Source organism: Nonomuraea jiangxiensis (assembly GCF_900099965.1).
Lineage (GTDB): Bacteria > Actinomycetota > Actinomycetes > Streptosporangiales > Streptosporangiaceae > Nonomuraea > Nonomuraea jiangxiensis.
The window spans coordinates 56,233-112,039 of sequence record NZ_FNDJ01000009.1 but is presented as its reverse complement, the minus strand read 5'-3'; the positions used below and the strand labels follow the sequence as shown (position 1 = coordinate 112,039).

Genomic DNA, 55,807 nt, shown 5'->3' with positions numbered 1-55,807 from the left:
TGGGCCGTCATCGACGAGGCGGCGCTCAAGCGGACCATCGGCGGGCGGGAGGTCATGTCCGAGCAGCTCCAGCATCTGCTCGAAGTCGCTGCCCTTCCCAACATCACCATTCAGGTGATGCCCTTCAAGTTCGGCAAGCATGCCGCTGAAGGGGGCGCGTTCAGCATCTTGCGGTTTCCCGAGTCCGACTTGTCGGACGTTGTCTACGTCGAGCAGCTCTGGGGTGCCCTGTACCTGGACAAGCGTGAGGACATCGACCCGTATCTCACGGCTATGGAGCAACTGTGCGTGGAGAGCACCACGCCAGGGGGCACCGTCGAGCTCATCGGCGGTCTTCTCAGAAAGATGTAGATGAACCAGACCTACAACGGCATGCCCGCGGCGGACCTGACGCAGGTCGCGTGGCGCAAGAGCCGCTACAGCAACTCGCAGGGCAACTGCGTGGAACTCGCCGAGCTTCCCGACGGCGGGATCGCGGTACGCAACTCGCGCTTCCCCGACGGCCCTGCCCTCATCTATACCCGCGACGAGATCCGGGCCCTGGTGCTCGGGGTAAAGGACGGAGAGTTCGACGGCCTGCTCGTCTGACGGCGGCCTGCCCGCCGGCGGCCCGGCCCGTTAACGGTGCTGTAACCTCCGGCGCGCCTGCTTTACGGGGGCGCGCCGGAGGCGTAACCGTCCGGCCTCGTACGGCCGACAGGATCAGGACATGCTCGACCAGCTGAACCTCTATCCGATCGCCGACGACGTGCTGTTCGCGCCGGGCGGCAAGGTCGTGATCCGCACCTACGGAGTCGCGCCCGCCGCCACGGGCGCCTCCATCTCCTACCGCACCTGGGTGACCGGCATCCGGGACCAGCCCCGCTACTGGCACTGGGGCCACTTCGAGGACGCGGCCCACGGGCACCGCCGGGTCCTGGAGTGGCTCACGGGCCGCGGGCCGCAACCTTCCCAGGCGCTGGCCTGATCGCTATCCTCATGCCGAGCAACCGCTTGGTAGAGGAGGCGCCGTGCGGCGCGCGATCCACCTGCTCGAAGAGGTCGACTTCAGGCCCATGAACTCCAGGCGCCCGCGGGAATACCTCAGCCTGGCTGACCCGCTACAAACGCGAGGACGAGACCCTCGCCGCGCCCACGCTCACCTCCGGCATGTCCATCAGGTCCCGCGAGATCAACCTCGTCGGCGCCTTCTACGCGGTCGGCATCACCGGCCACCCCCAGTTCAGGGTCGTCACGCTGTGGGACTGCCACGGCGGCTGGGAGGGCGGCTGGCGGCAGATGATGGAGATCTACCAGGGGGTGGACCGGCGGCTGTTCCTGTCCGACATCGACGACCTGCGCTTCTCCGCCCCGCTGCTCGCCGAGCACGGCCACACCCTGGTCGGCCTGTACGAGGTGCTCTTCTGCGACACCGAGGCGGTCATCCTCTGGGCCGTCTCGCTCGACGACCACCTGGCCACCCAGCGGGCCCGCGACGCCGCGCTCGGCCTCGACGACGAGGTGACCCCCGATTCCCGGCTGCTCGCCTGGGGTAATCGGGCTCGCGACTATCTGGATGGCCGCTGGCGTGAGACGCTTCTGGCACCGTACCCCGGTTGCCGCCTGGCGCCGGTGGGCCGGCCGGACTAGCGTCGGCTGCGGAGGTGGCCATGACGGAGTCATACCTCTACAACGGGCAGAGCCCCGACGAGCACGTCGCCTCGTGCCCCGACTGCGGCGCGGCCATCGCGCTCCTCGACGAGCCGGACCCGGCGGTGGCGCCGCCGCCCACGCTGCGTGAGGCGGTCCTGTCGATGGCGCGCCGCCGCCGCAGCCCCGCGGTGCTCGGGGTGTCCACCGTGGCGGTGCCGTACGCCGAGCAGGTGGCGCTCATGGACGACCTGCTCGCCGAGCTGAGCGAGCCCCAGTGGGAGGCCCCGATCGCCAAGCACGGCACGGTCGGGGGCCTGGTGGAGCACCTGGCGGACAACGACGCGACCGTGGCCCGCTTCCTCGGGGCCCGCTTCACGGGCGTGCCGCGCCCGGCCGTGACGCCGGCTCACCGGCGCTGGCGCGAGCAGGCCGGGTCCCTGCTGGCGCGGGTCTCCGCCAGTAGCGAGGTGCTGCTGGGTGTCGAGGTGGCGCTGGCCGGGGCGCGGCCCGCCCGGGCGCCGCTGCGCCAGGCCATGGTGCAGCGCACGTTCGAGACGTGGACGCACGCCGAGGACATCAGGGCCGCCACCGACCGGGCCGGCTCCGCGCCGCGCGCCGAGCACGTGCACATGATCGCGGAGTTCGGGCTGGCCCTGCTGCCGCGCGCTGAAGGGGCCGCGCCGCGACGTCTCCGCCACCGTGGTGCTGACCGGGCCCGGCGGCGGCAGCTGGACCGTCCCGCTGTCACCGGCCTCCGACCACGTCGCCGTGATCATCTCGGCCGACGCGGTGGATTTCTGCCGGTTGCTGGGCAACCGGTGGGCGCCCGGCTCCTTCCCGTACGCCGCGGAAGGAGACCCCGCCCTCGCCCGTGACCTGATCCACGCCGCTGCCACCCTGGGGTGCGACTGATGAGCGACATGGACCTGTGCGCCCGGCTGACGGCCGGTGACCTCGACGCTCTGGCCGACGCGTACGACCAGCACGGCTCATACGTCTACGGAGTCGCGGTCAAGGTCAGCGGCAGCCAGTCGTGCGCCGAGGAGGTCACCCAGAGCGTCTTCGTGGCCCTGTGGGAACAACCGCTCTCCTACGATCCCAGCCTGGGATCGTTACGCGGCTGGCTGGTGAGCAGGGCGCTGCACGAGTCGGCCCTGCGCGCCAAGGTCAGCTGACCGGCTCTCACCCCGCCGGGGCGTTCCAGGTCAGCAGCACCGGCTCGTCGTGCTCGTAGCCGAGCCGCGAATAGGTGCCGGTGTCGAGCTTGAACAGCCTGCCCTCCGCCGGATCCAGGCCCAGCCAGCGGGCCGCCAGCACGCGCAGGAAGTGGCCGTGCGCGACCAGCGCCACCCGTCCCGGGGCCTGCTCGGCCCGCGCGATCACCCGGTCGGCGCGGGCTGCCACCTCGGCCGCGCTCTCGCCGGGGTGCTCGGCGTCGCCGGGGATCACGCCGTCGCGCCACAGGTACCACTCGGGCCGGGTCTGCCTGATCTCCGCCGTGGTGATCCCCTCATAGCCGCCGTAGTCCCACTCCCACAGGTCGGCGTCCACCCGGTAGCCGGTCAGCCCGGCCAGCTCCGCCGTGCGCCTGGCCCGCCCGGCGGGGGAGACCAGCACCAGGTCGAAGGGCTCTCCCTTGACCAGTGGCGCCAGCGCCCTGGCCTGGTCCTCGCCGTGCTCCGTCAAAGGCAGGTCTGTACGTCCGGTGTGCTTACCCGCCTTGCTCCATTCGGTCTCACCGTGTCGGAGCAACAGCATCTCATTCATGCAGTCCATCATCCGGCACGGCCGGCCGCGGCCCTGCTTCAGGTGGCGGCGGGATCATCCCCGCGTGGCCAGTTCCTCCACGACGGGGGTGAAGGCCGGGAGGTCCCGCTCGTGGTGGAGCACGAAATACGAGATGTCGTGCTCGTCCCTCCAGTAGCGGATCTGTTCGGCGAGGTCGTGGCGTGTCCCCAGCAGCGCCTGGGGTGTCCCGTCCAGCGCCGGGCCGTCGGCGGCGGCGCTCCACGATTCCCTCGCCGCCGGTTCGCCCACCTGGAGCACGCTCGTGCCCAGCTCCAGGCGCTCGTAGCGACCGGCGGCGGCCGTGCGCAGGAGGTCGAGCTTGGCCAGGAACGCCGCCCGGCCGCCGTCGCGCGGGTCGGGCCCGCCGCCGTCGGGGCGCACCCGCGTCGCGATGTTCACGATGTCCGCCTCCTCGGCCGCCAGCCGCAGCATCCGCCGCCCGCCCGCGCCGAGCAGCAGCGGCGGGTGCGGCCTGCGTATCGGCTTGGGGTGCTGGTCGAGGTCGCGGATGCGGTAGTGCCGCCCCTCGAAGCTGAACTGACCGTCCGCCCAGAGCCCCTTGAGTACGGTGAGCGCCTCCCGCAGCCGGTCGATCCGGGTCCCCGGCGGCTCCAGCGCCAGCCCGGCGCCCGCGTAGTCGCCCGCCATCCAGCCCGTCCCGATCCCCAGCTCCAGCCGCCCGCCGGAGAGCAGGTCGAGGGTGGCGGCCTCCTTGGCCAGTACGGCCGGATGCCGGAAGTCGTTGGCGAACACCAGCGTCCCCACCCGCAGCCGGCTGGTGGCGCAGGCGGCCGCGGTGAGCGCGGCGATGGGCGCGAACCGGGCCCCGACCAGGTGATCGGGCACCAGTAGCACCTCGAACCCGGCCCCTTCGAGCCGTCTGGCCCGCTCGGCCCAGGCCCGCCCCGACTCGGCCTCCCGTACCACCGCCCCGAACCTCAACCGCCGCACGACGCCTCCCGACCGCTTCCCCGAACCACCAGCCTAGCCGAGGGCTTACCAAGCGCTTGCTCCGGTGCGAGACTGGGCGCCATGGAGCTCTGGGTGCGCCAGGCGACGGACGGCGAGGCGGCGTTCTTCGACGAGCACGGCTGGGTGCGCCTCGGCGCGGCCGCTTCGACGGCGAGATCACGCTGGTGACGGGCACCGGCCGGAGCGCGACCACCCTTGACCACTAAGGTCGGCACATAGCCGTACTTAGGAGGACATATGGAGCCCTACACTCCGGTGTCGGTCGGGTTGGTCGGAGCGGGTCCGTGGGCCGAGCGGGCGCACGCGCCGATGCTGGCCCGGGGGCCGCACACGCGGCTGGCCGGAGTGTGGGCCCGCCGCCCCGAGCAGGCCGCCCGGCTCGGCGTGCCGGTGTTCACCAGGATCGAGGAGTTGTTCGACGCCTGCGAGGCGGTGGCGTTCTGCGTGCCGCCCGCCGTCCAGGCCGACCTCGGCGTGCGTGCCGCCCGCGCGGGCAAGGCGCTGCTGCTGGAGAAGCCGCTGGCCGACTCGCTGGACAACGCCCGCCGCTTGGCCGAGGCGGTCGCGGAGGCGGGCGTGGCCTCCCAGATGGTGCTCACCATGCGCTACGCCGTGCAGACGCGCGCCTTCCTGGCCCGCTGCGCCGAGATCGGCGCGTTCGGCGGCCACGCCGCGAACATCTCCAGCGTGCTTCTCGGCGGCCACCCGTTCTCCACCCCCTGGCGGCTGGCCCGCGGCGCGCTGCTGGACGTCGGGCCGCACGTGATCGACCTGCTCGACGCCGCCCTCGGCAGGGTGACCGGGGTGCGCGCGCACGGCGACCCGCTGCGCTGGACCGGGCTGCTGCTGGAGCACGAGGGCGGCGCCGTCAGCGAGGTGTCCCTGTGCATGGCCGCCACCGGCGACCTGCCGCCCGCCACGATCGCCGTGTACGGCCGCACCGGCAGCGCCGTGCTCCCGGCCTTCGACGACGACCCCCTGGACAACGTGGCCGCCGAGTTCGCCAAAACCGTGCGCGACGGCGGCGGGCATCCCCTCGACGCCGCCCACGGGCTCCGGCTCCAGCGGATCATCGCCGAGGCGGAGGCCCAACTGGCCCCTTGACGCCGGGAGAGTACGGGGATTGATAGCGTTTGTCCGACGCGCAGCGTTGCAGCGAAGTCCGGTGGGAATCCGGCGCTGTCCCGCAACTGTCATAGCCAGGTCGCCTGCCGCCGCGCCGACGTCGTCAACCCTCGTGGAAAAGGGTGATCCGTCGCTCTCCCAGCGGGTCCCTCGGTTCCGAACAGTGTGAAAGGAAACCTCGTGAGGCCCGTACGCACGGTCTTCGCGGGTGCGCTGCTGGGAACGCTCGTTCTGGCCGGTTGCGGCCAGAACGCCCCCACCGCCCCGACTCCCGTCCCCGCCCCCGCAAGCTCCGCCCCGGCGGCGGGCTTCCCCGTCACGATCGAGGCGGGCAACGGCCAGGTCACCATCGCCAGGAAGCCGGAGCGCATCGTCTCGCTGTCGGCCACCCACACCGAGACGCTGTTCGCCATCGGCGCCGGCTCCCAGGTGGTCGCGGTCGACGACCGGTCGAACTACCCGCCGGAGGCCCCCAAGACCGCCCTGTCGGGCTTCAAGCCGAACGTCGAGGCGATCGTCGCCCAGAAGCCCGACCTCGTCGTCATCTCCGACGACATCGACCACATCGCCGCCGAGCTGGGCAAGGTGAACGTGCCCGTGCTGCTCCAGCCGGCCGCCACCCGGCTCGACGAAGCCTACGAGGAGATCTCCGAGCTCGGTGCGGCCACCGGCAACCTGGCCAAGGCGGACGAGGTCGTGTCCGACATGAAGACGGCCATGGACAAGCTGGCCGCCGAGGCGCCCAAGGACAAGAAGCTCACCTATTACCACGAGCTCGACCAGACGCCGTACGCGGCCACGTCGCAGACGTTCATCGGCCAGGTCTACGCCATGTTCGGCCTGACCAACATCGCCGACAAGGCGCCGGACGCGGCGGGCGGCTATCCCAAGCTGTCGGCCGAGTTCGTGGCCCAGGCCGACCCCGACCTGATCTTCCTGGCCGACGTCAAGTGCTGCCAGCAGAGCAGGGACACCCTTGCCGCGCGCCCCGGCTGGAAGGACCTGAAGGCCGTCAAGAACGACAAGGTGACCCAGCTCGACGACGACCTCGCCTCCCGCTGGGGGCCGCGCGTCGTCCAGCTCGCCGAGGCCATCGGCGCCGCGGTGGCGGCGGCCTGACCGGGGACCCGGCCATGGTCGCGCAGGCCGGCCCGTCCAGGGCCAGACCGCTGTGGGTGCTGGCCGCACTGGGCGTGCTGGCCGTCGCCATGGTCGCCGGGCTGCTCGACGGCGCGGCCGACATCTCGCCGTGGCAGGTGGTGCTCCAGGCGGTGGACTGGCTGCCGTTCGTGCACGTGGACTCGGGGCTGGCGCCGGTCGAGCAGGGACTGCTGTTCGAGCTGCGGCTGCCCCGGGTGCTGGTCGCCGCCGTGGTCGGCGGGCTGCTGGCGGTGGCCGGGGCCGGTTACCAGGGGGTGTTCCGCAATCCGCTCGCCGACCCGTACCTGCTCGGGGCCGCGGCGGGGGCGGGGCTCGCGACGACCGTGGCCATCGTGCTGCTGCCGTCGGCCGCCGGGAGCATCCCGGTCGCGGCGTTCCTGGGGGCCGTGGGCGGCGTGTTCCTGGCCTACACGCTGGGCAACACGGCCGGGCGGGCCGGCGGCACCGCCACGCTGGTGCTGGCGGGAGTGGCGGTCACGTCGTTCCTGACCGCCATCCAGACGTTCGTGCAGCAGTTCAAGGTGGAGGAGCTGCAGCGCATCTACTCGTGGATCCTCGGCGACGTGGGCGGCGGGTGGGACCAGTTCTGGCTGGTGCTGCCGTACGCGGCGGTCTCCGCCGTGCTGCTGCTCCTGCACGGGCGCATGCTGGACGTGCTGTCCGTGGGCGACGAGGAGGCCGCCAGCCTGGGCGTTCGGGCCGCACGGGTACGTTTCACCGTGCTGCTGGCGGCGTCGCTGGCCACCGCGGCGGCCGTGGCGGTGAGCGGGCTGATCGGGTTCGTGGGCATCGTCATCCCGCACGTCGTCCGGCGGCTGGCGGGCGGGTCGTACCGGATCGTGCTGCCGCTCTCGCTGATCGGCGGCGCGGCGTTCCTGGTCGCGGCCGACCTCGTCGCGCGCACCGTGATCGCGCCCGCCGAGCTGCCGATCGGGGTGGTGACGATGTTCGTGGGGGCGCCGTTCTTCGTCGGCGTGCTGCGCATGACCCGACGGGCGAGCACATGATCGAGACCTCCGCCCTGTCGGTACGGCTCGGGGACCGCGAGGTCCTGGCCGAGGTGGACCTGCGGGTGCGCCGCGGCGACTGGCTGGCGATCATCGGGCCCAACGGGGCGGGCAAGTCCACCCTGCTCAAGGCGGTCATGGGGCTGGTCGCGCACCGGGGCACGGTCACCCTGGACGGCCGGCCCGCCGCCGGGCTCAAACCGCGCGAACGGGCCCGGCTGCTGGCCTACGCGCCGCAGACGCCCGCGCTGCCGCCCGACATGACGGTCTTCGACTACGCGCTGCTCGGGCGCACCCCGTACATCCCGTATCTGGGGCGTGAGAGCCGCCACGACCGGGACGTGACCGCGTCCGTGCTCGACCGGCTGGACCTGACGGAGCTGGCCATGCGCCGCGCGGGGGAGCTGTCCGGCGGGGAGCGGCAGCGGGTGGTGCTGGCCAGGGCGCTCGCCCAGCAGGCGCCCGTGCTGCTGCTCGACGAGCCCACCACCGCGCTCGACCTGGGGCACCAGCAGCAGGTGCTGGAGCTGGTGGACCGGCTACGGCGGGCCGACGGCCTGACCGTGGTGACCACCCTGCACGACCTCACGGTCGCCGGTCTGTACGCCGACGCGCTGCTGCTGCTGGCCGAGGGCCGCGCGGCGGCCTCCGGGGCGCCCGCCCAGGTGCTCACCGAGGCACTGGTGGGGCGGCACTTCGACGCCCACGTCAAGATCGAGCCGGGCCCGGACGGGCGGCCCGTCGTGCACCTGGTGAGAGGGGGGCCATGAGGCTCACGTACCGGGTGGAGGAGGGCGTGCGGCTCGGGTCGCTGCTGTGGGAGTTCGGGCCCGGGTGGCGGATGATCTCCTCGGCGATCCTGGGCGGCGGCATCGGGGTCCGCGAGTGGGTGCTGAACGCGCAGGTGGTGGCGGGATATTCGCGCATGGACCCGGTGGATCACCTGGTCTCGTTAGGCCCGGGAGGGGACGGGGTCGGCATGATGACCGCCGCCTCCGTGGACCGCTATGTAAAGGCCTCCGACGGCGGCGTGACCTGCTACGCCACCGTGGGCCTGCGCGTGCCGACCTGGGCGGCCGCCCCGGAGGGCACGGAGGATCCGGAGCTGGCGCCGATCCGGGTGGGGACCGTCAACATCGTGACCGTGGTGCCGGTGGCGATGACGGACGCGGCGCTGGTCAACGCGGTGATGACGGTCACGGAGGCCAAGTCGCAGGCGCTGGTGGAGGCGGGCTTCCAGGGGACGGGGACGGCTTCCGACGCCGTGTGCGTGGCCGTGCGCGCGGAGGGGCCGGAGGAGGTGTTCGGGGGGCCGCGGTCGGAGTGGGGGGCCAGGGTCGCGCGGGCGGTCCACGCGGCGGTCCGCCGTGGCGCGGAGGCGTGGCGGCCCCGCGATGCCTCGGAAGCCGGGGAGGCCGGGGAGGCTCCCGCGCTACGCGGTCAGATCGGCGACCGGACGACCCCGTAGTCCCGCTCGGCGCCCGGCGCCGTCACGCGGCCCGCTTCGAGGTCGGCCTCGATCGCCGCCGGATCGCGTTCGGACGGGGGGCCGAGGCCGCCGCCTCCCGTGGTCTCCACGATGAACGCCTCGCCCGCCGCGAACCGGACGTTGTTCACCTTCGACGCCAGGCGTTCCACCGTGCCGTCCAGGTGGCGCTTGAAGAAGCCGCCCAGCCGCCCCGGCAGCCCGCCGTCGCGGCCCGGGGGCGCGAGGCGGAGGCGGTCGCCGCGGGTGGTGACGTGGCAGTCGGCCAGTAAGCGGTAGACCGTCCGCGTGCCCAGCCCGCCCCGGTGGCGGCCGGGGCCGCCCGAGTCCGGGATCGTCTCGATCGACTCGACGATCAGCGGGCAGCGGCTCTCCACCGGCTCGGCCTGCGGGACCGAGTTGCGGCCCACGCCGAAGTGCACGCCCGTCGCGTCCGGGCCGTCCAGGCCGTGGCGGGCGCCCACGCCGCCGAAGTCGTAGGACAGGTGGATCCAGTACGGGGCGCCGACCCCGGCGATCGAGAACGGCTGCAGGATCCCGCTGGCGGCCACCGCCCGTTCCGGCACGGCGTCCGACATGGCCTGGAAGACGGCCTCCATGGCGGCGTAGATGGGGACGAAGCGGCCGCCGCACGGGTGCGGGGAGCGGGCGTTGAGCAGGGAGCCCTCGGGCAGGCGTACGTCGACGGCCCGCAGGCAGCCCTCGTTCATCGGGATCGTGGGGTCCAGGAAGCAGCGGGTCGCGAAGACGGCGGCGGCCAGGGACTGGGCGGCCGAGGCGTTGATCGCGGCGGGCACCTGGGGGCCGGTGCCGGCGAAGTCCAGGACGGCCCGGTCGCCGCCGAGGGTGACGGTGACCCGGACGAGATGCGATTTATCAGGGTTTATGCCGTCGTCGTCGATCGGGTACTCGGCCTCGAACGTGCCCCTTGGCAGCTCGGCCAGCGCCGTGCGGGTCCTGCTCTCGGTGTAGTCCAGGTAGTCCTCTATGCCCGCCGCCAGGCCACGCTCGCCGTACTCGCCGATCAGGGCCTCCAGGCGGGCGGCGGCCACGGCCGTGCCGGCCACCAGAGCCCGTACGTCGCCCATCACCTTGTCCGGCGTCCGGCTGTTGGCCCGCAGGATCGCCTCCATGGCCCGGTCGATCCCGCGATCGGTGGCCAGGAGCACCGGGGGGAGCTGGAGGCCCTCCAGGAAGATGTCGGTGGCCAGCGGGGCCATCCCGCCCGCCGACAGGCCGCCCAGGTCGGAGACGTGGATCATGGTGGCGGCGAAGTACGCCGGGATGCTGCCGACGAAGACCGGGCGGTAGACGAGCAGGTCGTTGGTGTGCACGCCGCCCCGGTAGGCGTCGTTGAGCGCGTACACGTCGCCGGGCGCCATCGTGTCGAGCGGGAGGTCCTTGACCAGCTCGGGCAGGGCGGCCCGGAGCGCCATGCTGTTCATGAGCGTGGTGGCCGTGGAGTGGGCGATCAGGCGGCCCCGGGCGTCCAGGATGGCGGCCGAGGCGTCGGAGCCCTCGACGATGAACGTCGAGTACGCCGAGCGCACCACCACGATGCCGGCCTCCTCCGCCGCCACGACCAGCGCGTTCCTGAGCACCTCGGCGGTGAGGGCGTCGTTCATCGCTCGCTCCTGAGGAGATGGACGGCTCCGGCGGCGGTGCGGGTGGCGGTCCAGGCGGGCGGGACGACGATCGTGGACTCGGCGTCCTCGACGGTGGCCGGACCCGGCAGGGCCGATCCCATGGTGTCCCTGGTGTGGACCGGCACGTCGGTGTAGCCGCCCAGCTCGGGGAAGTACGCCCTCCGCGTACGGGGAGGGCGGGCAGGCGACGGAGGCGGGGCGGGGGGAGCGTCGTGCGAGCCGTCCACGGGTGTGGTGACGCGGACGCGGTAGCTCACCAGCTCGACCTCGCCTTCCTGCGTGATGCCGTACACCTCGGCGTACCGGGCGAAGAAGCGGGACTCCAGGGCCTGGCGGTCGGCGGTCCAGGGGACGGTCAGGTCGTGGGACTGGCCCCTGAAACGGGCGTCGACCGAGCGCAGCACCCGCACGCCGGGGTCCGCGAGCGACACCCCGAGGTCCGCGGCCGCGTCCGAGGCCAGTCCTGCGAGGACCGCCTCCGGGTCCTGGGCGTCCAGCCGGGACAGGACGCGGTCGGTCGAGAGGGCGCCCGCCAGCAGGCCCGCCGCCGAGGCCACCCCGCAGTGCGCGGGCACCACCACCGTGCCGATCCCGAACCGCTCGGCCACCCTGGCCGCGTGCATGGGCCCGGCGCCGCCGAAGGCCACCAGGGCGAAGCCGCGCGGGTCGATCCCGCGCTGCACCGTCACCACGTGCACGGCCGAGGCCATGGACGCGCTCACGATCTCGTGCACGGCGTACGCGGCCCGCTCCCGGGGCACGCCCAGCGGCCCGGCCAGCCGGTCGAGGGCCTGGCCGGCGAGCGCGGGCGACAGCGGGATGGAGGCCGAGGACAGGTAGCCGAGCACCAGGTTCGCGTCCGTCACGGTGGGTTCGGAGCCGCCCAGGCCGTAACAGGCGGGCCCGGGGGAGGAGCCGGCCGATCGCGGGCCTACCCGCAGGGCGCCGGCCAGATCGAGCCAGGCGAGGCTGCCCCCGCCCGCGCCCACCTCCGCCAGGTCGATGGACGGCGTCTTGATCGGCACGCCGGTGCCCGCCCGCCGCCCGCCGAAGCTGCCCTTGCCGCCGACGTGGAACTCGTGGGTGATCTCCGGCCGCCCGCCGCGCACCACGCAGGTCTTGGCGGTGGTGCCGCCCATGTCGAACGAGATCACGTCCGCGAATTCGGTCCCGGCCGCCGCGAGCACGCCCGCCGCCGGGCCCGACTCGATCGTGGCCACCGCCCGACTGGCCGCCAGTTCGGCGGAGATCACGCCGCCGCTCGACTCCATGACGTGTACGGGTGCGCCGATCCCGAGCTCCGCCAGCCGCTCCCGGAGCCGCGAAAGATACGAAGCCATCAATGGACCGATATATGCGGACATGATGGTGGTGGTGGCGCGTTCGTACTCCCGGATCTCCGGCCACACCTCCGAGGAGATCACCACGTCCGGCACCGACTCCCGCAGGATCGCCGCGACCTGCCGTTCGTGCCGGGGATTGGCGTAGGAGTGCAGCAGGCACACGGCCGCCGACGCGATCCCGCGCCGCGCGATCTCCGCCGCGACCCGCCGTACGGAGCCCTCGTCCAGCGGCGTGAGCACGTCACCGCGCGCGGAGACCCGCTCCACCACCTCGAAGCAGTCGCCCGGCGCCACCGGCGGCGGGGGCGGGGAGAAGCGCAGGTCGTAGCGGTCCTCCTCGACGCGGGCGTAGCGGCCGAGCGGGATCGTGGCGCGAAAGCCGCAGGTCGTGACGAAGGCCACCCGGAGCCCCTGGCGTTCGAGCACCGCGTTGGTGGCCAGCGTGGTCGCGTGCACCACCCGCGTGACCTGCGCCGGGTCGCGCCCGCGAAGCACACGCGTAACGCCGGCCACGATGCCCGCGATGGGGTCGTAGTGGGTGCTCAAACATTTCGCCACGGAAATCGCGCCCGACGTGTCCCGGAGGACCACGTCGGTGAAGGTGCCACCGACATCGACGCCGATCGCACAGTCCATCCGGGTACGTTATGCCCCCGAGCAAACGCTTGTCTACGTAGTGGTCTATTGACTTACGGCATGTGATTGGGACCCTGGATTCGTACCTGCTTTTGGGAGCGACAGATGGCGCGCCTCACAGCTTTGGCCGGAGGCGTCGTGGCGGCACTGGTGCTGCTCGCGATGCCGGTCGCGGCGCACGAGCACCCGAGCGGGATCACCGACCTGGTGACCCCGGCCGTGGTGCGGGTGGAAGCCGTGTCCCACGTGGAGATCACGCTGCTCGACCACGTCAGCGAGCTCAAACATGTGGAGCGGTCCTACGACTACCCGTTCGCTCAGGGGACGGGCACGGTCATCAACCCCGACGGCTCGCTCGTCGCGCTGCGGCGCCTGGCGGTGAACGCCGAGGACGTCGCGATCCGCTCGGCGAACAAGATCTTCGCCGAGCACCACAAGGTGAAGATCCCCGACGACGACGAGAAGCACACGATCTCCGACGACCTGCTCAACCGTCATCTGCAAGACTGCTACCCGCCCATGAGCTCCACGGCGACCTGCATCATCAACGTGACCACCGAGATCACGGCCTACCCCAACGTGTCGCCGGCCAGCGCCGACGGCTACAAGGTCAAGTGCATCAAGGCGGGCTCCGAGCCCGACAGCCCGGCCGTGCTGGTGCCGGTGACCCCGCTGGCCGGGGGCGTCGGCATGCCGACCGCGCCGCTCGCCGACAAGGTGCCCGACCAGCAGGGCTCGCCCACCAACGTGGCGGGGTTCCTGGGCCGGCCGGGCCCCAACGTCACGCACACGGTCGAGATCGCCCACCTGGGCAAGGGCGGCGCGGCCGGGGAGTCGGGCCGGCCGTTCACCGACCCGGAAGGCAAGGTGGACGAGCCGGTCAAGCTGGGCGGCCTCGCCGACAAGGGCATGGTGGGCGCGCCGGTGATCGGCGACAAGAACGGCCACGTCATTGGCCTGCTGGTGGGCGGCGGCAAAGAGGGCAGGATGATCGGCATCAGGGAGGTCACCGGTCTCCTGGCGGCGGCCAAGGTGGTGCCGCGCAGGGGCGCGATCGACACGGCGTTCGAGGCGGCGCTGACCCGTTACCACACGAACTACTACACCGAGGCCGCCCCCGGCTTCCAGCGCGTGCTGGAGCTCTATCCCGGCAACGTGGTGGCCGCGGCGCTGCTGAAGACGTCGCTGGCCAAGCGCGGCGGCCCGGAGGACCAGGGCACGAAGTCGGCGGCGACCGCGCCGGCCAGGAGCACGCCGTTGTGGCCGTTCATCCTGGCGGCCGGGATACTTTTCATAGCCGCCGGGGGCGGGGCGTATCTGCTGTGGCGTCGCCGCACTCCGGAGAAGGCCACGGAGCCGCCACAGCCACTGGCGGCCGGTCCACCGCTCGACGACGGCGCCAACCAGACCGTGGTCGTACGGCGTTCGCAGCCGTTCCAAGTGGTCCCGCAGCAGCAGCAGGTGATGACCGCGCCCGACCCGGCGATCAAATACTGCACCTCGTGCGGTATGCGGCTCGGTCCCGCGCACCGATTCTGCGGCTACTGCGGCCACCCCACCGAGACGTGATGCCATTGAACGAGAGATCGCTCATCGGCCAGGAGGTGGCCGGGTACTACATCGAGGACATCGTCGGCAAGGGCGGCATGGCCGTCGTCTACCTGGCACTCGACCCGAGGTTGAGCCGCCGGGTGGCGCTGAAGATCCTCAACCCGGTGCTCAGCGTCGACGACCGGTTCAGGCAGCGGTTCATCCTGGAGTCCAGGACGGTCGCCAGCATCGAGCACCCCAACATCATCCCGATCTACGAGGCGAACGCCGACGCCGACGGCGTGCTCTACATCGCCATGCGCTACGTCGACGGCCTGGACCTGCGCCGCCTCATCTACGACCGGGGGCCGCTGCCGCTCGGCCAGGCCAACCTGATCTTCGCCCAGGTCGCCGCCGCGCTCGACGCCGCCCACGCGCACGACCTGATCCACCGGGACGTCAAACCGGCGAACATCCTGCTCGCCGGCGACCACGTCTACCTCACCGACTTCGGCATCACCAAGCACCGCTCCTCGATCTCGGGGCTGACCCAGACCGACCAGTTCATCGGCACGCCGCGTTACATGTCGCCGGAGCAGATCAACAAGGAGCACATCGACGGCCGCTGCGACCAGTACGCCCTGGCCTGCGTGATCTACGAGGCGCTGGCGGCGCGGCTGCCGTTCCAGCGCGAGAACGACATCGCGCTGCTCTGGGCCCACCTCGCCGAGCAGCCGGTGCCGCTGTCACAGCTCAGGCCCGAGCTGCCGGCGCAGACCGACGACGTGATGATGCGGGCGCTGGCCAAGTCGCCCGACCAGCGCTACGCGACCTGCACGGAGTTCGTGACCGCGCTGCGTGACGCGATCAGCGGCAACCAGCCCGACCCGACCAGCGGCCCGCACCCCTTCGTTCCCCGCCCCAGCCCGCATTCGGGGCCGTACCCGGTGCAGGGAGCCCACGCGGCCTCCCATCCGCCGGGGCCCTCACTCGGTCCATCGTCGGGTGTATCGCCGGGCCCATCGCGGGGTCCATCGTCTGGGCCCTCCTCGGGTCCGCACACAGGGTCGCCGCTCGCCGCCCCGTTCGCGCTGTCCTCGGCAGCCGTGCGCGGGGCGTCCCCGCCCACGCAGCCCTCCCCGCCCACGCAGCCCTCCGCGCCCAGGGCGCGGCCCGGTCGCATCCCGATCGTGGCCGCCACGCTGGTCGCCGCGGTCGCGGCGCTCGTGCTGGTCGCGCTGATCATCACGAGCCACCGCACCGAGACCTGGTCCCGCTACCAGACCAGCGCCGCCGCGCCGCTCACGTTCGAATATCCCGGCTCATGGACGGTACGCACCCACCAGGACCTGTTCGCGGTGGTCTCCCCGCATGCCACCGAGTTCGAGGACCTGTTCGTGGCCGGTCCCGGCGCCGACTGGTCGGCGGTCGCCACGATCGTCGCCGACGACCCCGACAGCGCCTCGGGCGTGTACGTCCAGGTCTCCGACACCCTCGACGCCGGCGGCACCTCCGAGCAGATGAAGGCCAAGATGGACGCCCTGCTGCCGGGCCAGGTCGACCTCGGCAAGCCCGTGCCGGACCAGGCCGGCAGCAGCCCCGCCACCCGCTTCGACGGCTCGCTGCACGACCCCGCGTCCGGCACCAGGCTGGGCTTCGTGAGCTACGTGATCGACCGCGAGCCCAAGACCATGCTCGTGATGTACTTCTGCGCCAAGGCCACCTGCGACGACGCCACCCAGACCCGCATCAGGCAGAGCGTGCACGTGTCCTGACCCGCCGGCGGCCGTACTCGTCCGGAGCCGCTTACGGTGGTCGCCCCTGTGAACCGGCGTGCCCGCGTAAGGGTTTGATGGGCATGCAGGGACTATGTGTATATTTTTCGTCAGAAGGTGGTAGAAACAGGAGATATTTCATGCGATCGTTTCCCCGGGTGGTGTTCGACGAGGCCCACAGCGAGTCGTGGACCGTGCAGCGCGAGGTGGCCGAGGCCATCAACCCCGCCCACCCCGACGACAACAGCTACGCCCGCGCCGCCGGGCTGCTGCGGCACCTGGGACACACGGTCACGGCCCACACCTCCGGCGCCCTGGACCCCGGAGTGCTGGCGCGGGCCGACGTACTGGTGATCGCGCATCCGGCGGGGGAGCGGTGGGAACGCACCACCGGGCAGGGCAGCCCCCTCTTCACCGCCGCCGAGCTGGACGCCGTCCAGGACTACGTCGCCGCCGGCGGCGGGCTGGTGGTGCTGGCCGAGGAAGAGCAGGACAAGTACGGCAACAACCTCGGCGAGCTGCTCGGACGCTTCGGGGTCGCCGTGGAGCACACAACGGTACGCGACCCCGCGCACGCGCACCGGGACGTGGCCACCTGGGTCCTCGCCGAGCGCGCCACCACCGACGGCCTGCTCGCCGGGGTCCGCACGGCCTGCTTCTACCGCTCCGGCACCCTACGCCTGACCACCCCCACGCCTGCGACCGCCACGCCCGCGTCCACCGCGCCCGCGACCCCCGCACCCGCGACCGCCGCATCGGCCACGACCGCGTCCGCCACGACCTCCGCCGTGTCCACCTCCGCCGTGTCCACCTCCGCTGCGTCCGCCCCGGCCGCGCCTGGGGCGGACGTGAGTGCCACCGTGCTCCTCACGACCTCGCCGGCCGCCGACCCGGCGGGGGCGCCGCTGGCCGTCGCCGTGCGGTACGGGCGGGGCCGCGTGGTCGTGTTCGCCGACTCCGACCTGTTCGGCGACGACTCCATCGAGGACTACGACCATCGCACCCTCTGGGGGAACGTCATCACCTGGGCCGCCCGCGTCCCGGACGCGGATGGCGCATCCGAGGGCCGTGACGACGCCGCCCACCAGGCGAAGGCGGCCCTGTTCCGGCGGCTGAAGGCGGCCGTGGAAGAGCTCAGGCCGCTGCAGGTCAAGGACGGGTCGGTGCCGGAGGAGAAGGAGCGGGCGAAGGCGCTGGTGGGCGTGATCGCCAAGGAGCTGGGCGAAATATCACCATATTTCCCCCAGGACGCCGCCTACCTCCAGGCCGCCCAGCAGGACCTCGCCGCCTGGGCCGACCAGGACCTCGGCGTGCCCGACTTCCGGGACTCCCTCGACCGCTTCCACCCCGACACCCAGCGCGAGGACGGCCTGGAGCACGTCGTGGTCTTCCCGATGTACACCCAGAACGGCAACCCCCACCGCAACCTGGAAGCCGTCTGGATCCGCACGATCTGGCCCGGCTGGCTGGCCGACCTGGAGGCGGGCGGCTACGACAACCCGATGTTCGTGCCGATCGCGTTCGAGGATTTCACCTCCGGCTACGACACGCACTCGGCCGTGCTGTTCCCCGAGACGGTCGCCGTACGGCAGGCGCCCGAGCGGTTCACCTGGGGCGGGATCTTCGCCGACCGGGAGGCCGCCAGGTTCCGGCGGGTGGCCAGCGCCGCCGCCGACACGCTCAGGCTGGACCTGCCGCCCGAGGCCGAGCGGCTGCTGGCGTCGCAGCGGCTGGCGCAGGACACGTACGTGCTCTGGGACCTGGTGCACGACCGCACCCACAGCCACGGTGACCTGCCGTTCGACCCGTTCATGATCAAGCAGCGGATGCCGTACTGGCTGTACTCGCTGGAGGAGCTGCGTTGCGACCTGACCGCGTTCGGGGAGGCGGTGAAGCTGGCGGAGCGGGGGGTGCCGCACGCCCGGTACGTGCAGCTCGCCATCCTGTTCGACCGGCTGTTCAGGTTCCCGATCACCGGGGCGCGGGTGCGGAACTACGACGGGCTCGGCGGCCAGCTCCTGTTCGCCTACCTGCATCGCAACGACATCGTGCGGTGGACGGACAACCGGCTGTCGATCGACTGGGACCGGGTGGCCGACGGGGTGGCCGACCTGCGGGGGGAGATCGAGAAGCTCTATCGCGACGGCATCGACCGGTCCAAGCTGGCGCACTGGCTGGCGGCGTACGAGCTGGTCAGCCGGTACGTGCGGCCGCACCCCGGCTCCACCTGGGCCCAGGGCGTGCAGGCGCTGCCGGAGGAGCAGAAGGCCAAGGTGGACGCGGTGCTGGCGGACGAGTTCCCGCTGAGCATGTTCTACGAGGCGCTGCGCCGTAAGCTGGCCGATGTGGTCGAATCGACTAAGGGACTTCGTGCATGATCATTCTGGTTACCGGGGCCGCAGGGCCCACCGGTGAGGCCGTATCCGGATATTTCCGGAAGCAGGGGCACACCGTGATCGCCGTCGACAAGGACGACGTCGATCTCCTCGACCGCGCGGCGGTGGAGGAGCTGGCCGCCCGCATCGACCGCGAGCACGGGCGCCTCGACGGCGTCGTGCACCTGGTCGGCGGGTGGCGCGGATCGAGCTCGTTCGCCGAGACCAGCCTCGACGACTGGACCCTGCTGCACGATCTGCTGATCCGCACGCTCCAGCACGTGTCCCTGGCCTGCGAGCCGCTGCTGCGCCGCAGCGACAACGGCCGCTTCGTGATCGTCTCGGCCAAGGCCGCCCAGCGGCCCGAGGCCGGCGGCGCGGCCTACGCGGCGGCCAAGGCCGCGGCGGAGGCGTGGACGCTCTCCCTGGCCGACGCCCTGCGGGACACCTCCAGCGCGGCCGTGATCCTGGTGGTCAAGGCCCTGGTGAACGACGCCATGCGCGCCAAGAGCCCGGAGTCGAGGTTCCCCGGCTTCACCGACGTCGGTGACCTGGCCACGGCGATCGGCGGCCTCTACGACCGCCCCGCCACCGAGATCAACGGTACGCGATTGGATCTGACTGCGTGACTCCCCGGCACGACCCCCACCTCAAGGCGTTCGCCAGCGACAACTACGCCGGCGTGCACCCCGAGATCCTCCAGGCCATCGTCGCGGCCAACGGCGGTCACCAGATCTCCTATGGGGAGGACGTCTACACCGAGGCCCTGCAGGACGTCTTCCGCAACCACTTCGGCGAGCGGGCGCGGGCCTGGCCGGTGTTCAACGGCACGGCCGCCAACGTCGTCTCGCTGCGCGCCATGACCGCCCAGTGGGAGGCGGTCATCTGCGCGGAGAGCGCCCACATCAACACCGACGAGGGCGGCGCCCCCGAGGTGGTGGGCGGCATCAAGCTGCTGACGGTGCCCACGCCCGACGGCAAGCTCACCCCGGAGCTGATCGACCGGCAGGCGTGGGGGTTCGGCGACGTGCACCGGGCCCAGCCTCGGGTGGTGTCGATCTCCAACACCACCGAGCTGGGCACCGTCTACACCCCGGCCGAGCTGACCGCGCTCTGCGCCCACGCCCACGACCTGGGGCTGCTCGTCCACCTCGACGGCTCCCGCCTGACGAACGCCGCCGCCGCCCTGGACGTGCCCATGCGCGCCCTGACCACCGACGCGGGCGTCGACGTGCTCTCCTTCGGCGGCACGAAGATCGGCCTGATGTACGGCGAGGCGGTCGTCGTGCTCAACCCCGACGCCGCCGGCGGCATCGACTGCCTCCGCAAGACGTTCATGCAGCTGTCGTCCAAGATGCGGTTCGTCTCGGCGCAGTTCGAGGCGCTGCTGGCGGGTGACCTGTGGCTGCGCAACGCGCGCCAGGCCAACGCCATGGGACGGCGGCTGGCCGCGGCCGTCAGGGAGCTCCCCGGGGTCGAGCTGTCGCGGCCGGTCGAGGCAAACGCCGTGTTCGCGGTGCTGCCCGCGGACGTCGCCGAGCGGCTGCGCAAGCGCTTCCGCTTCTACACCTGGAACGCCGACCTCGGCGAGGTGCGGTGGATGTGCGCGTTCGACACCACGGAGGCCGACGTGGACGCCTTCGCTGCCGCGCTCGCCGAGGAACTGGCCGCGTAAGACCGCGCGCGCCGAGCCGCGTGCCGGCCGCTCGGCCGCGGACCGGTGAGTCGGGATGGGCGCCGGAGGCTCTGGTCGCGGGCTCACGGCCGGGTTGCCCGGCCGGCGGCGGGGACTAATCGCGCAACGCCAGGCGGGCGGCCTGCCAGCCGCCCATGCCGTGCACCGCGGAGCCCGGCGGCGTCGAGGCCGAGCAGAGGAACACCCCCGGCAGCGGCGTGCGCCACGGCGCAGGCGACCACACCGGCCGCCGGAGGAACTGCACGAGGTCGGCCACCCCGCCGCTGATGTCCCCGCCGACCAGATTGGGGTTGTACGCCTCCAGGTCGGCCGGGGACATCGTGTGCCGGGCGAGCACCCGGTCCCGGAAGCCGGGGGCGTACCGCTCGATCTGAGTCTCGATGGTGCCGGTCATGTCCACCGGAGAGCCGTGGGGGACGTGGCAGTAGGCGTACAGGGTGTGCCCGCCCCTGGTCGGGTCGGCCGCGTACGGCTGCACGACCAACACGTAAGGCCGCGGCGAGACCCGCCCGGCGACCGCCTCCGCCTCGCTGAGCGCGATCTCCTCCAGCGTCCCGCCCAGGTGCACCGTGCCCGCCCCGGCCACCGCCGGATCCCGCCACGGCACCGGCCCGTCCAGCGCCCAGTCCACCTTGAACACCCCCGCCCCGTACCGGAAGCGCTGGAGCCGCCGGCGATAGCCCGCGGGCAGCTCGGCCATGGCGAGGAACTGCCGGGGCGTCACGTCGAGCACCACGGTCGGCGCGTCCAGCTCCGCCAGCCGCCGCACGCGGTGGCCGCTGACCGCCTCGCCGCCCAGCGACCTCAACTCGGCCACGAGCGCGTCGGCCAGCACCTGCGAGCCGCCCCGCACCAGCGGCCAGCCCACCAGGTGGGCCAGCCCGGCCAGCAGCAGGCCGTAGCCGGCGCTGATGGGGGAGCGCAGGTCGAGCTTGGAGTGTGCGGCCATGCCCGCGATCAGCGCCCGCGCCTCCGTGGTGCGGAACGCCCGCCGCGCGAACGTCGTGGCGGGCAGCGCCCCCGCCAGCCCGAAGCGGATCGCCTGCGCGAACGCCCGCGGCGGCGCGTCCCACGGCCCCAGCGGCTTGAGCAGCAGCTCCACCAGCGGGAACCCGGCCCGCGCGGTCGCCCCCACGGTGGCCAGCCAGGCGCGGGCGTCCCGCCCGAGCCCCTCGGCGGTGCGGCGGGCGTCGCGGTGCACGAGCACGGCCGGACGGTCGTCGAGCGGATGGGCCGCGGCCACGGCGGGGTGGGCGAACTCCACGCCCTTCAGCTCCAGCCCCCGGAAGGCCGGCGACGCCAGCGCCATCGCCACCACGGTCGCGCCCAGGTCGTGCACCCGGCCCGGGAGCGTCAGCTCGCCCGAGCGCAGGCCGCCGCCGAACCCGTCGGCGGCCTCCAGCAGCACCACCTTGCGTCCGGCGCGGGCCAGCGTGACGGCGGCGACGAGACCGTTGGGGCCCGATCCCACGACGATCGCATCGGCGGCGCTCATCATGCGCTCCTTCACTGGACCGGCTTCGCTGGCCCCGCTTCACCGGGTCGGCTTCACTGGGCCGACTTTACCGGGCTACCGGCACCGACTACTGAGCCGGGAGAATCGACGGGTAGGGCTGCGCACCACGCTGGCGCAGCAGGTCGGTCATGAGCTTGATCTCCGAGCTCTGCCCCGTCACGATCTTCTGCGCCATGCTGACCACCTCGGACCGCGTGGACAGCTTGAGCAGGCCCTGGGCCATCTCCACGCCGCCCTCGTGGTGGCGGATCATGAGCTGCAGGAACAGGACCTCGGCCTGCTTGCCCTGCGCCTGCTTGAGCTGGGTCAGCTCCTGCGGCGTGGCCATGCCGGGCATCTGCCCCGGCGGGCCCGCGGCGCCGCCACCGTGCCCGTGACCGGTCATCCAGGCCATCGGCCGCTGGTCACCCACCTGGGGCAGGCCCCACGCCTGCAACCAGCCCAGGAACATGCCGCGCTGGCCCGACTGGGCGGTGATGATGTCGTAGGCCAGGTTTCTGATCTCGCCGGCCGGGTTTTTGTCCCGGATCGTGAACGCCATGTCCACCGCCTGCGCGTGATGTGCGGCCATGTCACGGGCGAAGCCCGCCTCAGCCGAGGCGTCGCCGGGCGTGCCACCGCGGCCGAACAACAGGAACGCCGCCACGGCGAGCACCAGCACGCCGCACGCGATCAGGAACGGTTTCCTCGTGGAGTTCTCCATGGCCTGTCCAGCGTACCCATCCGGCGGCGGGGTCGTGATCGGACCCTTATAGAGGTCTTATTCTCCGCATACTGCTGTAGGCAATAGGGTGACCGGAGTTGGCACGCCGATGGAGGAGCGATGACGAAGGAGAAGGCGCAGGCACGGCGCGAGCATCTGCAGAAGATGCGGGCCGAGCAGAAGCGCAAGGAGCGGCGTGCCGCTCTGCTCATGTGGGGTGCGGGCGGGCTCGTCGTCGTCGTTCTCGTCGGCGTGGTGGGCTTCTATCTGATCAATCAGGCCCGTGAGACCTCGCTGGACGCCGTGGTCAGCGTCAAGTACGACGCCGGCAAGCACGTGACGAACGCGGTCAGCTACAAGGAGACGCCGCCGATGGGCGGCGAGCACAACCCCTACTGGCAGCAGTGCGCGATCTATGACAAGCCGATCCACCCCGAGCACGCCGTGCATTCGCTGGAGCACGGCGCCGTCTGGATCACCTACCGGCCCGACCTGCCCAAGGCGCAGGTCGACAAGCTGAAGGAAGTGGCCTCCTCGACGGGGCAGCAGGACTACATGCTGGTCAGCCCGTTCCCCAACCTGCCGGCGCCGGTGGTCGCCTCGTCGTGGGGGCACCAGCTGAAGTTGCAGACCCCTGACGACCCGAAGCTCGGGGCGTTCGTCAAGAGGTATCAGAACGGGTCTGACACGCCGGAGCCCGGCGCCGTGTGCGGCGGGCCGCAGGCCGTCACCACCACGGCCGACCAGGCGCCGCTGCCGCCCGTGTCCGACCAGCAGCAGGCACCGACGGAGACCGTCTCCCCGGCGCCGAGCCAGTCCCAGCAGTAGCCGGCGGCCTTCACAGCCGGTGGGCTCAGGGCCCCGCCCCCGCGGCCGGGCCCTGAGCCTTGTTCGTCAGACGTCGCCGATGAGCAGGGCCTGCCGGGCGCGCACGAACTCCTCGACGGAGATTCGCCCGTCGCCGTCGGCGTCCACCTCGGTGAAGGCCGTGCCGAGGTCGGTGCCCGAGCGGCTCCAGAGCGCGGAGAACTCCTTGGCCGTGATCCAGCCGTCGCTGTCGCGGTCGGCCGCGGCGAAGGTGGCCCGGGAGATCGGTGCCAGCACCGTGTCGAGCGTGCCGGCCCGTACGAGCGAGTCGAACGACCGGACGTACTCCTCCTTGCTGATCCGGCTGTCGCGGTCGGTGTCCAGGGCATGGACGTGGGAGTCCCAGGCGTTGAGGAACGCGTCCACGACCGCGTCGCCCTCGGGTGTGTCGGCCGGCATGCCGGTCTGCTCCAGCCGCCGCTGCGCGAGAGCCATGTAGTCGTACCTGGTCAGGAAGCCGTCGCGGTCGGTGTCGAGGTCGTCGAAGTTCCGCTCGGCGCTCGCGCGGAAGCCGTTCTGGGGCATCACCACTCCGATCATCACGCTAAGTAGCTGATCATTACTTAGCGTAACGCGCCGGGACGGGACAGGACAGGGAAACCCATGAAAGAGCGGCTCAGCCGAGCACGTCCGCCGCGGGGGTCGGCTCGAACCCGTGCGCCTCGGCCACCGGGCGGCTCGTCAGGTGGCCCTCGTGGGTGCTCAGGCCGAGCGCCAGCGCCCGATCCGCGCGCATGGCCCGCCGCCACCCCAGGTCGGCGATGGCCAGCGCGTACGGCAGCGTGACGTTCGTCAGGGCGAACGTGGAGGTGTGCGGCACGGCCCCCGGCATGTTGGCCACGCAGTAGAAGATCGAGTCGTGCACCCGGTAGGTGGGCCGCTCATGCGTGGTCGGCCGGGAGCCGGCGAAGCAGCCGCCCTGGTCGATCGCGATGTCCACCAGCACCGAGCCCGGCTTCATCCGGCTGACCAGGTCGTCGCTCACCAGCTCGGGAGCCCTGGCGCCGGGCACCAGGACCGCGCCGACGACCAGGTCCGCCTCCAGCACCGCGCGCTCGATCTCCAGCATGCTGGACGCGACCGTCTGGCAGTGCCCCTGGTAGATCATGTCCGCCTGGCGCAGCTTGTCGATGTTCCTGTCCAGCAGCACGACCTCGGCCTGCATGCCGAGGGCGATGGCGGCGGCGTTCATGCCGGAGACACCCGCCCCGATGACCACCACGTGCGCCGCGCGCACGCCGGAGACGCCGCCCATCAGCACGCCCCGGCCGCCCCTGGAACGCATCAGGTGGTAGGCGCCCACCTGCGGCGCCAGCCGGCCCGCCACCTCGGACATCGGCGCGAGCAGCGGCAGAGCGCCGCCGGGGCTCTGCACGGTCTCGTAGGCGATGGCGGTGGTGCCCGCGTCGAGTAGCGCCCGCGTGCACTCCCGCGAGGCGGCCAGATGCAGGTACGTGAACAGCACCTGCCCCTTGCGCAGCCGGTGGTACTCCTCCGCCACCGGCTCCTTGACCTTCATGACCAGGTCGGCGGTGGCCCAGAGCTCGTCGGCGCCGGGGATCATGACGGCGCCCGCCGCGGTGAAGTCCGCGTCCGGGATCGAGGAGCCGGCGCCCGCCTCCCGCTCGACGAAGACCCGGTGGCCATGGCGGACCAGCTCGTGCACCCCGGCCGGGGTCAGCGCCACCCGATATTCGCTGTTCTTGACCTCTCGCGGGACCCCGACCTTCATGGCACAACTCTTCTCGTCCCATGTGCTCTTCCGCCCTCATTCTTCCCCGGTCTCAGGAAGGGTGCGGAATCTCCGTCTGATTACCTCGCTCGCACCGGTCCTCGATAAGCTCACCGGCAGCCCGCAGATCAGGATGAGGACGTCATCGATGGACAAGCCGGAAGAGCCGCCACCCGCGGACCCGGGGGAGCCGACGGCCAGCAGACTCACCACCATCGTGTTGATCGTCTCGCTGGTCCTGGTCGTCTTGGTCGCCGGCGTGCTCGGCACGGTCGCGGTTCTGATGACCAGGAGCCCGGACCAGCCCCTGCTCGGCGGCGCACCCCCACAGCAACTGTCGGTGCCCATCCACTTCGCCCCCGTGCGGGAGGCCAAGGCCGCGCCCTGCCCGGGCGAGCCGGCGGTGCTCGACGAGGAGGAGCGCACCTGCTATCTGCTGGAGGACGGCGTCACGGTCGGCGCCGTGCAGCAGATCGAGCCGGTACGGGAGAAGGACGGCCGGTACTCCGTGCGCATCGCCATCGCGCCGTCGTTCAAGCAGCGGCTGGCGGACCTGATCGACGAGCAGGTGCCCGAGCAGCGGCAGCTGGCGATCGTGCTGGCGCCGCAGGAGGCCGACGCGCCCAAGACCGTGCTGGCCGCGCCCGTCGTCACCCAGACCATGGACGGCGACAGCATGAGCATCTCGGGATTCACCAAGGAGCAGGCCGACGCGCTGGTGGCGCGCCTGCTGGGCAGCACGCCCAGCCCCACCGCCCCGACGAGCACGGGCACGGCCGGCCCGACGGACACGACAGGCACCACCGGACCGGGCACCACTGGCACCACCGGACCGGGCACCACTGGCACCACCGGCCCGGGCACCACAGGCACGACCGGCACCATCGGCCCGAACCCGGGCACCACCGGCACAACCGGCACGGGTGCCACCGGCACCACGAATCCCGGCGCCGGGGGGCCGGGCGGGACCGGCCGCGCCCTCGACAAGCGCTACGCGAGCTGCAAGGAGGCCGTGGCCGCCGGCGACGGCCCCTATTCCCGGGGGACGCACGAGGAGTACACCTGGTACACCGACGTGGACAACAACGGCGTGGCCTGCAACAGCGGAGACCTGCGCTAGCCGGAGCGGGCCGGCCGCGCCCCTAGCCGGCCGGGAGGCGGGTCACGCCTTCTCGTGCCGCCCGTGACCGACCAGGCCGACGAACTCCTCCAGCGCGACGGTTCCGTCCCCGTCGCTGTCGGCGGCGGCGATGAACGCCTCGACGTCGCTCTCGGACGCGCCCTGGCCGCCGAGCGCCTCGTTGGCCTTCCTGATCTCGTCGGCCGTCAGCAGCCCGTCGCCGTCGGCGTCGAAGCGCCTGAACTCCGCCTCGGCCGCCTCACGCGCGCTTGCCATCGGATACCCCCTTGTCGTGCCCCTTATCGAACAACGCGATATCTTCCGGCCTAATCGGAACGCGAGTCAACCTGAGGCCGGTCGCCGCGCGCACCGCGGCCGCGACGGCGGGGGTGGAGGACAGGGTCGGGGGCTCTCCGGCGCCGCGCAGGCCGTAGGGGGCCGCCGGATCCGGATTTTCCAGGATTTTCATCGTCATGGGCGGCATGTCGAGGATGGTGGGGATGAGGTAGTCGGTGAAGGAGGGGTTCAGCACCTGGCCGTCGCGGATCTGGATCTCCTCCATGAGCGCCAGCCCGAGCCCCTGCGCGGAGCCGCCGTGGATCTGGCCCTTCAGCGCCTGCGGGTTCAGGGCGCGGCCGACGTCCTGTACGGCGGCCAGCTCGACGACCTTGGTCAGGCCCAGCTCCACGTCCACGTCCACGACGGCCCGGTGCACGCACAGCGCGAGCTGCACGTGGGAGGACCCCTGCCCGGTGTCCCGGTCCATCGGGAAAGTGGGGCGGTGCCGGTATTCGCGCGTCTCCTCGATCGGCCCGTACGCCTCCAGCGCCTGCCTGGCGGGCAGCCCGTTGAAGCGCTCGCGCACGGCCAGGCAGGCGGCCCTGACCGCGCCGCCGGTGACGTACGACTGGCGCGAGGCCGACGACGAGCCCGCCGAGCCGACCGTGGTGTCGGCGGTGGCCACCGTGACGTCGTCGACGCCCAGCTCGGTCCGGGCGATCTGGGCCTGGATCGTGACCAGCCCCTGGCCCACCTCGGCCGCCGCCGTGTGCACCGTGACGTGCGGCTCGCCGCCGATCAGCTCGGCCCGCACCCTGGCCGTGGAGTAGTCGTCGAAGCCCTCGGAGAAGCAGATGTTCTTGATCCCGACGCCGTAGCCGACGCCGCGCCGCACGGCCTCGCCGCGGGTGGCCTGGGAGACCCCGCCCGGCATGGACCGCAGGTCCGCGGGCTGCTCCTCACCGGGCAGCGGCTCAGGCAGCGGCTCAGGCAGGGGCAGGGCCTCCAGCTCGCGCAGCATGTCCGCGAGCGGGGCGGGGGAGTCGATCACCTGGCCGGTGATGAGCCGGGAGCCCTGCGAGACGGCGTTGCGTACCCGGATCTCGACGGGGGACAGGCCGCACGCCTCGGCCAGGCGGTCCATCTGCGACTCGTAGGCGTAACAGGCCTGCACGGCGCCGAACCCGCGCATCGCGCCGCACGGCGGGTTGTTGGTGTAGACGCCGGTGGCCTCCACCCGCACGTTCGGCACCTCGTACGGGCCGACGCCCAGCGACGCGGCGTTGCCCACCACGGCGGGCGAGGAGGAGCAGTACGCGCCCCCGTCCAGCAGGATGTCGGCCTTGACGTAGACGAGTCTGCCGTCACGGGTGGCGCCGTGCTCGTAGCGCATCCGGGCCGGGTGACGGTGCACGTGCCCGAAGAACGACTCCTCACGACCGTAGACGATCTTCACGGGGCGGTTCAGCCGCAGGGCCAGCATGCAGGCGTGCACCTGCATCGACAGGTCCTCGCGGGCCCCGAACGCGCCGCCGACGCCCGACAGCGTCAGGCGTACCTTGTCGGGGGGCAGGCCGAGGCAGGGGGCGAGCTGGTCGCGGTCCACGTGCAGCCACTGGGTGGCGATGTAGAGGTCCACGCCGCCGTCCTCGGCGGGGACCGCCAGGCCGGACTCGGGGCCGAGGAAGGCCTGGTCCTGCATGCCGACCTCGTACTCGCCGGTGACGACGACCTCGGCCTCGAACGTGTCGCCGAGCCGTACCGGCTGGTGCCGTACGACGTCCCGGGACTCGCGGGGGTCGGTGACGGCGTCGCGGAGCTCGTAGTCGACCACGATGGCCGCGGCCGCCCTGCGGGCCGTCTCCGGATGGTCGGCGGCCACCAGCGCCACCGGCTCGCCCACGTGCCGGACCTGGTCGATGGCCAGCACCGGCTGGTCCTTGCGGTCCAGCCCGTAGAACTTCGCGCCCGGCACGTCCTCGTGCGTCAGCGCGGCCAGCACGCCCGGCAGCTTTAGCGCCGGGCCCACGTCGATCGAGCGGATCCAGGCCGACGGGTGCGGGCTGCGCAGCGTCGCGCCCCACACCATGCCCTCCAGCCAGAGGTCGGAGGCGTAGGCGAACTCGCCGGTCACCTTCAGCGTGGCGTCGGGCCGGCGGGCACTGTCGCCCACGCCCTGCCCGCTCACAAGGGGTCCGCCCGTGCCGGGTTCCCGCGTCCCGGGCAGCGTCGTCTCCGTCATCTTCCGAGTAGAGCACCGCCGCCCCGGCAGGTCCTATGCGCCCGATGTGAAATCCCTGTCAGCGCTTGTCCAGCTTGCCTTGTATATTCCTCCAAGTGCGCATCCGCGACCTGCTGGCCCTCGGCGAACCGCGCCTGACCCTGCTCGCCGGCGACCCGGGCGGCGAGTTCGGCACCGTGCACATCACCGACCTGCCCGAGCCGGGCCGCTACCTGTCCGGCGGCGAGCTGGTCCTGACCGGGCTGATGTGGTGGCACGGGCCGCAGGACTCGGCGCGGTTCGTGAACGCGCTGGTGGCGGCCGGGGTCGCCGCGCTCGGCGCCGGGCAGGCCCGGCTCGGCCACATCCCCGCCGACCTGGTGGCCGCCTGCAGGGATGCCGGGCTGCCGCTGGTCGAGGTGCCCACCGAGGTCTCCTTCCAGACGCTCACCGAGCTGGTCGAGCCGCGCCTGTCCGGTGACGTGCGCGACGCGCTCGGCCGCCACCGCAGGCTCGTCGCGGCCGTCGCCGAGGGCGCCGGCCTGCGCGAGCTGTTCGAGCTGACCGCCGCCGAGCTGGGCGTCACCGGCGCCGTGCTGTCCGCCGCGGGCTCGGCGATCGTCGGCGCCGTCCAGGATCCGGTACGCCTGGCACGGGCCTATCTGACGGCGCCCCGGCTGCCCGCGCGCGTCGGCGACCACACGATCTTCGCGGTCGGGCGCGGGCACCGGGCCGCGGGCTGGGCGCTGGCCTGCGACGGAGACCTGATCGGCCGGGCCGACCTCGGCTACGAGCTGGCGGCATGCGTGGCCCTCGAACGCAATCGGATCGAGGAGGGCCGCCGGGTCGAGCGCCGCCTGACCGGCCAGCTCGTCGTGGCCGCGCTGGCCGGGGCCGACGCGGCCGAGCTCAACGCCGGGCTGCGGACGTGCGGGATCGACGCGGCGGAGCCGTACGCGATCGTGAACGTCACCGCCCAGAGGCCCGGCGCCGCCCGCGGGCCCGACCCCGCCACGCTCGGCGGGCAGGTCGTGGAGGAGCTGCTGGGCCGCGAGGTGGCCGCGGCGGCGGGCCCGGACGGCGCGGTCGCCGTGGTGCCGCTGCGCGGGAGCACCGCGCCCGCGCTGGCCGACCGGTTGCGTGCCGGGACCGACGTGCTCGCGGCCCTGCCCGACACGCGCGTCTGCGTCGGGCTCAGCGGCGTGCTGACCGGAGCCGCCGCCGTCAAGGGCGGCGTCGAGGAGGCCGGGCACGCCAGGCGGCTGGCCGAGGCCCGCGCCGGCGGCGTGGTGACCAGCGACGAGATCTACACCCACGCGCTGCTGCTGGCCACGGTGCCGGGGGGCGTGCGCCGCTCGTTCGCGGCCCGGCTGCTGACGCCGCTGCTCGACTACGACCGCCGGCACCAGTCCGAGCTGGTGCGCACGCTGGAGATCTTCCTCGACTGCGCCGGCTCCTGGCACGCCTGCGCCGAGCGGCTCCACGTACACGTCAACACGGTGCGCTACCGCGTCCGCAGGATCGAGGAGCTCACCGGCCGGAACCTGGGGACGATGGCGGACCGGGTCGACTTCTTCCTGGCGCTCCGGGGCAGCGGGACCACTCACACGTAGTGCACGGGCGCGCTCCCGCGCGCCGCGTGCACGGCGGCCTGCTCCTCGGCGAGCAGCCGCTCCCAGCGGCGATGGCCCAGCCCGCGGAACGACACGGCGGCATCGGTGATGTGGAAGAGCGCCCGGCCGAGGTCGCCCAGCCTCCGGTACGTGCGCGACAGCCCGATCAGGCAGCGCAGCCTGCCGAGCCGGTAACCGTTCGGCCCGAACAACTCCAGCGCCCGGTGGAAGTGGTCCAGGGCCTGCTCCGGGTCGTCCAGATCGAGGCAGGTCTCGCCGAGCAGGAGGCGGACCCACGCCTGGTGGCCGGCGTCGCCCACCTTCTCGGCCTCGGCCAGCGCCTCGCGCAGTGTCTCGCGCGCCCTGCCGGGACGTCCGGAGCCCAGCTGGGCGGCTCCCATGGCCATCAGCGCGTACCGCACGCCGACGTGCGCGCCGATGCGCCTGGCCAGCACGAGCTGGCGTTCGGCCCAGGCCAGCGCCTCCTCGTGGCGCTCGCCCGAGTTGCTGGTGCTGGACAGGTTGCCCAGCGCGCGCATCTCGCCGAAGCTGTCGCCGAGCCGCCTGGCCAGCTCCAGCTCGGCCTGGAGGTGGGCGACGGCCTCGTCCGTGCGGTCCGTCAGGCGCAGGGCGTTGGCGATGCGGTCGTGCGCGAGCAGGGCGCTGGCCTCGTCCCCGAGCCGCTCGCTGACCCGCAGGACCAGGGTGTTCAGTTCCTTCGCCGCGGCCATCCTGTGGGCCCACTCCTGGTGCCAGACGAGGCCGAAGGCGAGGTTGACGCCGAGCCTGGCGATCGTCTCGTCGGGGGAGTTGAGCGCCTGGAGGGCCGCGGCGGTCAGCACGGCCTCCTCCTTGAGCAGCCAGGCCCGCGCCTCCTCGGCGGTGGCGACCGCGTGCGGGGCCGCGTCCACCGGGCTCGCCAGCTGCGTGCGGTGCGGGTCGCTGACATGGCTGGCCAGGCGCGCGGAGGCCGCGTAGTACGACAGCGCCCGGATCAGCGCGTCCCGGGAGCCGTCCGGCCGCAGCTCGCTCGCGAAGAGCCGGACGAGGTCGTGCAGCTGGTAGCGGTCACCGTCGGCGCGGTCGAGCAGGTGCGCGTCCACCAGCCGCTCCAGGGCCGGCTCGGCCTCCGCCTCCGGCGCGCCGAGCAGCGCCCCCGCCGCCTCGGCGGTCACCTCGGGCACGTGCAGCAGGCCGAGCAGCGACAGGGTGTGCGCGGCCAGCCGGTCCACGGGGCGGGCGCCGCGTTCGAGCGCGGTGCGGCTGGCGGCCAGGCTGGAGCGGACGGCCAGGTCGCCCGCCGCGAGCTCGTGCAGGCGCCTCCGCTCGTCGCTCAGGCGGTCCGCGAGCGCCGACACGCTCCAGTCGGGCCGGCCGGCCAGGCGCGCCCCGGAGATGCGCAGGGCCAGTGGGAGGCCCTCGCACAGGCGGACGAGCCTGGCCGTCGCGTCCGTGTCGGCCGAGACCCGGACCACGCCGGCGAGCTTGGCCAGCATCGTGGCCGACTCGGCGGGGGACATCCTGCCGAGCTCGACCTGGCAGGCGTCCTCACCCCAGGCCATGGACTCGCGGCTGGTCACCAGCAGCGCGCTGCCGTGCGGAACCGCCAGCAGCGGCCTGATCTGCGCGAGGTCCGCGGCGTCGTCCAGGAGCGCGAGCACCCGCCGGCCGTGCAGGTGTCCGCGCCACACGGCCGCCGCCTCGTCCAGGTCGGCGGGCACGGAGCCGGCCGCCACGCCGAGCGCGCGCAGGAACCGGCCGAGCACCTCGAGCGCGGTGAGGGCGGGCAGCTCGGGCGTGGCGCCGCGGCAGTTCACATAGAGCCGGCCGTCGGGGAAGCGGTCCTGCACCTGGTGGGCCACCTGGAGGGCGAGCGCGGACTTGCCGACGCCCGGCGGGCCGGAGATGATCGTCAGCGGGCTGGGCGGCGAGGCGTCCCAGGGGGCCAGGTGCCCCTTCAGCCGCACGATCTCCCGCGTCCTGCCGACGAACCCCGCCAGCGGGCGGGGCAACTGGTGCGGGAGCGGTGCCCGGGGGGTCGCGGAGGGCTGCGGGGCCTGCCTCGGTGGGGCCGCCTGGGCCCGCAGCACCATCTGGTGGCACTCCCGTAAGCCCGCGCCGGGTGACAGGCCCAGCTCCTCGGCGAGCAGCCGCCGGCCCTCATCGTAGGCGTCCAGCGCCTCGGCCCGGCGCCCCGAGCGGAGCAGGGCCGTCATGAGCAGCTCGCGTACGCGCTCGCGCAGGGGGTGGCGGCGGGTGAGGTCGTACAGTTCCTCGGTGATCTCGTGGTGGCGGCCCAGCCGGAGCAGGCTCTCCGCCCGCTGCTCGAACGCCGACAGCCGGAGCTGCTCCAGGCGGGCGCGCTCGCGCTCCGCGAAGGGCCCGGACAGGCCGCTCAGCGCGGTCCCGCGCCACATCGCCAAGGACTCGTCGAGGTGCCGTACGGCCTGGAGGTCGTCACCGGCCAGCCGGCTGCTGCCCGCCTCCCCGAGCCGCTGGGCGAACAGCAACGCGTCCACTTGGGTGGGCTCCAGGCACAGAACGTAACCGGCCGCGGTCCCCGCCAGCAGCCGGGACGGCTCGCGGCGCTTACGGGCGGGCTCGAAGGCGCGGCGCAGGCCGGCGACGTAGGTGTAGACGCTCTGCTCGGCGTTGCGCGGGGCGTCCTGGCCCCAGAGGCCGGCGACCAGCTGGGTCATCGGGACGGGGCGGGCCGCGGCCGAGGCGAGGATCGCCAGCGTGGCCTGCTGCCTGGCCGGTCCGAGATCGATGAACTCCTCGACGGCCCCGCGCCGGTGCTCGCCGGTCACCGCTCCGAGAAGGCGGATGAACAAGCCGTCGCTCACTCGGTCTCCAAGATCCGATCCGATCCGGCAACGTACTCATCGTCGCGGCGGCCTACAGCGAACCAGGCCGATGTAGGCCGAATGTAGACGGGCCCGACTAAACTTGAGAAATAGACAGCGTGGAGGGCCGGCAGTGGGGGCACACGTGGCGCGCGACGCGTCTCGTCCACGGTGACGTGTCTGCGGGGGCACGGTGCGGTTTCGTGCCCGGGGCCGGGGCGTGCACCCCCTCCTGCCATGCCTAACTCAGCAGCAGAGGCTTGAGTCCTGCTGGCTGGCGAGGATAGGAGACGATTCGGCACTCACGGTCGTACCATTACTTGCACTGGACACCGCGACCGCGATCACGGTGACCAGTGCGGACAGGGCAATGCGCATACGCATGGGGGTTCTCCCTCGCCTATGTGGGGTTGCTCGGACTAATCTTCTCAGGGAGCGACGGCTGTGACCACATCTGACCTGGTAGGACTCCGCATTAAGACGGTTCGGCGACAACGCGGCCTGTCCCAGGCGCAGCTGGCGCACCCCGAGTTGTCTGACAGCTACGTATCGTTGATCGAGAGTGGCAAGCGTACCCCGACTCCTGCCGTTCTAGAGTTGCTGGCCCAGAAATTGGACTGCTCGCTGTCCTATCTGCTCAACGGCGTGACCGCCGAGCAGATGGAGGACATCGAGCTGGCGCTCGGTTACGCGCGGCTGGCCCTGGAGAACGGTGAGGTCAGAGAAGCCCGCGTTCGCTTCGCCGAGCTGCTGGCGAACAACAACCTGACAGGGCTGACCACGCTTCGTCAAGACACCGAATTCGGCCTGGCTCTCGCCCTCGAGGCCTGCGGCGACATCGACGACGCGATTTCCCTTCTGCTCAAGCTCCGCGACGAGGAGCTGTCACCTGATCGACGCATAGAGGTCGCGGTGGTGCTCTGCCGCGCCTACCGCGAGAGCGAGCGGTTGACGGAGGCCGTCGAGGTGGGGGAGCAGATGCTGGGAGGCGTCGCCCGCCTGCCCTGGACCGATCGCCTCATCGAGCTGGGCGCCACCCTGCTGGCGGCCTATATATGGCGCGGCGACATGCTGCGGTCCCGTCAGTTCGCGGCCGAGCTGCTCAACGCGGCCGACGCGCTCGGCACGCCGCGGTCGATCGTGGCCGCCAACTGGAACGCCTCCGAAGTCGCCCGCCTCACCGGCCACGGCGAGGAGGCTCTGTCCTTCGCCGAGCGGGCGATGGCGGTGCAACTGGAGAACGGCCAGCCGCGCAGCATCGCCAGGATGCGCCTGATGCTCCTGCAGAAGCGGCTCGAGTCGCGACCGGCCGAGGCCGAGGCCGTCCGCGACGCGCTGCGCGCGACAGTCACCGAGTTCGAGCAGACCTCGACCAGCGTGATCGACCGGGCCCGCGTTCACGTGGAGCTGGCCCGCGCCGAATACATGACCGGTGACTTCGACAAGGCCGTCGAGCACGCCGTGATCGGCAGGGACCTGCTGCCCGAGTTCGGGCACGCGCTGGGTGCCGAGGCCAATCTCGTGCTCGGCCGGGTCTACGGCAGCGTCGGGCGCGCCGCCGAGGGCCTCGACCACGTGGCCTCCGTGCGCGACTGGCTGACGCCGCTGCCCGACTCCCGCCGCTCGGCCTCCACCTGGTACGCCACGGCGGAGACGATCGAGCAACTGGGCGACGACGACGGGGCGGTGGAGGCTTACCAGCGGGCGCTGGCCTGCGCGGGCGTCTAGGGGGGTGAGGACCGGGCACTGGCGTCGGTAGCCTTAGGGGTGACATGAAGAGAACCCCGCTCGCGGCCCTCACCGCGATCATCGCCGCCCTGCTCGTGTCCGGCACCGCCGCTCCGGCGCTGGCCCACGACGCGCTCAAGAGCAGTTCCCCGGCCAAGGGCGCAGAGGTCGAGTCCCTCGACGAGGTCACGCTCGAGTTCACGGCCAATGTGCGCATGCCGTTCGTGATCGTGCGCGGCCCCGGCGACGCCGAGCACCAGAGCGGCAAGCCCGAGCTGGACGGCAAGGTGGTGACGCAGGCGGTCGAGGGGCCGTTGCCCGACGGGAAATACACGATCGCCTACCGCGTCGTCTCCTCCGACGGGCACCCCATCGAGGGGGAGATCCCGTTCCGGGTGGAGGGGGCGGAGACGCCCTCGCCCAGCCCCAGCCAGACGTCCTCGGACGCGGCTTCCGCCGCGGCGGCCCCGGCGACCTCCGGGCCGCCCGCGACGGCGAGCTCCAGCCCGCCCGCGGCGACGATCGAGGCCGACGAGGCCGCGGCCGAAGGGGTGACCTTCCCCGTGTGGCTGATCGTCGTGGTGGGCGCGCTCATCGGCATCGGCATCGGGTTCCTGCTCAGCGCGCGGAGAGGCAAGTCATGAGCCGGGCGGTGCGTCTCGGGTTCGCGGGGGCGGTGGCCGCGGTCGTCGCCCTGGTGATCGGCATGATCGCCGGGGGCAGGGCGTTCCCCAGGATCATTCCGGGGCTGCCGGACGCCGGGGTGGTCGTGCGGTGGGGCCTGCCGGTGACCAAGCTGCTCATGGACCTGGCGGGCTTGGCCACCGTCGGCCTGCTGCTGACGGCCGCCCTGCTGCTGCCCAACGACAAGGGCATGCTCGGCAAGTCCGCGATCGAATACGTCAAGGCCGCCTCCTGGGCGGCGCTGGTCTGGGCCGGGGCGGCGTTCCTGTCCATCGTGTTCGGGGCCGCCGACTCCATCGGCCGGACCGTGCCCCAGATCCTCGAACGCACCATCCTCACCAGCTACGCCACCCAGACCACACAGGGGGTGGCGCTCACGCTCGTGGTGCTGTTCGGGGTGGCCATCGCGCTGTTCTCGCGCGGCGCCATCACCGCGGGCGCCACGGCGGGGCTGCTGGTGTTCGCCCTGGTGACGATGTTGCCCGTGCCGCTCACCGGGCACACCTCCTCCTCTCCCAACCATGACCTGGCCACCTCGTCGGTGTCGCTGCACCTGCTCGCGCTCGCCCTGTGGGTGGGCGGGCTGGTCGTGGTCTCGACGCACGCCATACGCAAGCAGCCGCAACTCGACGTGGCCGCCGCCCGCTTCTCCAAGATGGCGCTGTGGTGCTACGTGGCCGTGGGGCTGTCGGGCGTGTTCAGCCTGGTCGCGCGGCTGGGCGCGGTGTCCGACCTGTGGACCTCCGAGTACGGCCTGCTGGCCGTGGCCAAGATCGTGGCCTTCGTGCTGCTCGGCTACGTGGGCTACTGGCACCGGCAGCGCACGCTGGTCGACCTGGAGGCGGGGCGGCCCCGGGCCTTCACCCGGCTGGCCGGGGGCGAGACGCTGCTCATGCTCGCCACCGTCGGCGTGGCCGTGGCGCTGTCGCGCACGCCGCCGCCCGAGTTCAGCGTGCCCGCCGACCGGGCCTTCGAGCTGCTCGGCTTTCCCCTGCCCGCGGAGATCACGCTCGGAAACGTGTTCACGCTGTGGTGGTTCGACCTGTTCTTCGCCGCGGTCGCGCTCCTGCTGGCCCTGCTTTATGTGCTGGGCGTGTGGCGGCTCGGCCGGCGCGGCGACCGCTGGCCCGTGAGCCGTACGGTCTCGTGGCTGGTGGGTGTGGCGCTGCTGGTGTTCGCCACGCAGAGCGGGCTGGCCCGCTACGCCAAGGTCATGTTCGACATGCACATGATCGAGCACATGACGCTCTCCATGATCGTGCCGATCTTCCTCGTCCTCGGCGCGCCCGTGACGCTGGCGCTGCGGGCCCTGAAACCGGCCGCCAAGCGGGGTGACCGGGGCCCGCGGGAGTGGCTCACCACGATCCTGCACAGCCGGTTCACGAAGGTGATCACGCATCCGGTGGTCGCCACCTCGATCTTCGTCGGCTCGACGTACGCGCTCTACTTCACGTCGTTGTTCGAGTCGGCCATGACCGAGCACCTCGGGCACATCTGGATGACGCTGCACTTCCTGATCAGCGGCAGCCTGTTCTTCTGGGTGATCATCGGGGTCGACCCGGGCCCGAACCGGCTGCCGTACTTCGGGCGGCTCCTGATGCTCTTCGTCACCATGCCGTTCCACGCGTTCTTCGGGATCGCGCTGATGATGATGGGCTCGGTGATCGCCTCGGGCTGGTACGAGCAGCTCGGGCGCACCTGGGGCGACACCCTGCTGCAGACGCAGCGGGACGGCGGGGCGATCGCGTGGGGGTTCGGCGAGATCCCGACACTGATCGTGCTGCTGACCATCGCCGTGCAGTGGTATCGGGACGACGACCGGCAGGCCCGGCGGGCCGACCGCAGGGCCGAGCGCACCGGCGCCGGGGATCCGGAGCTTGACTCCTACAACGCCTATCTCGCCCGTCTCAACCGGGCTGACAAGGGCGAGTAGCCGTTCGGCCATGCCCTGCTATCTTCCGACTACAAGTCTCTGGACACGCCGGGTAGCCTTTCTCCCAGGGGAGACGGGTATAACCCCATCAGCTAGCGTGCGCAGCCTCTGAGGGGAGGGCTCGCACCGCTCGATGGGAGTGCCGGAGTTGGGGCCGGTGTCTGCCCGGGTGCCAAGGAAGGCGAGAACCATTGTCGGAAGAGACGCGGATGCGCGGGGGGCAGAGCCTGGCCGAAGCGCTCGAGGGCTGTCTGGCCGAGTGGTCGGAGCAGACGGGGATCGCCGTCGAGACCTGGGCGCTGCCCGCCACGGACGTGCCGTCGCCCGTTTCCAGCGGCGTCATGACGACGATGCGCGAGGCGCTGTCCAACGTCGAGAAGCACAGCAGGGCCCGGACCGTGTCCGTGGCCGTCACCGTCGGCCGGAGCGGGCTGCGGATGACCATCAGTGACAACGGCCAGGGGTTCACCCTGACGCGCGCGGGGCGGGGGATCGCCCGGATGCGGGCGGCCTTCGCGGAGATCGGCGGCAGCCTGTCGGTCAGCAGTGTGCTGGGAGAGGGCACGACGGTGACGGGGACGGTCCCCACGCGCCGGTGACCTGTGCGGTGCCGCCCCGGGGGTGTCGTCGCCCCGGGCGGCGCTGCGCGGTCCGGGGCGCTCAGGGGAGGGTGAGGATCTCGCTGCCCGTGTCCGTCACCAGGATCGTGTGCTCGAACTGGGCCGTACGCTTGCGGTCCTTGGTCACGGCCGTCCACTTGTCGGGCCAGATGTCGTAGTCGATCGTGCCCAGCGTCAGCATCGGCTCGATCGTGAACGTCATGCCGGGCACCAGCTCCACCCGCAGCGACGGGTCGTCGTAGTGGGGCACCATGAGGCCGGAGTGGAAGGTCGTGCCGATGCCGTGACCGGTGAAGTCGCGCACCACCCCGTAGCCGAAGCGCTTGGCGTAGGCCTCGATGACCCGGCCCACCACGTTGAGCTGGCGGCCCGGCGCGACGGCCTTGATCGCGCGCATCATCGCCTCGCGCGTGCGCTCCACCAGCAGCCGCGACTCCTCGTCCACCGTGCCCACCAGGTAGGTCGCGTCGGTGTCGCCGTGCACGCCGCCGATGTAGGCGGTGATGTCGATGTTGATGATGTCGCCGTCGCGCACCACGGTGTCGTCGGGGATGCCGTGGCAGATGACCTCGTTGATCGAGGTGCACAGCGACTTCGGATAGCCCTTGTAGCCGAGCGTGCTCGGATAGGCGCCGTGGTCGATGAGGAACTCGTGGCCGATCCGGTCGAGCTCGTCGGTGGTGACGCCCGGCCGGATGTGCCTGCCGACCTCCTCCAGCGCCTGCGCGGCGATCCTGCCCGCCACCCGCATGCGCTCGATGGTCTCCGGGGATTTCACGTCGGACTCGCCGGTCCTGGGGCGCTTCTTGCCGACGTACTCCGGCCGCTCGATGTGGGCGGGAACCTTTCGCATGGGCGAGACTCGCCCGGGCTGGAGCAGTGTCGTCATGAAACCTGAGTCTACGGGGCAGAATTGACCACGTGAGCGAAGGCCAGTGGTGGTTCTGTCTCAAGCACATGCGGGTCGAGCCCGACGCGGGCTGCCCCAACAAGGATCGGATGGGTCCCTACGTGTCCGAGGAGGAGGCGGCGGGCGCCCTGCGCCGCGCCGCCGAACGCAACAAGGCCTGGGACGAGGCGGACAAGGACGACGACTAGCGGGCGCGGCCGCGCAAGCCGGTCGGCGGTCCACCGGTGGTGGCCTGTCAGGGCACGATGGCGTAGGCCCTGACGGGAAACGTGCCCAGGCCGGCGAACGGCGGTGGCGCGGCGTGGAAGCGGAAGCCGTCGTCGGGCAGCGCGGCCAGGCCGGTCAGGTGTTCCACCAGGGGGATGCCCGCCCGGAGCAGGACGGTGTGCGCGGGGCGTTCCCCGTGCGCCGGGGTGTCGTCGATGTTCAGGGAGTCGATGCCCACCAGCGCCGCGCCCTGTTCTGCCAGCCACGCCGCCGACTCGGGCGCGAGGTAGGGGTGGCCGTGCGCGTAGGCGTCGGTGCCGAAGTGGCGGTCCCAGCCGGTGTGGATCAGTACGGCCCGCCCGCGTACGCCGTGGGTCCGGTCGATCGTCACCGCCCGCCCGTCCCCGGCGGCGGCCTGCCGGGTTGCCCGGATGACCAGGCCGGGGAGGTCGACGAGGCTGGTCAGGGGCGTTCGTGACAAGTCCCGGCCGTCGGCGTAGCGGTGGTAGGGCGTATCCACGTAGGTGCCGGTGTTGGAGGCCAGGGTGATCATGCCGATGTGGAACTCCGTGCCCGGCGCGTACACCTCGCGGGAGTCCTCCCTGCTCAGGTGGACGCCCAGCCGGGGGGCGGGGATGCTGGGGGAATTTGGATGTATAGCACAAGTAAAGCTTCATTAAGCAAGGCGTAAGCTGACCTGTATGGACATTGATCCTCGGCGGCTGCGTGTCCTGCACGAGGTCGCCCGCCGTGGCGGTGTGATACGGGCCGCCGAGGCACTCCACCTGACCCCCTCCGCGGTCTCCCAGCAGCTCGCCCAGCTGGAGCGCGAGGTCGGTCTCGCCCTCATCGACCGCTCCCAGCGCAGCGTCTCCCTCACGCCGGCCGGGCGGGTGCTGGCCGGCTACGCCGAACGGGTCGAGGAGGAGCTGACGGAGGCGCGGCGGGAGCTCACCCGGTTCACCGAGCGGCTGGCCGGGCCGGTGCGCATCGCCGCCTTCCCCACGGTCATCAGGCACGTGCTGGTGCCCGCCATACGCGAGCTCGCCGCCTGCCATCCGAAGATCGTCCCGGTCATCCACGAGGTCTACGGGCAACCCGCGCTGCGGGAGCTGCGCCTGGGCTCGGTGGACCTGCTCATCACCGAGCAGGACATGGGCCTGCCCACGCTCCCGCAGCCGTCGCTGAGCACGCGGCTGCTGTACGTGGACGAGTACCGCATCGTGCTGCCCCCCGACCTGCCGGACCCGCCCCGTACGGTCGCGGACCTGGCGCGACTGCCGTGGGTGGCCGGGGAGCCGACCCAGGCGACCGGTCAGGCCCTGGAGCGGCTGGCCGGGCTGCACGGGTTCGAGCCGCGCAAGTCGCACGTCATCTCGGACTTCGAGTCCGCGCTCGCGCTGGTGGCCGCCGGGCACGGGGTGGCGATCGTGCCCACGCTGGCCCTGCTGGACGTGCCCGCGGGCGAGGTGCGGGTGAGCGAACTGCGCGAGGTGGGCGAGCGCAGGCTGGACGCCGTCACGCGGGTCGGCCGTACCCGGTCGGGCGAGCCGGACCCGGTGCAGGCCGTGGTGATCCGCGCGATCGAGGAGGCCACGGCGGCGTTGGAGTCGACGCTGCGCGTCCGTCTCGGCCCGTCCCCCCAGGAGTGACGCGGCCGGGGATGCCGGGCGGGTCGTCAGTCGGTCATCTGGGGGCCGCTGACCTTGTCCAGCAGGCGGGCCAGACGGTCGCGGAGGCGGGTGCGCTGCTCCACCTCGCCGGCCGCCGCGCTCACCAGGTGCTGGGCGCCGTCGAACGTCACCAGCCCGTCCAGCGGCACCGCGATCGCGTCGTGCGCCAGCCCGGCCAGCTCCGGGTCGCCGCCCTCGATCGCCAGGATGGTCGCCCCGGTGCGGCGGGCGTCGTCGACGCGTTCGAGCAGCGGGACCGGTGCCCGCTGCTCCGTCAGCACGAACAGCGTCTCGCCGCGGGCCGCCTGCTCCAGGCGGTCGAGCCCGACGCTCAGGTGGGCGGGCGCGCCCGGGGGCGGTGACCAGCGCACCAGGGTCGGCGCGAGCTGCGGCAGTCCTGACAGCCTGGCCTCGTCGCTGAGATGCGCGGTCACGTGCCAGGGCTCCTCGTCCGGCGTGCCCACCACCAGCAGGCCACCCGGCGAACGGGTGGCGCGCAGGGCCAGGCCCAGCTCGCGGGTGCGCTCCAGCCAGCCGGTTTCCGCCAGGAGTTCGCGGAGGAAGGCCACCGATCCCGAGTCCATGACCCCATGGTGCCTGACCGGGCACCGCGGGGTGGCTGATTCGGGAGTGATGGGTTGACACAGGCTGTGTTTTCCCGTCATTTCGGGCCTTGACATGGAGTTACCCTCGGGTAACGATCGGCTCGCGGCGCCGCCGTCCCAGTATGTGATCCTCAGGGAGAAGGGCGGCTCATGAAGCTACGTGTCCGCGTCAGCATGTCCGCGATCCTGTTATCGATCATGTCCCTCGTCGCGGCCCCGGCCCACGCCGCGGCCTCGGGGGACGTGGTCTCCGCCCAGCCCACCACCGTCTACCTCCTGCCGGGCAGGCTGCTGGAGGTGCCCGTCAACGCCTGGCACCTGCTCTACCGGTCCACCTCCGCCACCGGCGCGCCCAACACGGTCTCCGGCACGCTGCTGGTGCCCAAGGGGAGCTACCCGCTCGGCCCGCGCCCGATCGTCGGGTACGCCACCGGCACCCACGGCCTCGGCGACCAGTGCGCCCCCTCGGTCAGCATGAGCCAGGGCCGCGAGGCCGAGCTCGCGCTGGTGAGCCTGTTCCTGCTCAAGGGGTTCGCGGTGGCCGTGACCGACTACGAGGGGCTCGGGACGCCGGGGCCGCACACGTACATGGCCGGGATCTCGCAGGGGCACGCCGTGCTCGACTCGATCAGGGCCGCGACCCGCGTGTCCGGCGCCGGGCTGTCCACCCGGGCGCCCGTGGCCGTGATGGGCTACTCCCAGGGCGGCGCGTCGGCCGCCTGGGCCGCCCAGCTGCAGCCCGCGTACGCGCCCGAGCTCCGGCTCAGGGGCGTCGCCGCCGGAGGCGTGCCGGCCGACCTGCACGCCGTCGCCGACCACCTGGACGGCGGCGCCGACTTTGGATTGGCCGCCGCGGCCGGGGTGGGGCTGGACGCCGCCTACCCCGAGCTCGACCTGTCGGCCGACCTCAACGACCGGGGCCGGGCCCTGCTCGCCGACGCCGCCGACGACTGCGTGGACGACCTCGGCAAGCTGGCCGGGCTGAGCTTCTCCGACCTGAGCCCGGTCGACCTGCTGAACCAGCCGAAGTGGCTGGCCCGCCTGGCCGAGAACCGGCTGGGGGCCGTCGCGCCGCGGGTGCCGATGTTCCTGTACCACGGGCGGGGGGACCAGATCATTCCCCTCGCGGTCGGGTCCACGCTGCGGTCGGAGTACTGCCGGGCGGGCGTGAACGTGCGCTGGACCGCGCTGCCCGCGCCCGACCACGTCACAGGAGCCGTCGAAGGCGGGCCGCTGGCCGTCGAGTGGCTGGCGCTGCGGGTGTACGGGTTGCCGGCGTTCGGCAACTGCTGACCGGCCGCGCCGGGCCCGGCTGCTCCCCGGGCCCGGCGGGCTGACATGATCTGGTTATGACTGATGTGAGCGGGCTTTCCATCGCGATCCTCGGCGGCACCGGAGACCAGGGGAAGGGGCTGGCGCGGCGGTTCGCGCTGGCGGGTCACCGGGTGCTGATCGGCTCGCGCAGCGCCCGGCGCGCCCAGGACGCCGCCGACTCCATCGGGGCCGGGGCGGCCGGGGGCGAGAACGCCGCCGTCGCCACCGAGGCCGACGTCGTGATCGTGGCGGTGCCGTACGAAGGGCACCGGGCGCTGCTGGAGTCCCTGCGGGCCGAGCTGGCCGGGAAGATCGTCATCGACTGCGTCAACCCGCTGGGTTTCGACAAGCAGGGCGCCTACGCGCTGCCGGTGGCCGAGGGCAGCGCCGCGCAGCAGGCCGCGGAGGTGCTGCCGGACAGCACGGTGGTGGCGGCCTTCCACCACGTGTCGGCCGTCCTGCTGATGGACCCGGCGGTGCACAAGGTGGACCTTGACGTGCTGGTGCTCGGTGACGACCGCGAGGCCGTCGGCATCGTGCAGGCGCTGGCCGAGGTCATCCCCGGCGTGCGGGGGGTCTATGGCGGCCGGCTGCGCAACGCCCACCAGATCGAGGCGTTCACCGCCAACCTCATCTCGATCAACCGCCGCTACAAGGCGCACGCGGGGTTGCGGATCACCGACATCTGAGCGGGCGGCATCCGGTCAGGGGCGCACCCGTGACAGCTTGAGCAGCGCGTCCGCGACGCCTTCCGGGTCGACGACCTGGTGCAGGTGCCTGCCGGGCAGGCGGGTCACCGGCCAGCCCCGTCCGGCCGCCTCCTCGGCGAACTTGTCGTACGGGGGGCCGTACCACAGGTATGAGCACCTGATGTCGTCCCATCCGGCGGGCACGGGCACGGGCTGGGTGTAGTAGTCGAGCGGCAGGCGCGGCTGCTCGGCGGCGACCCGCACGCGGACGGCGGGATCGGGCAGCAGGGCCACCACCTCCTCCTCGTCCCACCAGTCCGTCCAGCGCGGCAGCACCCCGTCGGGACCGGCCAGGTCGTGCAGAAAGGGCACGGTCGACCCCTCCCCGAGCTTGATCAGGCCGGCGCGCGGCGGAATGCGCGCGTCGGTGAACACGCACGCCACCACCCGGCCGCCCAGCCCCTCCTTGATCAGCGGCAGGAACAGTCCGGCGTTGCTGTGCCCGGCGAGCACGACCGGGGTGTCGGGGGTGACGTCGCGCACGGCCTGCACCACCCGTGGCCAGTAGGGCGGCCCGCCCGCCGTCACGCGGGTCACGTCGGGCACCACCGCCGCGTGGCCCCGGCGCTCCAGCGACTCCGCCACGGGAACCCAGGTCGACGGCCCGACCAGGGGACTGTGTACGAGCACGAAGGTCGTCTCCATGATCCCACCCTGTCAGACGACGAGGGTACGGCGGGAAACGGTGCCACCGGCTCCGTCGTAGGCGGCCCAGGCCGCGGCCAGGTCGCCCACCGCCCGGGAGAGCTCGTCCTCCGGGAAGAGGAAGTGCAGCCGCAGGTGGGTGGCGTGCCCGCCCAGCGGGTCGAACGACCGCCCCGGCGGCACCGCGACGCCGTGCCTGAGCGCCACCTGGCTGAAGGAGTCGGCGTCGCCGCGCGGGAGGCGTACCCAGATGGTCTGGCCGCCCCGGGCCGGCTCGAACGACCAGGACGGGAGCCGCGCGCGCAGCTCCGCGCACAGGTGGTCGTGGCGGCGGCGCAGCTTCCGCACCCGTTCCTGGCGGATGTCGTCCAGGCGGCGCAGCAGCGCGGCGGCGGCGAGCTGGCTGACGACCTCGCCCCCGAGGTCGTGTACGGCCCGCAGCCGGGCCAGCCGGGACACCAGCGGCGCCGCCGCGCGGATCCAGCCCACCCGCAGCCCGCCCCAGACCAGCTTGGACAGCGAGCCGACGGTGATGACCTGCTCGCCCCGCGCGAACACGGCCAGCGGCGGCGGCCGCTCGCCCGAGAAGCACAACTCGGCGTGCACCTCGTCGTCGACCAGCGGAACGTCGTGCTCAGCGGCGAGCGTGGCCAGCCGCCGGCGGGCCTGGTCGCTCATCACGGCGCCGTCGGGGTTGCGGGCGGTGGGTACGAAGTAGGTCAGCGCGGGGCGTTCGCGCATGGCGGACGCGGCCTCGTCCTGGACCACCGGGCGGATGACGGCGGCCGCGTGCCTGAACACCTCCAGCGCCCCCGGATACGTCGGCACCTCGGTCAGCACCGTGTCGCCCGGCGCCACCAGCAGCCCGGTCAGCAGCGTGAGCGCCTGCTGCGCGCCCGTCGTGACGATGATCTCCTCGGCCGTCGTCGGCAGGCCGCGCCTGGTGTAGTAGGCGGCCAACTCGGCCCGCAGCTCCGGGTTGCCGGCGAGCTGGTAGCCCATGTCACGCGCGCCCGCCAGCCGCGCGCCCGCCTCCACGTACGCCTCGGACAGCGCGGCCGGCGGGTCGGGCGGCGCGGCGCACGTCAGGAGCTGCACGTCGTCCGGCGGATGCAGGATGTGCAGCAGCAGCGGGTTGACCATCACGCCGGTCGCCGACCTGGCCGCGGGCGGGTCGAGCGGGGCGACCCTGGTGCCGCTGCCCTGGCGGCGCACCACCCGGCCGTCCTGTTGCAGCAGGTCGTACGCGGCGACCACGGTGCCCCGGCCCACCGCCAGCCGCCTGGCCAGCACCCGGTCCGGCGGGAGCGGCTCGTCCGGGTGCAGCAGGCCGTCGTCGATCAGCGCCCGGAGCCTGGCCGCGAGCAGCAGGTAGAGCGGCCCGCGCCCGGACGCCCAGCGGCCCAGCAGATCGACCAGGTCATCGGGATTGGCCCCATTCATGGACCAATTATCCCGCATTGGCTCTGACATGAACGGGCTTCCGCATAGATTCTGGTGCCATGAGCGAACTTCGTCCTGATACCCGCACCGTGCACCTGCCGCAGCCGATGGTCGAGGGCAGCCGTCCGATCACCATGCCGATTTACCAGACCTCCGGATTCGTCTTCGACGATCCCGTCCTGATGGCCGACGCCATGGGAGCACCCGACAGCGCGTACGTCTACGGGCGCTACAGCAACCCCACCGTGCGCTCGCTGGAGATGGCCGTGGCCGGGCTCGAAGGCGGTGTCGCCGCCCACGCCACCGGCTCCGGCATGGGGGCGATCAACACCGTCCTGCTCTCCCTGCTCAAGCCGGGTGACCATCTGGTCGCCCAGCGCTCCCTGTACGGCGGGACGGCCGCGTCGATCAAGGACCTGGTGGACCGGTTGGGGATCACCGTGACGTACGTGGCGGAGAACGACCCCGCCGCCCTGCGCGCCGCCGTACGGCCGGAGACCGTGCTCGTCTACCTGGAGACGATCAGCAACCCGGTGACCCTGGTGGCCGATCTGCCCGGGATGTGCGCGGTGGCCCGTGAGCTGGGGATCCTGTCGGTGGTGGACAACACGTTCGCCACGCCGCTGTTGTGCCGCCCGATCGAGTACGGGGCGGACATCGTCGTGCACTCCACGACGAAATACCTGGCCGGGCACACCGACGTGGTGGGCGGGATCGCCGTCTTCGCCGACGACGAGCTCTACCGGAAGGTGTGGCATCACGGGGTGGCGCTGGGGACGACGGCCGAGCCGTTCGCGTCGTGGCTGACCCTGCGCGGGATCCAGACGCTGGCGTTGCGGATGGAACGCCACTGCTCCAACGCCGCATATCTGACCTCCCGGCTCGCGGAGCACCCCGCCGTGTCGGCGGTGCACTGGCCGGGGATGGCATCGCATCCGTCGTACGAGCTGGCCGGGCGGGTGCTGTCCGGGTTCGGCGGGGTGTTCTCGTTCGACCTGGTCGGCGGGCGGGCGGCGGGGGAGAAGTTCATGGCCGCCGTACGCCTCGCGCTCCTCGCCCCTTCGCTGGGCGGTGTCGAGACGCTCGTGCTGCACCCGGCCACCACGTCCCACCGTTCGCTCAGCCCCGAGGAGCTGGCGCGCAGTGGCATCGGCGAGGGCACCGTACGCGTCGCCGTGGGCATCGAGAACCCCGAGGACCTGTGGGCCGACGTGGCCCAGGCACTGTCGTAGCGGGCGCGTATGCTCTTTTCCCTCCGACGATCGAGGGGATAGCCGTGACCACCGTCACCCATGAGGATGTGCTGGCCGCCGCCGGGCGGATCGACGGGCTCGTGCTCCGGACTCCGGTGCTCGAAGTCTCCGCGGGGTTGTTCCTGAAACTGGAGCTGCTCCAGCACTCGGGGTCCTTCAAGGTGCGCGGGGCGTTCAACCGGATGTTGTCGGCCGGGCCGTTGCCGCCCAGCGGGGTGATCGCGGCCAGCGGGGGCAACCATGGGCTGGCGGTGGCCTACGCGGCGCGGGAGCTGGGGGTGCGGGCCGAGATCTTCGTGCCCGAGGTGACGAGCCCGGTGAAGGTCGCCGGGCTTGAGGCGCTCGGCGCGCACATCACCCAGACCGGGGCCATCTACTCGGAGGCCGCCGAGGCCGCCGCCAAGCGCGCCGCCGAGACCGGGGCGCTGTCGGTGCACGCCTACGACCAGGCCGAGGTGGTGGCCGGTCAGGGCACCACGGGGCTGGAGGTGGTGGCGCAGGTCGAGGACGTGGACACGGTGGTGGTGGCCGTGGGCGGGGGCGGCTTCGCCGCGGGGATCACACTGGGGACGCTCTCTCCGTCCAGCTCCTCCTCACCTGATGCTTCCTCCTTTGGTGTCTCCGCGTCTGGGGCTTCTGCGTCTGGGGCTTCCGCGTCTGGGGCTTCCGCGCCTGGCGTCTCCCCGTCTGGGGCCTATGCGTCAGGGACCTCAGCGGGTGGGGCTTTCGGGGCGGGGCCGCGGATCGTGGCGGTGGAGCCCGAGCGGATCCCGACCCTGCACGAGGCGTTGCGGGCGGGGGAGCCGGTGCCGGTCGAGGTCGGCGGGGTGGCGGCCGACGCCCTGGGGGCCACCAAGCTCGGCAGCCTGGCCTTCGAGATCCTTTCCGGGCCGCGCGTGCAGAGCGTGCTGGTGAGCGACGAGGCGATCGTGGCGGCCCGGCGTACGTTGTGGGCGCGGCACCGGGTGGCGGCCGAGCACGCCGGCGCGGCCGCGTATGCCGCCCTGTTGTCGGGGGCGTACCGGCCGGAGGAGGGCGAGCGGGTGGCGGTGGTGGTGTGCGGCTCCAACACCGACCCCGCCACCCTGACCACCTGACCCCCCACCCGAGCCCACCCAGCTGAGCCCGCTTGGCTGGGGGCTCACAGGAGCCCGTGGTTCCAGCTTGCCCAGCTGAGCCTGCTACCGAGCCCGCCGGGTTGGGGGCCCGCGCAGCTGGGCGCCCGCTCGGTGAGTGCCCGCCCAGCTGCGAGCTTGCCCGGTTGGGAGCCCGCGCTGTTAGGAGTCCGCGGTTGGGGCCCGCCCAGCTGGGGAGCCCGCGCAGCTGGGCGCCCGCCCGGATGAGTGCCCGCCCAGCTGGGAGCTTGCCCGGTTGGGAGCCCGCCTGGTAGCCCGCGCAGTTGGGAGCCCGCACGGTTAGGAGCCCAGCCCAGCTGGGGAGCCCGCGCGGTTGGGGTCGCTCTGACACAGCGAGGTCCGGTTCCCGCGCCGTTGCCCTGCTTGCCTGGGAGGCGCACCGGGCCAGGAGCGGCCGTTGGGCGGGGTTACTTGGCCGGCACGGTCACCACGGGACTCCCTGGCCACCACGGAGTGAGAGCGTCCGCAGCCGGCCGGCCTCAGGTGTAGGTGTGTTCCTGGGCCGGGAAGGCTCCGGACGTCACGTCGTCGGCGAAAGCGCGGATCGCACGGTCCATCTCCGTGGCCAGGTCCGAATAGCGCTTGACGAACCGGGCCGGGCGCGGCGTGAGCCCCATCAGGTCCTGCCACACCAGCACCTGCGCGTCCGTGGCCGCACCCGCGCCGATGCCGATCGTCGGGATCGCCAGCGACGTCGTCACCCGCTGCGCCAGGTCGGCGGGAACGCACTCCAGCACGAGCGAGAACGCCCCGGCCCGCTCCAGGTCCTTGGCGTCCGCCATGAGCTCTTCGCCCGACTGGCCCCGCCCCTGCACGCGGTAACCGCCCAGGACGTTGACCGACTGCGGGGTCAGGCCGAGGTGCGCCATGACCGGTACGCCCGCCGAGACCAGGGCCTCGACCTGCGGCAGCACACGGTGCCCGCCCTCCAGCTTGACGGCGTGCGCACCCGCCTCCTTCATGAAGCGGGCCGCCGACTCCAGCGCCTGCTGCGGCGAGGACTGGTACGACCCGAACGGCAGATCCGCGACCACCATCGCCCGTGACGACCCTCGTACGACGGCCGCCGTGAGAGGCAGCAGGTCGTCGACCGTGACCGGGAGCGTGGAGTCGTGGCCGTAGACGACCATCGCCGCCGAGTCGCCCACCAGCAGGACCGGAATCCCCGCCCGGTCGAACACGCCCGCCGTCATCGCGTCGTAGGCGGTGACCATGGGCCATCGCTCTCCGCGCTCCTTGGCGGCCATGAGATCCCGGACAGTGACTCTGCGGCCTGAGGCGCCGCCGTACAACGTGGTTGAAGAGGACATATGAACCCTCCAGAAACATCTCGAGGCGCCCCAGCGGCGTCCCCGGACATCTCCGATCATTACACGTGAAACCCAGTTGCAAAACTGTCGGTGCCGCTTGCCAGAATCACCGTGGAGGTAACGGAACCCATGGCGATCACCCCTTATCGACAACTGCTCAAAATCCCCGGCGTCCCCACGTTATTGCTGGTGGGGATGCTGGCGCGCATCCCCTCCGTGGCCACCGGCATGGCACTGACGCTCTATGTGGCAGAGGTGATGAAGCTGGGCTACGGCAAGGCCGGACTGATCACCATGGCCACCACCATCGGGACGGCGATCGGCTCGCCGCTGTCGGGCAGGCTCGTCGACAGATACGGCCTGCGGCCGGTGGTCGCCGTCACCACCCTGGCGCAGGCGGTGTTCTGGTCGTGCGCGTGGGCGCTGCCGTTCCCCGCGCTGGTCGCGGCTACGGCGGCGGCGGGGCTGCTGGCGTTGCCGGTGTTCAGCGTGACCAGGCAGTGTCTGGCAGCCGTGGTGCCGGTGCCTCAGCGGCGCATCGGGTTCGCGCTGGACTCGATGCTGGTCGAGCTGTCCTACATGGTGGGTCCGGCACTGGCGGTGGCGGGGATCACGATGCTGGGCGGCCAGGCGACGATGGCGATCATCGGGGTCGGGCTGGTGCTGGGAGGCATGGGGCTGATCGTGCTCAACGCGCCCACCCGGGCGCCCGACGAGATGGGGGAGGAAAGCGTACGGGTGCCCAGGCGGCAGTGGCTCACCCCAGCGTTCGTGGCGCTGCTGGGGACGACGGCGGCGGCCACGTTCGTGCTCACCGCGAGCGAGCTGTCGCTGGTCGCCACCGTCAACCGGACGGGCGACGAGCAGTGGGTCGGCCTCGCCGTGGCCGTCTGGTGCCTCTACTCCCTCGTCGGCGGCTTCCTGTACGGCGGCATGTCCCGCGGCCTGTCGCCCCTCGGGCTCATCGCCGGCATGGGCCTGCTGACCGTCCCCGTGGGTCTGGCCGTGGGCGACTGGCGCTGGATGATCCTGGCGCTGCTGCCCGCGGGTCTGCTCTGCGCGCCGGCCCTGTCGGCCACGGTCGACGTGGTCACCCGGTGGGTGCCCGCCAGAGCCCGCGGTGAGGCGATGGGCTTTCACGGCACGGCGTTGCTGATCGGTGGCGCCGCCTCGGCCCCCATCGCCGGAGCGATCATCGACGGCCACGGGCCGGGGTGGGCGTTCGCGGTGGCCGGTCTGGTGGGAGCGGCCATGGTGGCACTGGGCCTGCCGTTCTGGCGCCGCCGCCCTGAGGTTCCTGCCTCTCCTCCGGCATCGATGGAGGAGGGGTCTTCGGTGCAAGGGGAGAGGGCTTCGGTGCAGGAGGAGCTGGGGGTGGAGGTGGCGGCAGCCGTCCCGGCCCAACCGCAAACGGCCTCGCCAACCCGGGAGTGAACGCCCGAGGTTGGACATCGGGGACGACGGCTCCGGGCTAGGACGGGCCTGGGCTGGCTGGCAGGCGGGTCCTGGGCCGAGGATGGGCGCTCGTCGAGGGCGGGTCCTGAGCAGAGGTCCGTGGTTGAGGGCGGCCCTGGGTTGACTGCCGGGGGCCTGACCGGCCTTGGGAGGGCGGCTCGGGGTGAGCGGCGTGGGTTGAGGTGCCTTGGGGTGAGTGCCTTGGGGTGAGCGGCGTGGGTTGAGGCGCCTTGGATTGAGTGCCCTGGGTTGAGTGGCGTGTGTTGAGGTGCCTTGGATTGAGCGCGATGGGGTGAGCGGCGTGGGTTGAGGCGGCCTGGGTGAGTGCCCTGGGTTGAGTGGCGTGTGTTGAGGCGCCTTGGGTGAGTGCCTTGGGTTGAGTGGCGTGGGTTGAGGTGCCTTGGATTGAGCGCTCCGGTTCGAGGGCCCTGGGTTAAATGCCTGAGGCTGGAAGCTGGGGCGATGGTCCTGGGTTTGGCGCAGTTTGCCCTGCCGCTTGGAGACGCATGTCACGCAGCCCGTCCTTGTCTGTGCACAGTCGTCCTCATTGGTGCGCAGCTGTCCTCGCTGGTGCACAGGGGTCCGGCTGAGCGTGCGGTCGGGTGTGGGGTGCCGTCGATGGCGGGTTTCGGCAGGGTGTGCCCAGGTTGTGGGAGGTTTGTGAGGGGTGCAGGCCGGGCCCGATACACGAGCTTCCAGGGCGTGGACGTGCGATCGAGCGTAGTCCGGGCCGAGGAGACGAAGGCGGCCTTTGGCGGGCCGCTGTTGGGGTGGGTTGCGAGCGGGCGAGCGCCTGGGCGGTGGTGTGGAGCGTGTCTGGACGCTCGGAGCTACGGCCGCGTTGTGGGAGCGGGCCCCGGGTGCCTACGGCCTGGGTGATGGGCGGTAGCGAGTCGTGAGGCGGGGTTGGGCGGGTTGGAGCGGGTTGGAGCGGGTTGAGGCGGGGTTGGGCTGGGTTCGGCGGGTTGAGGCGGGACTAGGTGGTCAGGTGGGGTGCTGGGCGGTGGGGCGGCCGAGGGGTGGGGGTTCGGTGTGGTGGGTGGGTGGGCGGTTGAGGGGCGGCACGTTGGGAGTGGGCGGTTGGGGGTGGGGAGTGTTTACCTAGGGTTTACGAAACGGGACCGTTGCGTATCGGAATATCTTGCGATACGGTGTCGTTGCGAAACTCTGACGTATCGAAATTAAGGATGGTTTCATGGACCCGAACGCGGGACATCCACGTCGCTGGGGAATCCTCGGCGTGCTGGTGTTCAGCCTGTTGGCGGTTGTGCTGGACAACACGATCCTCAACGTGGCGATGAAGACCATCGCCGACAAGACCATCGGTCTGGGGGCGACGCAGAGCGAGCTGGAGTGGGCGATCAACTCCTACACGCTCGTGTTCGCCGGGTTGCTGTTCACCTTCGGCGTGATCGGTGACCGGACCGGGCGCAAGCGGATGTTGTTCATCGGCATGGCGCTGTTCGGCCTGGCCTCGCTGGCCAGTGCCTACTCGCAGGATCCGATGCAGCTGATCTTCGCGCGGGCGGCGATGGGCATCGGCGGTGCGGCGATCATGCCGGCCACCCTGGCCATCATCTCCAACGTCTTTCCTCCCTCGGAGCGTGGCAAGGCGATCGGCGTGTGGGCCGGCGGTGTGGGGCTCGCGGTGGCCATCGGCCCCATCACCGGCGGGCTGCTCATCGAGCACTTCTGGTGGGGCTCGGTGTTCCTGATCAACGTGCCGATCGTAGTGATCAGCATGATCCTCATCGCCAGCTTCGTGCCCGAGTCGCGGGACCCCAAGCCGTCCAGGCTGGACCCGGTCGGCGTGCTGCTGTCGATCATTGGACTGGTGGCCGTCGTGTACGGCATCATCCGCGGCGGCGAGCTGGCCACCGTGGCGAGCGCCGAGGTGCTGGTGCCGACGCTGTTCGGGCTGGCGGTGCTGGGCGTGTTCGTCTGGTGGGAGCAGCGCATCGACCACCCGATCTTCGACGTGCGCAGCTTCACCAACGTCCGCTTCAGCTCGGCCATCGGAATGATGGGCATCATGTTCTTCGCGATGATGGGCGGGATGTTCTTCCTGACCTTCTACCTGCAGGTCGTGCTGGGCTTCACGCCGGTGGAGGCGGGGGCGCTGATGATCCCGTTCGCCGCGGCGCAGCTCATCTTCGCGCCGCTCAGCCAGCGGGTGAACCAGCGGTTCGGCGCCAAGCTGTCGGCCTCCGTCAGCATGATCGTGGTGACCGCGGCGCTGGCCAGCTACGCGCTCATGGACCAGAACACGCCGATCCTGCTGATCGAGATCGTCTTCTTCGTCCAGGGCGCCGCGATGGCCAACATCATGCCGCCCGCCACGACCGCGATCATGGAGTCGCTGCCCAGGGAGAAGGCCGGTGTCGGCTCGGCCATGAGCAACACCGTCCGGCAGGTGGCCGGTGCGCTCGGCGTCGCCGTGCTCGGCTCGGTGCTGTCCTCCAGCTATCGTGGGGAGATGGGACCCGCGCTGGCCGGACTGCCCCCCGAGGCGCAGCACGCGGCCGGTGAGTCGATCGTGGGCACGATGGGTGTGGCCCAGGCGCTCGGCGAGAAGGGCCAGGCACTGATCCAGCCCGCGTTCAACGCCTTCATCGACGGCATGCACGTCACGGCGCTCGTGTCGGCCGTGATCGCGCTCATCGGCGCCGCGGTGGTCATGACCTGGATGCCAGGAAAGGCGCGCCCGGCCAAGCACGTGGAAAAGAAGGAACCAGCGGTAGTGTGAGGCCGCGATGACGATCCAGGAAACAGGGACTGCCCGCCCGGCGGGCCGTCCGCGCAGCGAGAAGGCCGAACGGGCGATCATCGAGGCGACCCTCGACCTGATCGGCGAGGGCATGGGCGTCTCGGAGCTGTCCATCGAGGCGATCGCGTCGAAGGCGGGCGTGGGCAAGACCACGATCTACCGGCGCTGGTCCAACAAGGAGGACCTGGTCGTCGACGCGCTCGCCACGCTGAAGGCGCCCATGCCACGTCTCAGGGGCACCTCCGTGCGCGACGACCTGATCGTCCTGCTCGACGTGATGCGCGCGGAGGCGGGTCAGCCCCGGTCCCGGTGCGTGATGAACATCGCGATGAGCGAGGCCGACCGCTATCCGCGGCTGATGGAGCGCTTCATGAAGCGCGCCGTCGAGCCCCGGAGAGCGGCGTTGCGGGCCGTGATCGAGCGCGGCATCGCCTCCGGCGAGCTCCGCGCCGACCTGGACGTCGACATGGGTATGGCATTGCTCTCGGGTGCCATGCTGTGGCACACCAAGTGGGGTCCCGAAGGGGAACTGGCCGCCGACCTGGCCGAACGGGTCGTCGATGCGGCGCTCTCCGGACTGGCCCCGTAATTCACGACGCTCGCGGGTCTCAGTCCGGGACGGCTTCGTAGCGAACGCCTGCGGATCGCCGCCCCGGAGTGGCTCAGGAGCGAACGCTCGCGGATCGCCACCCCCGGAACGGCTTCGGAGCGAACCCCCGCGCATCGCCGTCCGGAACGGCTCCGGAGTGAACGCCCGCGGATCGCCGCCCAGGAATGGCTCCGGAGCGAACGCCCGCGGGTCTCCGCTCGGGAGCGAGCGCTCGCGGACCGCCGTCCGGAACGGCTCCCGAGGAGGACGCGGTGCCGGCCGCCCGTGTGGCTTCCCGGTGGTGGTGGGTTGTCTGCGGCGCCGGTCCCGGTTCCGGCTCGTACGCCGCGCCCCGGCCGCCGCTGGGAGGGTCAGGCGACCGCCATGGGGCATATGACGGGAACGGCCGCCGGGACGGGCGTCACGAGCGGGTTTTGCGGCGGAACAGGAGGGCCGCGGTCGGCAGGGCGATCAGCACCGCACCCCCGAGCCAGCCGGCCGCCACCACCCCGGAGGAGCCCATCGGCTGGTCCAGCAGCAGGGCACGGAGGGCGTCCACGATCGGTGTGGCCGGTTGGTGCTCGGCGAAGGCGCGCAGCGCGCCCGGCATGGTCTCCGCCGGTACGACCCCGTCCGACAGGTACGGCAGGAAGAGCACGATGAAGCTGAACGCCCCGGCCGCCTGCGTCGAGTTGACCAGCAGCCCCCACAGCACCGCCAGGGCGGACATCGCCAGCACGTAACCCGTCACCAGGGCCAGCACCAGCAGCCAGTCCACGAGACTCGCGTACGGGCGGAAGCCCAGCAGGATCGCGGCGGCCAGCGCGATGGCCGACGAGCCCACGTTGCGGATCACCGAGGCCACCACGTGCCCGGCGGGGACGGCCCAGCCGCTGATGGGCAGCGTGCGGAAGCGGTCGATCATGCCGCCGGTCATGTCGTCGGCGATGTTCACGGCGGTCAGCGCGGCGCCGTACCCGCCGGACATGAGCAGCACGGCGGGGACCACGAAGTCGATGTAGGCCAGCCCGCTCGAACCGGTGCTGATCGCGCCGCCGAAGACGTACACGAACAGGACCATGATGATCACCGGCAGGGCGGTGTTCACGATGAGGCTGTCGGGCGTGCGCAGCTCGTGGCGGAGGCTGCGGCCGATGAGGAGGCGCAGGGCGGCGGTCACGCGGCGGCCGCCGTGAGCTCGAAGAAGACGTCGTCCAGCGTCGGAGTGCGCAGCTCGACGTGCTCGACCTCGATGCCGGCCCGGTGCAGCAGGTCCAGCGCGCGGCGCAGGTGGTCGGGCCCCCGCACGGCCAGGACGACCTGCCGGGCGTCCACGTCGAGGTGGGCCCCCGCGTCGCCGAGCGCGGCACCGGCGCGGGCCACGTCCTGCGCGTGCGCCAGGCGTAGCATCAGGCGTTCGGAGCCGACCTGGCGCTTCAGCGCCGCCGGGGAGTCGTCGGCCACCACGCGCCCGCCGTCGATCACCGCGATGCGGTCGGCGAGCTGGTCGGCCTCCTCCAGGTACTGCGTGGTCAGCAGGATCGTCGTGCCGGAGGCGAGCAGCTCGCGGATCACCGACCACAGCTCGGCCCGGCTGCGCGGGTCGAGCCCGGTGGTGGGCTCGTCCAGGAACAGGATGCGTGGCGCCGACACCATGCTCGCCGCCAGGTCGAGGCGGCGCCGCATCCCGCCGGAGTAGGTCGCGACCCGGCGGCCG

General features: G+C 72.1%; 51 protein-coding genes (2 of these 51 running past the window's edge). 32 read left to right on the top strand and 19 right to left on the bottom strand.

The genetic code is table 11. The annotated features are described in order from the left end of the window. From BLS95_RS20685 to BLS95_RS20660, 6 genes are all read left to right on the top strand, one after another. Window positions 1–351: the end of a helix-turn-helix domain-containing protein gene (locus BLS95_RS20685; protein WP_218135910.1), read on the top strand. Its footprint begins 471 nt before the window's first position; the window shows 351 of its 822 coding nt (coding positions 472–822); its start codon lies beyond the left edge, outside the window; the stop codon is at window positions 349–351. Next, the gene (locus tag BLS95_RS20680) at window positions 352–588 is read left to right on the top strand and encodes a DUF397 domain-containing protein (RefSeq protein WP_043632079.1); all 237 of its coding nucleotides are present in this window, start codon (window positions 352–354) and stop codon (window positions 586–588) included. Window positions 589–709: 121 nt separating this feature from the next. Beyond that, the gene (locus BLS95_RS20675) at window positions 710–967 is read left to right on the top strand and encodes a hypothetical protein (RefSeq protein WP_090933652.1); all 258 of its coding nucleotides are present in this window, start codon (window positions 710–712) and stop codon (window positions 965–967) included. A gap of 182 nt (window positions 968–1,149) precedes the next feature. Next, entirely contained in the window at window positions 1,150–1,629 is a 480-nt protein-coding gene (locus BLS95_RS20670) for a hypothetical protein (protein WP_245765184.1), read from the top strand. 20 nt (window positions 1,630–1,649) lie between these two features. After that, window positions 1,650–2,507: a maleylpyruvate isomerase mycothiol-dependent enzyme family protein gene (locus BLS95_RS20665; protein WP_090933650.1), complete on the top strand. Its 858-nt coding sequence runs from the start codon at window positions 1,650–1,652 to the stop codon at window positions 2,505–2,507. Window positions 2,508–2,543: 36 nt separating this feature from the next. Beyond that, window positions 2,544–2,807: a sigma factor gene (locus tag BLS95_RS20660; protein ID WP_090933648.1), complete on the top strand. Its 264-nt coding sequence runs from the start codon at window positions 2,544–2,546 to the stop codon at window positions 2,805–2,807. Window positions 2,808–2,814: 7 nt separating this feature from the next. On the opposite strand, the gene BLS95_RS20655 is transcribed toward BLS95_RS20660, so the two are convergent. Beyond that, on the bottom strand, window positions 2,815–3,399 hold the full coding sequence (locus tag BLS95_RS20655) for a histidine phosphatase family protein (protein WP_090933646.1): 585 nt from the start codon (window positions 3,397–3,399) through the stop codon (window positions 2,815–2,817). 54 nt (window positions 3,400–3,453) lie between these two features. Continuing rightward, complete coding sequence (locus BLS95_RS20650; protein ID WP_090933644.1) at window positions 3,454–4,371, bottom strand: TIGR03621 family F420-dependent LLM class oxidoreductase; 918 nt, start codon at window positions 4,369–4,371, stop codon at window positions 3,454–3,456. Between the two features lie 258 nt (window positions 4,372–4,629). Between BLS95_RS20650 and BLS95_RS20645 the strand changes: the two genes are divergently transcribed. From BLS95_RS20645 to BLS95_RS20625, 5 genes are all read left to right on the top strand, one after another. Continuing rightward, window positions 4,630–5,496: a Gfo/Idh/MocA family protein gene (locus tag BLS95_RS20645; protein WP_090933642.1), complete on the top strand. Its 867-nt coding sequence runs from the start codon at window positions 4,630–4,632 to the stop codon at window positions 5,494–5,496. Window positions 5,497–5,697: 201 nt separating this feature from the next. Then, window positions 5,698–6,636 (top strand): ABC transporter substrate-binding protein, encoded by a 939-nt coding sequence (locus tag BLS95_RS20640; protein WP_090933640.1) that lies wholly within the window; start codon window positions 5,698–5,700, stop codon window positions 6,634–6,636. A gap of 14 nt (window positions 6,637–6,650) precedes the next feature. Next, window positions 6,651–7,685, top strand: a complete 1,035-nt coding sequence (locus BLS95_RS20635; RefSeq protein WP_176993293.1) for a FecCD family ABC transporter permease — start codon at window positions 6,651–6,653, stop codon at window positions 7,683–7,685. After that, window positions 7,682–8,455, top strand: coding sequence for an ABC transporter ATP-binding protein (locus BLS95_RS20630; RefSeq protein ID WP_090933638.1), 774 nt, complete (start codon window positions 7,682–7,684; stop codon window positions 8,453–8,455). The genes BLS95_RS20635 and BLS95_RS20630 overlap by 4 nt, the downstream gene beginning before the upstream one ends. Then, window positions 8,452–9,153 carry an adenosylcobinamide amidohydrolase gene (locus BLS95_RS20625; protein ID WP_090933636.1) on the top strand — a complete coding sequence of 234 codons (702 nt, stop codon included), beginning with the start codon at window positions 8,452–8,454 and terminating at the stop codon, window positions 9,151–9,153. Before BLS95_RS20630 ends, BLS95_RS20625 begins: the two co-directional genes overlap by 4 nt. Here BLS95_RS20625 and BLS95_RS20620 read toward each other — a convergent pair. Both BLS95_RS20620 and BLS95_RS20615 read right to left on the bottom strand, forming a co-directional pair. Further along, a complete protein-coding gene (locus BLS95_RS20620) occupies window positions 9,126–10,796 on the bottom strand; it encodes a hydantoinase B/oxoprolinase family protein (RefSeq protein ID WP_090933634.1) in 1,671 nt (556 codons plus the stop codon). The genes BLS95_RS20625 and BLS95_RS20620 overlap by 28 nt on opposite strands. Further along, window positions 10,793–12,796, bottom strand: coding sequence for a hydantoinase/oxoprolinase family protein (locus BLS95_RS20615; RefSeq protein ID WP_090933632.1), 2,004 nt, complete (start codon window positions 12,794–12,796; stop codon window positions 10,793–10,795). Before BLS95_RS20615 ends, BLS95_RS20620 begins: the two co-directional genes overlap by 4 nt. Window positions 12,797–12,901: 105 nt before the next feature. Between BLS95_RS20615 and BLS95_RS20610 the strand changes: the two genes are divergently transcribed. From BLS95_RS20610 to BLS95_RS20585, 5 genes are all read left to right on the top strand, one after another. Further along, entirely contained in the window at window positions 12,902–14,365 is a 1,464-nt protein-coding gene (locus tag BLS95_RS20610) for a hypothetical protein (protein WP_090933630.1), read from the top strand. Beyond that, complete coding sequence (locus BLS95_RS20605) at window positions 14,365–16,101, top strand: serine/threonine protein kinase (protein WP_090933628.1); 1,737 nt, start codon at window positions 14,365–14,367, stop codon at window positions 16,099–16,101. The genes BLS95_RS20610 and BLS95_RS20605 overlap by 1 nt, the downstream gene beginning before the upstream one ends. Window positions 16,102–16,241: 140 nt before the next feature. After that, window positions 16,242–18,479, top strand: a complete 2,238-nt coding sequence (locus tag BLS95_RS20595) for a DUF6421 family protein (RefSeq protein ID WP_245765183.1) — start codon at window positions 16,242–16,244, stop codon at window positions 18,477–18,479. Beyond that, window positions 18,476–19,105, top strand: a complete 630-nt coding sequence (locus tag BLS95_RS20590; RefSeq protein WP_090933626.1) for an SDR family NAD(P)-dependent oxidoreductase — start codon at window positions 18,476–18,478, stop codon at window positions 19,103–19,105. Before BLS95_RS20595 ends, BLS95_RS20590 begins: the two co-directional genes overlap by 4 nt. Next, window positions 19,102–20,151: a threonine aldolase family protein gene (locus tag BLS95_RS20585; RefSeq protein ID WP_090933624.1), complete on the top strand. Its 1,050-nt coding sequence runs from the start codon at window positions 19,102–19,104 to the stop codon at window positions 20,149–20,151. The genes BLS95_RS20590 and BLS95_RS20585 overlap by 4 nt, the downstream gene beginning before the upstream one ends. Before the next feature lie 115 nt (window positions 20,152–20,266). On the opposite strand, the gene BLS95_RS20580 is transcribed toward BLS95_RS20585, so the two are convergent. Both BLS95_RS20580 and BLS95_RS20575 read right to left on the bottom strand, forming a co-directional pair. Next, window positions 20,267–21,667 (bottom strand): phytoene desaturase family protein, encoded by a 1,401-nt coding sequence (locus BLS95_RS20580; protein WP_090934065.1) that lies wholly within the window; start codon window positions 21,665–21,667, stop codon window positions 20,267–20,269. Window positions 21,668–21,755: 88 nt separating this feature from the next. After that, window positions 21,756–22,391, bottom strand: coding sequence for a DUF305 domain-containing protein (locus tag BLS95_RS20575; RefSeq protein WP_090933622.1), 636 nt, complete (start codon window positions 22,389–22,391; stop codon window positions 21,756–21,758). A gap of 120 nt (window positions 22,392–22,511) precedes the next feature. On the opposite strand from BLS95_RS20575, the gene BLS95_RS20570 reads away from it, so the two are divergent. Next, a complete protein-coding gene (locus BLS95_RS20570; protein WP_090933620.1) occupies window positions 22,512–23,219 on the top strand; it encodes a thioredoxin-like domain-containing protein in 708 nt (235 codons plus the stop codon). Window positions 23,220–23,285: 66 nt separating this feature from the next. Here the strand turns inward: BLS95_RS20570 and BLS95_RS20565 are convergent, their stop codons facing one another. Both BLS95_RS20565 and ald read right to left on the bottom strand, forming a co-directional pair. Continuing rightward, window positions 23,286–23,798 carry an EF-hand domain-containing protein gene (locus BLS95_RS20565; protein WP_090933618.1) on the bottom strand — a complete coding sequence of 171 codons (513 nt, stop codon included), beginning with the start codon at window positions 23,796–23,798 and terminating at the stop codon, window positions 23,286–23,288. 76 nt (window positions 23,799–23,874) lie between these two features. Continuing rightward, window positions 23,875–24,990, bottom strand: coding sequence for an alanine dehydrogenase (ald, locus tag BLS95_RS20560; RefSeq protein WP_090933616.1), 1,116 nt, complete (start codon window positions 24,988–24,990; stop codon window positions 23,875–23,877). A 148-nt stretch (window positions 24,991–25,138) separates the two neighbouring features. Here ald and BLS95_RS20555 point away from each other — a divergent pair, with 148 nt between their 5' ends. Beyond that, window positions 25,139–26,110: an excalibur calcium-binding domain-containing protein gene (locus tag BLS95_RS20555; protein ID WP_090933614.1), complete on the top strand. Its 972-nt coding sequence runs from the start codon at window positions 25,139–25,141 to the stop codon at window positions 26,108–26,110. A gap of 42 nt (window positions 26,111–26,152) precedes the next feature. Here the strand turns inward: BLS95_RS20555 and BLS95_RS20550 are convergent, their stop codons facing one another. Both BLS95_RS20550 and BLS95_RS20545 read right to left on the bottom strand, forming a co-directional pair. Continuing rightward, window positions 26,153–26,386, bottom strand: coding sequence for an EF-hand domain-containing protein (locus BLS95_RS20550; protein ID WP_090933612.1), 234 nt, complete (start codon window positions 26,384–26,386; stop codon window positions 26,153–26,155). Further along, entirely contained in the window at window positions 26,370–28,631 is a 2,262-nt protein-coding gene (locus tag BLS95_RS20545; RefSeq protein ID WP_090933610.1) for a xanthine dehydrogenase family protein molybdopterin-binding subunit, read from the bottom strand. Before BLS95_RS20545 ends, BLS95_RS20550 begins: the two co-directional genes overlap by 17 nt. A gap of 95 nt (window positions 28,632–28,726) precedes the next feature. Here BLS95_RS20545 and BLS95_RS20540 point away from each other — a divergent pair, with 95 nt between their 5' ends. Continuing rightward, on the top strand, window positions 28,727–30,223 hold the full coding sequence (locus BLS95_RS20540) for a helix-turn-helix domain-containing protein (RefSeq protein WP_090933608.1): 1,497 nt from the start codon (window positions 28,727–28,729) through the stop codon (window positions 30,221–30,223). Here BLS95_RS20540 and BLS95_RS20535 read toward each other — a convergent pair. Next, entirely contained in the window at window positions 30,214–33,069 is a 2,856-nt protein-coding gene (locus BLS95_RS20535) for an AfsR/SARP family transcriptional regulator (protein WP_090933606.1), read from the bottom strand. The two genes, BLS95_RS20540 and BLS95_RS20535, sit on opposite strands and share 10 nt — an antisense overlap. A 444-nt stretch (window positions 33,070–33,513) precedes the next feature. Here BLS95_RS20535 and BLS95_RS20530 point away from each other — a divergent pair, with 444 nt between their 5' ends. From BLS95_RS20530 to BLS95_RS20515, 4 genes are all read left to right on the top strand, one after another. Beyond that, window positions 33,514–34,797: a helix-turn-helix domain-containing protein gene (locus BLS95_RS20530; protein WP_090933604.1), complete on the top strand. Its 1,284-nt coding sequence runs from the start codon at window positions 33,514–33,516 to the stop codon at window positions 34,795–34,797. Window positions 34,798–34,841: 44 nt separating this feature from the next. Beyond that, window positions 34,842–35,441 (top strand): copper resistance CopC family protein, encoded by a 600-nt coding sequence (locus BLS95_RS20525; protein ID WP_090933602.1) that lies wholly within the window; start codon window positions 34,842–34,844, stop codon window positions 35,439–35,441. Further along, the gene (locus tag BLS95_RS20520) at window positions 35,438–37,414 is read left to right on the top strand and encodes a bifunctional copper resistance protein CopD/cytochrome c oxidase assembly protein (protein WP_090933600.1); all 1,977 of its coding nucleotides are present in this window, start codon (window positions 35,438–35,440) and stop codon (window positions 37,412–37,414) included. Before BLS95_RS20525 ends, BLS95_RS20520 begins: the two co-directional genes overlap by 4 nt. 209 nt (window positions 37,415–37,623) lie before the next feature. Beyond that, window positions 37,624–38,013 (top strand): sensor histidine kinase, encoded by a 390-nt coding sequence (locus tag BLS95_RS20515; RefSeq protein ID WP_090933596.1) that lies wholly within the window; start codon window positions 37,624–37,626, stop codon window positions 38,011–38,013. Between the two features lie 61 nt (window positions 38,014–38,074). Here BLS95_RS20515 and map read toward each other — a convergent pair whose 3' ends face one another. Then, a complete protein-coding gene (gene map, locus BLS95_RS20510) occupies window positions 38,075–38,923 on the bottom strand; it encodes a type I methionyl aminopeptidase (RefSeq protein WP_090933594.1) in 849 nt (282 codons plus the stop codon). 32 nt (window positions 38,924–38,955) lie between these two features. On the opposite strand from map, the gene BLS95_RS55780 reads away from it, so the two are divergent. After that, a complete protein-coding gene (locus BLS95_RS55780) occupies window positions 38,956–39,132 on the top strand; it encodes a hypothetical protein (protein WP_176993289.1) in 177 nt (58 codons plus the stop codon). A 47-nt stretch (window positions 39,133–39,179) separates the two neighbouring features. Here the strand turns inward: BLS95_RS55780 and BLS95_RS20505 are convergent, their stop codons facing one another. Continuing rightward, a complete protein-coding gene (locus BLS95_RS20505; protein ID WP_090933592.1) occupies window positions 39,180–39,809 on the bottom strand; it encodes a cyclase family protein in 630 nt (209 codons plus the stop codon). A gap of 43 nt (window positions 39,810–39,852) precedes the next feature. On the opposite strand from BLS95_RS20505, the gene BLS95_RS20500 reads away from it, so the two are divergent. Beyond that, window positions 39,853–40,803 carry a LysR family transcriptional regulator gene (locus BLS95_RS20500; protein ID WP_090933590.1) on the top strand — a complete coding sequence of 317 codons (951 nt, stop codon included), beginning with the start codon at window positions 39,853–39,855 and terminating at the stop codon, window positions 40,801–40,803. 26 nt (window positions 40,804–40,829) lie between these two features. Here BLS95_RS20500 and BLS95_RS20495 read toward each other — a convergent pair whose 3' ends face one another. Next, entirely contained in the window at window positions 40,830–41,408 is a 579-nt protein-coding gene (locus BLS95_RS20495) for a hypothetical protein (protein ID WP_090933588.1), read from the bottom strand. Window positions 41,409–41,579: 171 nt separating this feature from the next. On the opposite strand from BLS95_RS20495, the gene BLS95_RS20490 reads away from it, so the two are divergent. After that, window positions 41,580–42,722: a lipase family protein gene (locus BLS95_RS20490; protein ID WP_090933586.1), complete on the top strand. Its 1,143-nt coding sequence runs from the start codon at window positions 41,580–41,582 to the stop codon at window positions 42,720–42,722. 56 nt (window positions 42,723–42,778) lie between these two features. Beyond that, a complete protein-coding gene (gene npdG / locus BLS95_RS20485) occupies window positions 42,779–43,432 on the top strand; it encodes an NADPH-dependent F420 reductase (protein WP_090933584.1) in 654 nt (217 codons plus the stop codon). Between the two features lie 15 nt (window positions 43,433–43,447). On the opposite strand, the gene BLS95_RS20480 is transcribed toward npdG, so the two are convergent. Both BLS95_RS20480 and BLS95_RS20475 read right to left on the bottom strand, forming a co-directional pair. Next, complete coding sequence (locus BLS95_RS20480; RefSeq protein ID WP_090933582.1) at window positions 43,448–44,137, bottom strand: alpha/beta hydrolase; 690 nt, start codon at window positions 44,135–44,137, stop codon at window positions 43,448–43,450. A 12-nt stretch (window positions 44,138–44,149) separates the two neighbouring features. Beyond that, a complete protein-coding gene (locus tag BLS95_RS20475) occupies window positions 44,150–45,580 on the bottom strand; it encodes an aminotransferase-like domain-containing protein (protein WP_090933580.1) in 1,431 nt (476 codons plus the stop codon). A gap of 59 nt (window positions 45,581–45,639) precedes the next feature. Here BLS95_RS20475 and BLS95_RS20470 point away from each other — a divergent pair, with 59 nt between their 5' ends. Next, window positions 45,640–46,812, top strand: coding sequence for a trans-sulfuration enzyme family protein (locus tag BLS95_RS20470; protein ID WP_090933578.1), 1,173 nt, complete (start codon window positions 45,640–45,642; stop codon window positions 46,810–46,812). A 44-nt stretch (window positions 46,813–46,856) separates the two neighbouring features. Next, on the top strand, window positions 46,857–47,930 hold the full coding sequence (locus BLS95_RS20465; protein ID WP_245765181.1) for a pyridoxal-phosphate dependent enzyme: 1,074 nt from the start codon (window positions 46,857–46,859) through the stop codon (window positions 47,928–47,930). Window positions 47,931–48,448: 518 nt separating this feature from the next. Here the strand turns inward: BLS95_RS20465 and panB are convergent. Continuing rightward, a complete protein-coding gene (panB, locus tag BLS95_RS20460; protein WP_090933575.1) occupies window positions 48,449–49,279 on the bottom strand; it encodes a 3-methyl-2-oxobutanoate hydroxymethyltransferase in 831 nt (276 codons plus the stop codon). Between the two features lie 129 nt (window positions 49,280–49,408). Here panB and BLS95_RS20455 point away from each other — a divergent pair, with 129 nt between their 5' ends. From BLS95_RS20455 to BLS95_RS20445, 3 genes are all read left to right on the top strand, one after another. Next, window positions 49,409–50,713: an MFS transporter gene (locus tag BLS95_RS20455; RefSeq protein WP_090933573.1), complete on the top strand. Its 1,305-nt coding sequence runs from the start codon at window positions 49,409–49,411 to the stop codon at window positions 50,711–50,713. Between the two features lie 1,216 nt (window positions 50,714–51,929). Further along, on the top strand, window positions 51,930–53,480 hold the full coding sequence (locus BLS95_RS20450; RefSeq protein ID WP_090933571.1) for an MFS transporter: 1,551 nt from the start codon (window positions 51,930–51,932) through the stop codon (window positions 53,478–53,480). Between the two features lie 7 nt (window positions 53,481–53,487). Beyond that, on the top strand, window positions 53,488–54,090 hold the full coding sequence (locus tag BLS95_RS20445) for a TetR/AcrR family transcriptional regulator (RefSeq protein ID WP_090933568.1): 603 nt from the start codon (window positions 53,488–53,490) through the stop codon (window positions 54,088–54,090). A gap of 421 nt (window positions 54,091–54,511) precedes the next feature. Here BLS95_RS20445 and BLS95_RS20440 read toward each other — a convergent pair whose 3' ends face one another. Both BLS95_RS20440 and BLS95_RS20435 read right to left on the bottom strand, forming a co-directional pair. Continuing rightward, window positions 54,512–55,270 (bottom strand): ABC transporter permease, encoded by a 759-nt coding sequence (locus tag BLS95_RS20440; protein ID WP_090933566.1) that lies wholly within the window; start codon window positions 55,268–55,270, stop codon window positions 54,512–54,514. Further along, on the bottom strand, window positions 55,267–55,807 hold the 3' portion of the coding sequence (locus BLS95_RS20435) for an ATP-binding cassette domain-containing protein (protein ID WP_090933564.1). It continues 410 nt past the right edge of the window; 541 of the gene's 951 nt are visible here — the last part of the coding sequence; its start codon lies beyond the right edge, outside the window; its stop codon occupies window positions 55,267–55,269. The genes BLS95_RS20440 and BLS95_RS20435 overlap by 4 nt, the downstream gene beginning before the upstream one ends.

What these genes read in the sequence shown, in the direction of transcription:
- BLS95_RS20500 (WP_090933590.1), top strand. Translation starts at nt 39,853, where the DNA reads ATGGACATTGATCCTCGGCGGCTGCGTGTCCTGCACGAGGTCGCCCGC.
- BLS95_RS20495 (WP_090933588.1), bottom strand. Translation starts at nt 41,408, where the DNA reads ATGGACTCGGGATCGGTGGCCTTCCTCCGCGAACTCCTGGCGGAAACC.
- BLS95_RS20450 (WP_090933571.1), top strand. Translation starts at nt 51,930, where the DNA reads ATGGACCCGAACGCGGGACATCCACGTCGCTGGGGAATCCTCGGCGTG.
- BLS95_RS20595 (WP_245765183.1), top strand. Translation starts at nt 16,242, where the DNA reads ATGCGATCGTTTCCCCGGGTGGTGTTCGACGAGGCCCACAGCGAGTCG.
- BLS95_RS20550 (WP_090933612.1), bottom strand. Translation starts at nt 26,386, where the DNA reads ATGGCAAGCGCGCGTGAGGCGGCCGAGGCGGAGTTCAGGCGCTTCGAC.
- npdG (WP_090933584.1), top strand. Translation starts at nt 42,779, where the DNA reads ATGACTGATGTGAGCGGGCTTTCCATCGCGATCCTCGGCGGCACCGGA.
- BLS95_RS20670 (WP_245765184.1), top strand. Translation starts at nt 1,150, where the DNA reads ATGTCCATCAGGTCCCGCGAGATCAACCTCGTCGGCGCCTTCTACGCG.
- BLS95_RS20455 (WP_090933573.1), top strand. Translation starts at nt 49,409, where the DNA reads ATGGCGATCACCCCTTATCGACAACTGCTCAAAATCCCCGGCGTCCCC.
- ald (WP_090933616.1), bottom strand. Translation starts at nt 24,990, where the DNA reads ATGAAGGTCGGGGTCCCGCGAGAGGTCAAGAACAGCGAATATCGGGTG.
- BLS95_RS20555 (WP_090933614.1), top strand. Translation starts at nt 25,139, where the DNA reads ATGGACAAGCCGGAAGAGCCGCCACCCGCGGACCCGGGGGAGCCGACG.
- BLS95_RS20675 (WP_090933652.1), top strand. Translation starts at nt 710, where the DNA reads ATGCTCGACCAGCTGAACCTCTATCCGATCGCCGACGACGTGCTGTTC.
- panB (WP_090933575.1), bottom strand. Translation starts at nt 49,279, where the DNA reads ATGTCCTCTTCAACCACGTTGTACGGCGGCGCCTCAGGCCGCAGAGTC.
- BLS95_RS20475 (WP_090933580.1), bottom strand. Translation starts at nt 45,580, where the DNA reads ATGAATGGGGCCAATCCCGATGACCTGGTCGATCTGCTGGGCCGCTGG.
- BLS95_RS20645 (WP_090933642.1), top strand. Translation starts at nt 4,630, where the DNA reads ATGGAGCCCTACACTCCGGTGTCGGTCGGGTTGGTCGGAGCGGGTCCG.
- BLS95_RS20605 (WP_090933628.1), top strand. Translation starts at nt 14,365, where the DNA reads ATGCCATTGAACGAGAGATCGCTCATCGGCCAGGAGGTGGCCGGGTAC.
- BLS95_RS20615 (WP_090933632.1), bottom strand. Translation starts at nt 12,796, where the DNA reads ATGGACTGTGCGATCGGCGTCGATGTCGGTGGCACCTTCACCGACGTG.
- BLS95_RS20625 (WP_090933636.1), top strand. Translation starts at nt 8,452, where the DNA reads ATGAGGCTCACGTACCGGGTGGAGGAGGGCGTGCGGCTCGGGTCGCTG.
- BLS95_RS20525 (WP_090933602.1), top strand. Translation starts at nt 34,842, where the DNA reads ATGAAGAGAACCCCGCTCGCGGCCCTCACCGCGATCATCGCCGCCCTG.
- BLS95_RS20655 (WP_090933646.1), bottom strand. Translation starts at nt 3,399, where the DNA reads ATGAATGAGATGCTGTTGCTCCGACACGGTGAGACCGAATGGAGCAAG.
- BLS95_RS20620 (WP_090933634.1), bottom strand. Translation starts at nt 10,796, where the DNA reads ATGAACGACGCCCTCACCGCCGAGGTGCTCAGGAACGCGCTGGTCGTG.
- BLS95_RS20665 (WP_090933650.1), top strand. Translation starts at nt 1,650, where the DNA reads ATGACGGAGTCATACCTCTACAACGGGCAGAGCCCCGACGAGCACGTC.
- BLS95_RS20590 (WP_090933626.1), top strand. Translation starts at nt 18,476, where the DNA reads ATGATCATTCTGGTTACCGGGGCCGCAGGGCCCACCGGTGAGGCCGTA.
- BLS95_RS20480 (WP_090933582.1), bottom strand. Translation starts at nt 44,137, where the DNA reads ATGGAGACGACCTTCGTGCTCGTACACAGTCCCCTGGTCGGGCCGTCG.
- BLS95_RS20610 (WP_090933630.1), top strand. Translation starts at nt 12,902, where the DNA reads ATGGCGCGCCTCACAGCTTTGGCCGGAGGCGTCGTGGCGGCACTGGTG.
- BLS95_RS20580 (WP_090934065.1), bottom strand. Translation starts at nt 21,667, where the DNA reads ATGAGCGCCGCCGATGCGATCGTCGTGGGATCGGGCCCCAACGGTCTC.
- BLS95_RS20635 (WP_176993293.1), top strand. Translation starts at nt 6,651, where the DNA reads ATGGTCGCGCAGGCCGGCCCGTCCAGGGCCAGACCGCTGTGGGTGCTG.
- BLS95_RS20545 (WP_090933610.1), bottom strand. Translation starts at nt 28,631, where the DNA reads ATGACGGAGACGACGCTGCCCGGGACGCGGGAACCCGGCACGGGCGGA.
- BLS95_RS20565 (WP_090933618.1), bottom strand. Translation starts at nt 23,798, where the DNA reads ATGATCGGAGTGGTGATGCCCCAGAACGGCTTCCGCGCGAGCGCCGAG.
- BLS95_RS20445 (WP_090933568.1), top strand. Translation starts at nt 53,488, where the DNA reads ATGACGATCCAGGAAACAGGGACTGCCCGCCCGGCGGGCCGTCCGCGC.
- BLS95_RS20630 (WP_090933638.1), top strand. Translation starts at nt 7,682, where the DNA reads ATGATCGAGACCTCCGCCCTGTCGGTACGGCTCGGGGACCGCGAGGTC.
- map (WP_090933594.1), bottom strand. Translation starts at nt 38,923, where the DNA reads ATGACGACACTGCTCCAGCCCGGGCGAGTCTCGCCCATGCGAAAGGTT.
- BLS95_RS20490 (WP_090933586.1), top strand. Translation starts at nt 41,580, where the DNA reads ATGAAGCTACGTGTCCGCGTCAGCATGTCCGCGATCCTGTTATCGATC.
- BLS95_RS20570 (WP_090933620.1), top strand. Translation starts at nt 22,512, where the DNA reads ATGACGAAGGAGAAGGCGCAGGCACGGCGCGAGCATCTGCAGAAGATG.
- BLS95_RS20680 (WP_043632079.1), top strand. Translation starts at nt 352, where the DNA reads ATGAACCAGACCTACAACGGCATGCCCGCGGCGGACCTGACGCAGGTC.
- BLS95_RS20470 (WP_090933578.1), top strand. Translation starts at nt 45,640, where the DNA reads ATGAGCGAACTTCGTCCTGATACCCGCACCGTGCACCTGCCGCAGCCG.
- BLS95_RS20520 (WP_090933600.1), top strand. Translation starts at nt 35,438, where the DNA reads ATGAGCCGGGCGGTGCGTCTCGGGTTCGCGGGGGCGGTGGCCGCGGTC.
- BLS95_RS20660 (WP_090933648.1), top strand. Translation starts at nt 2,544, where the DNA reads ATGAGCGACATGGACCTGTGCGCCCGGCTGACGGCCGGTGACCTCGAC.
- BLS95_RS20515 (WP_090933596.1), top strand. Translation starts at nt 37,624, where the DNA reads ATGCGCGGGGGGCAGAGCCTGGCCGAAGCGCTCGAGGGCTGTCTGGCC.
- BLS95_RS20575 (WP_090933622.1), bottom strand. Translation starts at nt 22,391, where the DNA reads ATGGAGAACTCCACGAGGAAACCGTTCCTGATCGCGTGCGGCGTGCTG.